We start from the raw sequence: 54283 nt of genomic DNA on the forward strand, positions 1-54283 counted from the left end.
CATAGCCGATGCTGAGGTCGAAATCGCCGGCCACCAGCGGTACGGTGAGGCCGGCCGCGACAATGGTGCCGATCGCCATGTCATTGATGATATTGCGAAAATTCCCGATCGTGGCGAAGGTCCCCGGTTGCAGCACCGAGAAGATCAGCAGCATCGAGCCCAGCACGATGATGGTGCCGTAGGTGCCGAGCAGGCGCATCAGCATGGCGCGCCGTTCGCGCGCGCCGGGTGACGGATATCCGGCTTGCGTTGGCGGCAAGGCGCGGGGCACCTCTGCCGGAGCGGAGGTTTCAGGCAGTGAATGGTCAGCTTGCATGGCGGCTCTCATGATCGGACTTCGATCTGGCCGGGCTGGCCCGGCCAGATCCGCAATCTGCAGGGCTTACTGCGGATTGTCCTTCATGAACTGGTCGACATTGTCCTTGGTGACGAGCGTGTAGCCTGGCACGAAGGATTTCGGCTGCCACTGGTCGCCGGCAGACAATATGTCGGGGATCTGGTCGACCAGCATCTTGCCGGCCGAGGTCAGGTCAACGCCGAGCGTGGCGGTCATCGTCCCGTCCTTGACCGCCTGCACGGCGGGCGCCGTGGCGTTGAAGGAATAGACCTTCACGTCGCTGCGGCCATTTTGCTTCAACGCGGCGATCGCGCCCATGGCATTGTCGTCATAGCAGTTGAAGATCGCGAACGGCCCCTTGGCGTTGGCATTGGCGGCAAGCCAGGCGCTGGTCGCGGCCTGCGAGGATTCGGCGGCACCCGGGATGCTGATCTCGTGCGAGGTCGTCTGGAGACCCGGATTGGCCTTGGCCGCAGCATCGAAGGCGTCGGCGCGCTCGCGGCACGGGATGCCGGGGTGATAGGTGAGATTAAGCAGGGTCCCTGTGTTGCCGATGTCCTTCAGCATCAATTCGAGCAGCGGCGGCGCGGCGCCCGTGCTTGCCGAAAGCGCGATGCCGTCGGCCATGCCGCCGCCGGCCGAAAGCACCGGGATCTTTGCATCCGCCGCCGCTTGCAGGCCGGCGGCGAGGCCGGTCGAATCGAACACCGTGACGATGATGGCGTTCACCTTCTTGGTCGCCAACTGCTTGATGCTGGTGATCGCCTGCGAAGGATCGCCATTGGCGTTGAGCGTTTCCACAGTCCAGCCCTTGGACTGGGCCTCGTTGGTCATGGTGTCGACCATCTGGTTGGTGTCGACATCGGACGTCGAGAAGGTGACGATGCCGATCGTCAGCTTGTCATCGGCGGCAAGTGCGGCCGGCGCAAAGGATGCCGCGACGAGCGCCGCGGTCGAGAATTTCTGAAAGCGGTTCACTGCATTCCCCTTTTTGACCGAGTGTTCCTGCCCACAACTTGACCTTCTCAGCCTCGGCTGAACGGTCGTCACAGATCGAACTGTTTGTTCGTGCGAGCCACGTACTAACTATAGCCATAAGCCTTGATCGGGAGCAACGGCTAATTTCGTCAGGGGTTGGGAAGAGGGCGGAGCGCGGCGGGCGTCGCGGAAAAGAGGACGTCAAAAAGGCGGATGTAGCACAAGGGCACAAAAAAAGCCGGGCGCGAGGCCCGGCTTTTTCGTGTCGTGGCTTGAACGACTTAGAACTTCATACCGACGCCGAAGGTGACGCGGTTGTCGGTCGACTTGACCTTGCCGATACCGTCGAAGTCCTTGCTGCCGAAATCGGTGTAGCGATATTCGACACGGCCGAACACATTGTCGGTGATCTTGATGTCGGTACCGAGACCGGCCGTCCAGCCGAGCATCGTATTGCTGTCGCTGAAGCCGGCGGCTTCGATCTTCTGGTCCCGGAGCGCGCCACCGGCGGTACCGTAGAGCAGGATCTCCGGAGTGACGGCGTAGCCGAGGCGGGCGCGCAGCGAGCCTTCGAAGCCGCCCTTCGATTCGATCCCGGCGCTTTCACCCTTGATGCCGGTATAGCCGAGATCGGCTTCAGCACCGTAGACGAAGTTCTCCTGCTGCCACTGATAGCCGCCGAAAACGCCGCCGACGAAGCCGTCGGTATCGACGTCGACGCCGACATCCTCAGCATCGGCATGGCCGCTGAAGCCGTAGCCGACGCTTACACCGGCATAGGGACCGGCCCACGAAGCGACGGGAAGTTCCGCGATCGGCGCGGGTGCCGGCGGCTCTTCCGAGACGACGTCCGCGGCGTAGGCGGTTCCACTGAGGGCGAAGAGCCCAAGCGCTACCGCCAGCGGTCGCGCGAATTTAAGATTGGCTTGCATTGTTCTTTACTCCTTAAGCCACAGGCACAGGCTTGCTTTCACAAACGCCCTCAACCCGTCCGGGGGGATAAACGGGTCTGGCGCTCTACGGTTCCAAATGTCGTGTCAAAATGCGGCTGAAGCGAACCTGAACTTGGGTCATTCCCCGGCACGAATGAGGCCGAACCTTGACGTTGCATCCGCGCAACAGACGGTGTCAGGAGGCTTTGCCATGCTGCGCTGCACACCGCTTGGTGCAAGGAGTCCAGCGCCCTATATTGCGGTCCGGCAGGCCGAGTCCCGGCCGGAGTCGAAAGGCCGGTCTGGCCGCTTTGCCACAATGCTGCCCAAGGTACGAACGGCATTTAACCCTTGGCCGGCCATATTTTGCCGGCGGGCTGAAATCGGAGCCCCGATTAAGGATTGACAGGATGAGCAAAGCCGCTGGAACGGCGCTGGTAACGGGCGGAGGCAAGCGGATCGGCAAGGCGATCGTCGAGGATCTCGCCGCAAACGGTTTTGCCGTGGCGATTCACTGCAACCGCTCGCGAGCCGAGGCTGAGGCGCTGGTGGAAAAGATCAAGGGCCAGAATGGCCGCGCCGCGGTGGTTGCCGCCGACCTGACCGACATGGAAGCGGTCGGCGACTTGGTGGGCCGCGCCGAAGCGGCACTCGGGCCGGTTACGCTGCTGGTCAACAACGCCTCGCTATTCGCGGACGATACGGTTCAGGATTTCGACTGGCTTGCCTGGGACCGGCACTTCGCCGTCCATGTCAAGGCGCCGGCGCTGCTGGCGCAGGCCTTCGCTCGCGCGCTGCCGCAAGGGCAGGAGGGACTGATCGTCAATATGATCGACCAGCGCGTCTGGCGGCCGACGCCGCGCTATTTCTCCTATGCGCTGTCGAAGTCGGCGCTGTGGACGCAGACCCAGATGCTGGCGCAGGCGCTGGGACCCCGCATCCGCGTCAACGCCATCGGTCCTGGTCCGACGTTGAAGAACATGCGCCAGGAAGACCATGATTTTGCCGCGCAGGTCGCCGGCCTGATCCTGAAGCGCGGCCCGGAATTGCCGGAATTCGGCGCCACCATCCGCTATCTCTGGGCGGCGCGCTCGGTCACCGGCCAGATGATAGCACTCGATGGCGGCCAGCATCTTGCATGGCAGACGCCCGATGTGACAGGCATGGTGGAATGAGTCCCATAGACCAAAAGCATAGACCGCGCAGCGGCGCCGCCGACGACCTGCCCCCGGAAATCGACCTCGAGGAAGAGGCTGCGGAGGGGATCGTCGCGCCTTCTGGCCCGGATGTGGCCTTCACCGCCATCGACTGGACGCCGCATGCCGGCGATGCCGACGGCATGGTCGGTGCCGAGGTCATCCAGACGCTGGTCAAGCGGCTGCCCAATGGGCCCGGCGTCTACCGCATGATGAACGCCGTCGGCGACGTGCTCTATGTCGGCAAGGCGCGCAGCCTGAAGAAGCGGGTGACCAACTACGCGCAGGGCCGTTTCCACACCAGCCGCATCGGCCGCATGGTGCGCGAGACGGCGACGATGGAATTCGTGGTCACCCGCACCGAGATCGAAGCGCTGCTGCTTGAAGCCAATCTTATCAAGCGCTTGCGGCCAAGATTCAATGTGCTGATGCGGGACGACAAGTCGTTCCCCTATATTCTGCTCACCGGCGACCATGTCTCGCCCGGCATCTACAAGCATCGCGGCGCGCGCTCGCGCAAGGGCGACTATTTCGGCCCCTTTGCTTCCGCGGGCGCCGTCGGCCGCACCATCAATTCGCTGCAGCGCGCTTTTCTGCTGAGGAGCTGCACCAACTCCTTCTATGAAAACCGCACCCGGCCCTGCCTGCTCTACCAGATCAAGCGCTGCGCCGGGCCATGCACCGGCGAGATCTCGCACACCGACTATGCCGAGCTGGTCGCCGAGGCCAAGGATTTTCTCTCTGGCCGCAGCCAGAAGGTGAAGACGGAAATCTCCGCCGCCATGCAGCAGGCCTCGGAAGACCTCGACTTCGAGCGTGCCGCCATCTATCGCGACCGGCTGGCGGCACTTTCACATGTGCAAAGCCATCAGGGCATCAACCCGCAAACTGTGGAAGAGGCGGACGTCTTCGCCATCCATCAGGAGGGCGGCCAGGTTTGCATCCAGGTGTTCTTCTTCCGCACCGGCCAGAACTGGGGCAATCGCGCCTATTTTCCCAAGGCCGATCCGGCGCTGGAGGGAGCCGAAGTGCTGGGTTCGTTCCTGGCGCAATTCTATGACGACAAGCCGACGCCGCGCGCCATACTGCTCTCGCACGCCGTCGAGGAGCAGGAGCTGCTGGCCGAGGCGCTTTCCACCCGCGCCGGCCGTAAAGTGTCGATCTCGGTGCCGCAGCGCGGCGAGAAGAAAGACCTCACCGACAATGCGCTGCAGAATGCCCGCGAGGCGCTCGGCCGCCGGCTGGCCGAGACGTCGACGCAGGCGCGGCTGCTTACCGGTTTTGCCGAGACTTTCGGCCTGGCAAAGCCGCCGGTGCGCATCGAGGTGTATGACAATTCGCACATCATGGGCACCAATGCCGTCGGCGCCATGGTCGTTGCCGGACCGGAAGGCTTTGTGAAGAACCAGTACCGGAAATTCAACATCCGCTCGACCGAGATCACGCCGGGCGACGATTTCGGCATGATGCGCGAAGTGATGGAGCGGCGGTTCTCCAGGTTGCTGAAGGAACATGGCGATACGCCGCAAAGCGCCGAGACCACGGGCGAGGCGGAGGACGACATCGAGGACGTCGGCGGCTTTCCGGCCTGGCCCGACGTCATCCTCATCGACGGCGGCCAGGGCCAGATGACGGCGGTGCGCAAGATCCTTGCCGATCTCGGTATCGAGGATCGCGTCGTGGCCATCGGCATCGCCAAGGGCCAGGACCGCGACGCCGGCCGCGAGCGCTTCTTCGTCAAGGGCAGGGACTCGTTTTCGCTGCCGGTGCGAGATCCCGTCCTCTACTTCGTCCAGCGGCTGCGCGACGAGGTCCACCGCTTTGCCATCGGCTCACACCGCGCCCGCCGCAAGAAGGAGATGGTCAAGAGCCCTCTCGACGAGATCAGCGGCATCGGTCCCGGCCGCAAGCGCGCGCTGCTCATGCATTTCGGCACCGCCAAGGCGGTCAGCCGGGCGGCGATGGAGGATCTGGTCAAGGTCGACGGCATTTCCGAGCAGGTGGCGAGGCTGGTTTACAATCATTTCCATGAGAAATGAAATTGCGTCGATGTACTGAGAAGATTCTGGTCGTTCGCCATCGTACCGAGCACTCCGCATCGATGTCATGGCAGGCGTTTTACAAGTCGCTGAATGACGGGGGCACCTTGAAGGTCGCATTGCAGCTGCTCATGCTGACGCAGTTGCGACGAAACGAGATTATCCCCCTTTCGTTGGGTGAGGTCGATCTGGCGGCCTGCACACTGAGGATAGGGCCGAGCGCATGAAGGCCGGCCGCGGCCACGTCGTTCCCCTATCGTCACAGGCACGCGCCCTGTTGAAGTCGCTGTCGAACGTCGGCAGAGGCATCTAGGTATTCTCAGGCGGTCCTAAAAGAGTCGCGACCGCAACACTGAACCTCCGGTTGTTCTTTATTACACTCTTAAGTAATCGGCCTTGTCGGCCTCCTGTATAATCACTTGGCGCCCACGTAAATTACATACAGGTGGTCGCATCATCCAATAGTCCCGGCCTAGTCTGGCGCAATCAATGGATCGCGCCAGTGGCCCGAAACGGCGGTGCTTCTCGTTCCGGCGCTGCTGTTTGCCAGCACCGCGACAGCGGCCCGGACGGGTTTGGTTTTCGCATCGGAATTATACTTCCGTCCCCGAAAGATGAAAAAGAACGGCGCCCCTGCCGGCGTGAAAGTGAAAGAGAGAGTCATGAAACGCACGAGATTGCTTTGCGCCACCGCCGCGGTGGTCCTGATTGGCTTGGGCACCGCTTCCGCCGAAGCGCCGAAGATGAAAATGACGACGCCGATACCGGATTCGATCGTTACGCCGGAGAGTGTGGACACCAGGCTTGGCAAGCTGAACTTTTTCGATGGCTTCCCGGATGATGCCACATCGGAGAAGATCTACGACAATCTCGATTTCATGCGCGGCGTCGAAACTTTTCTCAACGCCATGCCCGGCGCATCGGTTGAAGCCCTGCGGGTTGGATTGGCCAGCCAGGGCGCCGACAACAATCAGACCATTCTGATCTTCGAAAACCTGATGGATTCGCGTTCGTTGTTCCTCACCGGCAACACCGAAAGCATCTACAATCTGATGTGGCTGGACACCAAGGCGGGTCCGTTGGTCATCGAAACACCACCCAACATCTTGGGCATGATTGACAACCACTGGTTCGAATATGTCGGCGATGTCGGCAATGCCGGCCCGGACAAGGGCAAGGGTGGAAAATACCTGCTCTTGCCGCCGGGCTACGAGGGCGAGGTCCCCGAAGGTTATTTCGTATTGCGGACATCGACCTACGGAAACCTGTTCTTCTGGCGCGGCTTCCTCGAGAATGGCAGCACCGCGACTGCCGTCGAAAACACCAAGAAGTTCGCCAAGGTCCATCTTCTTTCGGACGCCGACAACCCGCCGCCGATGAAGATCATCAACACCTCGGGCAAGGAGTACAACACCATCCATGCCAATGACTTTCATTTCTACGAGGAAGTGAACAGCATCGTTCAATACGAGCCGAACGAGGCCTATCACCCGGAAGTGCTCGGACAGCTCGCCGCCATCGGCATCGAAAAGGGCAAACCCTTCGCACCCGACGAGCGGATGAAGAAGATCCTCACTGAAGCCGTCGCCGTCGGCAATGCGACGGCGCGCACCATCACCTTCAAGACCCGCATGAAGGACGCCTATTATTATCCGGACAGTGCCTGGTTCACCGGCTTTGTCGGCGGCAACTACGAGTTTCTTCTGCAGCCCGGCGTTCGCTATCTGGATGCCCGTGTCCTGTTCCACTACTATGCCACGGGTATCACGCCGGCCATGGCGATAAAGCGCGTCGGCATCGGCTCGCAATACGCCGGCGCCACCACAGACAAGGACGGCAAACCGTTCGATGGCGGCAAGACCTATAAGATCCACCTGCCACCAAACATTCCGGCAAAAGAATTCTGGTCGTTCGTTGCGTATGACAATCAAACGCGTTCGATGCTGCAGACGGACCAGCAATTCCCCAGCATCGGCAGCGACAAGAAAGACATTGTGATCAACGCGGACTCCTCGGTCGATGTCTGGTTCGGTCCGACAGCGCCGGAAGGCCATGAAGCCAACTGGGTCCAGACAGTTCCCGGCAAGGGTTGGAACGTCCTTCTTCGCCTCTATGGCCCGCTGGAGTCGTGGTTCGACAAGACCTGGAAGCCGGGCGAGTTCGAACTGGTCAAGTAGGATCACCAACGGCGACACCAACTGACGTGGCAGATCGGGATTTACGCGACCGATCTGCCACGACCGCAGCGTCAATGTATGGCCCGGTCCCAGCATTTTGGACGTCTAATATCTCGTTGCGAAGCCAGAACTGTCATTCCGCTATTGGTGCGGTCAGCGCGTCCACCATCGACCCTGCGATAGGGCACCCGCGGCGCGACTGGCCCCGCCGCGCCTGTGAGGGGACAGCGGGCGTGTTGACGGCAGGCGTGATCGGCGCATCATATTGACTTAGTTGCGCGATTTAATTGCGGATAAATATTCTCACGAGAGCTGATGGATTCGGCTATTTTTGGCTGGTCTATCAAAACTCGCCTGTTGACCCCCCACATTCGCTTCTGATTTGAGTACGCAGGCAGAAAGAGTTTCGAAAATATGGCCCAGCGCGCATTCAACCTGCCCAATATGCTCACCTACGCCCGCATCATAGCGGTGCCGCTGGTCGTGCTGTGCTTCTTTCTCGAAGGGCATCTGAAATCGAGCGACTTCGCCCGCTGGTCGGCGCTGATCATTTTTCTGCTGGCCTCGATCACCGACTATCTCGACGGCTATCTGGCGCGCGCCTGGCAGCAGACCTCCAATATCGGCAAGATGCTCGACCCGATCGCCGACAAGTTGCTTGTCGCCACCTGCCTGCTGCTGCTTGCCGCCGATACCGACCGCCATGCCGGCATCGCCGGCTGGTCGCTATGGGCGGCGATCATCATCCTGTGTCGCGAGATACTGGTCTCGGGCCTGCGTGAATATCTGGCGGCGCTGAAGGTCTCGGTGCCGGTGACGCAACTGGCAAAATGGAAGACCGCCATCCAGATGGTCGCCATCGCCTTCCTGCTGGCGGGACCTGCCGGCGACAAGATCTTCCCGCTGACCACGCAGACCGGCCTGGTGCTGCTGTGGATCGCCGCGCTTGTCACGCTCTACACCGGCTATGATTATTTCCGCGCCGGCCTCAAGCACATCATGGATGAGTAGCATGTCGACGAGACTCATCTATTTCGCCTGGGTGCGCGAGCGGATCGGCAAGCCGCAGGAGGATGTCGAACTGCCTGATGGCATCGAGACAGTCGCAGACCTCCTGCGCTGGCTGAAATCGCGCGGTGAGGAATACGAGCATGCGCTGCAATATCCCGATGTGATCCGCGTCGCCATCAACCAGGAACATGTCGAGCACCGTGAAAGCATAGCGGGCGCGCGCGAGATCGCGCTATTCCCGCCGATGACTGGTGGCTGAAATGCCGACCGCGGTCGTGCCTGTCGTGCGCATCCAGGCCGGCGATTTCGATATCGCCGCCGAGATCGCCCGGCTGACCGGGGGCCGTGCCGATATCGGCGCCGTGGTGACGTTCTCGGGCCTTTGCCGCGATGAGGCGGGCAGGCTTTCGGCACTCGAACTCGAGCATTACCCCGGCATGGCCGAGGCCGAGATCGCCCGTATCGCCGGCGAAGCAACCGAACGCTGGCCGCTGCAGGGGCTGACCGTCATCCACCGCCATGGCAAGGTCCGCCCCGGTGAGAACATCGTGCTGGTGGTCGCGGCTTCCGCGCATCGGCAGGCCGCATTCGAGGCGGCGAACTTCCTGATGGATTATCTGAAATCGCGCGCGCCTTTCTGGAAGAAGGAACACCGTGGCGACGGCTCGGAAGGCGGCTGGGTCGACGCCAAGGAGAGCGATGAGGTAGCCGCAAGCCGCTGGAAGGGGCCTACGCACGAATAGTGCTGCGCGGTTGTCACGGAACCACCGCAATCCTGCGAGACCTTCTGCCCGGTTTGGTGTGCCATGGGGAGCAGGATCGTGCTGGACAGGATCGCCGAATTCCTCATCTTCGGTTTCGTGCCGCTGATCGTCGGCATGCTGGCCGTTCCGGAGTTGTCCGTGGCTTCAGAGAAAGTCTTGAAGGGCGAAGTGCTGTATCGCGAGCGCATCGCGCTGCCGCCCAACGCCGTGCTCTCTGTCCAGCTTGCCGATGTCTCGCTGGCCGACGCGCCGGCCGCAATTCTCGGCGAACGCAAGGTGGCGCCGGCCGGCCAGGTGCCGATCAAATTCGAGATCAGCTTCGATCCCCAGGTGATACGGCCCAACATGACCTACGCGCTGCAGGCGCGCATCACTGTCGACGACCGGCTGCTGTTTGTCACCGACGCGCGTCATCAGGTCGATCCGCTCAGCGACGTGCCGCAGACCGTCATGCTGAAGATGGTGACGCCGAGCGACAGACCGGCCGCGGTGTTCGGGCAGAGCTAGCTTGTCGAATATATCGACGGCATCGGCGTGATTTCAGAACCGCAGGCGACGTTCAGGATCGGTGAGGACGGCAAGGCCGGCGGCAGCGGCCCCTTCACCGTCTACTTCGCCACCGCCAAGGTCGATGGCTCGGCGATCGCCGTCAGTGGCATCGGCTCGACCTTCAAGGCCTGCGCGCCCGATATCATGGCCGAAGAGAAAGCGCTGTTCGAGGCGCTGGCCAAGGCGGCGTCCTATCATGTCGATGCCGGCAAGCTCACCATCGCCGACAAGGACGGCCGAGATATTTTGCGGTTCAACGCCGCGAGCTAGCCGAATTCGATTCCGCGTCGCGTTCTGCCCCGAATCATGGAATCAATTCCGTCTAGCTTCCGCTAGATTGATCAGAACATATAGTGAACATAGCAAAATTGCTCGGAAAATCCCAGAGTCATAACCTGTGGAAAGTCAGTGGATATCGACAATTCACAACATAATGCTGGACAAAAAAATCAGTTGCCAGGCCACAGCATGTTGTGCCAGAAATATAAGAAGATGCTAGATATAGGTCGCTAACTAGTAGGTATCACCCACTATCTTGCGATTCGTCAACCGAAAAAATCGACCTTCTACTGTTATGTAGAAGCAGTGCAGATTGACGCAACGAAAGGGAAGGCGGATCATTCAAATCGTAGGAGTTGGGGTGGCTTGATCCGCTAAATCAAACCACCCCGAGAACAGTCAGGGGGTCTCGCCGCCCTTGTGTCCGTGTGCTTTCTCAAGCCTCGGCATGCTGTTCCCTTGTGCTCCAATTGTCAAGCTAGGCGGGAGAAAGGAGAATGGCTATGGCCGTAGGACGGACCGCAAAAACTGGCGAAATTTGCCCAGAAAGCGGCGTTTGGAAAGTTGTCAGCACACCGTCGACAACTGCGCCAATAGCTAAGGGCAATCGCATGCCACCATATGGTGATCGTGCGGTTACCTGGACGCTTATTCAGCTGGCGTAAGCCAGTTCAAAAAACAGAAGCCGGGGTTCTGCTCCGGCTTTTTTTGTTGATCAGCTAACCAAAATCCAGGCGCGGAGCGTGGACGGAATTCACGTCGGTGCCTGCGTGTCCAGAACCCGACACATGGGCGATGGGCGGCGGTGTCTGGTGCAACAAGATCGTATTCAAGTATAGAGAGCCCTATCAACTTGGCGCCGGCCCGAACACCGCTCCATAGTGATAGGGCGGCACCTCGACCAGTTCCGCAAGTTTCAGGCCGCCTGCCTCGGCATCGGCGATGGTCCGTTCCGGTGACAGCCTCAGTTCGGTTCTCGGCCCGCGCGGCTCGTCCAGCACCGTGGTTGTCTCGCGCGGCCGCTGGTGCCAGTTGACGATGGCAAAGCGCCCCGCCGGACCAAGCATCGCGCCCACGGCGCGCGCCAGCCGTGGCCGGTCAGGTACGCCATGGAAGGCATTGGCCATGAAGACGAAGTCGACCCGTCGAGATACCAGACTGGCGAGTTCGTAGGCGTTGCCGGCGATGAATTCGCAGTTGGTCGCGCCGGCGTCGATCAGCCGGCGCCGGGCGATCTCGAGCAGACCGGCGTCGATATCAATGGCGATAACGCGGCGGGCTACCCTGGCGATCGGCAGGGTGAACCAGCCGTCGCCGCAGCAGAGATCGACCACATCCATGCCTGGCGTCAGCCCGATTGCAGAGAGCACGCCTGCGGGGTCGGGCCACAGCGCTTCCCACCAGCCGCTGTTTGGCATCTCCGTGCCCTGGAAGAAGCCGGGAATGGCGCTGGTCATGGTCAGGTTGGTTCCACCTTGTGTCCCAACCTACCTTATCGTAGCCGAGACCCCAGCGGGAGTGCGGGATGGTTCGGCATTCCAATAAAAAGGCCGACGAAACGGCCGGCCTTTCGATCGGATTTGGCGATGCCGGCTCAGCCGACGATCTCGGTGTCCGAGAACCAGTATTTGATCTCTTGCGCGGCGGTTTCCGGCGCGTCGGAGCCGTGCACGGAATTCTCGCCGATGGACAGCGCATGCACCTTGCGGATGGTGCCTTCGGCGGCATTGGCGGGATTGGTGGCGCCCATCACTTCACGGTTCCTGGCGATGGCGTTCTCCCCTTGCAGAACCTGCACGATGGTTGGTGCGGACGACATGAATTCCACCAGTTCGCCGAAGAACGGACGGTCCTTGTGGACGGCATAGAAGCCTTCGGCTTCGCGGCGGCTCATCCACACCCGGCGCGAGGCGATGACGCGCAGGCCGGCATCTTCCAGCATCTTGGTGATGGCGCCGGTAAGATTGCGCCGCGTCGCGTCCGGCTTGATCATGGAAAAGGTGCGTTCGAGCGCCATGCGATGGTCCTTGTGATGAGAAATGGAACTTGAGGTGGCGGGCTCTATACAAGTCGCCCGGCCCATTGCCAAGGCCCGCGGCGTTGACTCGCGCCGGTAGTGGTCAGCGCACCATGATGATGGGAGGACGCCGGACCTCCCATCCCTCTCGTTCCAGTTCGGGCACGTTGTGCTGCTGCGAGGGGTAACCGAGGCAGAAGTAGCCGATCAGTGTCCATTGCGGCGGCGTGTCGAGGATCCTCGCCATCTCGACCGGATCGAGGATCGAGACCCAGCCCATGCCTATGCCCTCGGCGCGCGCCGCCAGCCACAGCGTGTGGACCGCCATCACCGCCGAGTACTCGATGGTGGCGGGCATCGTCATGCGGCCGAGCCCGTGCCCTTGCCCGGTTGCGTGATCGGCAAAAACCGCGAACTGGCAAGGCGCCTCATTCAGGCCGGCGAGCTTCAGGCGGGCATAGAGCGCGGCGCGTTCGCCGCAGAACGATGCCAATGCCTGCGCATTGCAGCGTTCAAAGCAGGCTTTGACGGCCTCACGGCGCTCCGGGCTCTCGACCACGACAAAGCGCCAGGGTTGGCTCAGCCCGACGGAGGGCGCAAGGCTGGCGAGGTCGAGCAGCCGCTCCAGCGCACCTTCCGGAAGCGGCGTCGGTTCAAACCGCCTGACATCCCGGCGCCACAGGAAGAGATCGACCAGCGCGGCGCGAAAATCGTCGGGGAATTGCGGACCTGGCGTCAATGCGTCGCTGCCTTTGTAGGGGAGTAGGGAGTAAGGCAGTAAGGAAAAGTCACCACGGCGCGCATACCTACTGCCTTACTGCCCTATGCCGCCGCCGCCACCTTGCGGCCGAGGCCGTCATGCAGGTCGAGGCAGCGCTCGAACCACTGCGCCACGAGGTCGCTGTCGTCGAGCAGGCGGTAGGGCGTAGCGATACGCGCCCATTGCAGTGCGCCGAAGACGATATAGTCGCCAAACAGCGGCGACTGCCCGCCGATGAAAGGCTGGTAGGCGAGCATCGAGCGCAGCGGCTCCAGCGAGGCACGGAAGGCGGCCAGCCCGGCGTCGCGCACCGCCTCGACCTCTTCCAGCCTCTTGCCGAAACGCTGCTCGCGATTGCTTCGGAAATAGGCGGCGTTCGCCTCGTCCTGCATGGCGTGCAGGTCCATTATCGCCGCTGACGTGACATAGGGATGGATGGTCAATTGCGACCAGCGTTCGATGAAGCGTGCCATCGCCTTGCCGCCGTCTCCGGCAAACAATGTCGGCCGCTCGGGATAGGCATCGTCGAGATAGAGCGCGATGGCGAAGGAATCGGCGACGACACGATCGCCGTCACGGATCACCGGAACGGTCTTCGAGACGCCGCCTTCGACGGCAGGCACTTCGAGAAAGCGCGTCGGCACGCTTGATATGTCGAGCCCCTTGTGGGCAAGCGCCATCGCCGCCTTCCAGCAATGCGGGCTGAACGGACGCGCGGTATCGCGTCCGACGAGGTCATAGAGCAGAATGGTCATTGGCGGCGGCGTCCTTGCGGTCTAGTTAGGCAGGCGAAACGAGATTTCGAGAGAAAGATGAAGCAGCATTTCATGATGTTTGCGGCCTACAATCAATGGGCCAATGGCCGCATCTACGATGCCGCGGACGACCTGACCGATGAGGAGTTCAACCGCGACGTCGGCACCTTCTTCGGATCGATGATGCGAACGCTCAACCATCTGCTCACCGCCGATCGCATCTGGATGAAGCGCTTCACCGGCGAGGGCGACGCGCCGACCAGTCTCGACGCCGTCCTGCACCGGGCCTTGCCCGTGTTGCGCATGGCGCGCGAGGCCGAGGACAAGCGCATCATCGACTGGGTCGGGGCCTTGAGCGAGAAGGCGCTGACCGGCCGCTTCACCTACATGACCGTCTCCGACATGCGCACCGTCTCGCAGCGGCTGGCGCCGGCGCTGGATCATGTCTTCAACCACCAGACCCATCACCGCGGCCAGGCGCATGCGATCCTGACCATTCTGGGCCGCCCGAGCCTGGGATTGGACTTGATGCTGTTCCAGCGCAGCGAGGAGGGCAGGGCCTTCGCCTGATTTCTGGGCGGAACGCAACGGGCGTCCCCCAAGAGACGAACGATGGGGTGATTGGCCAGATTGCAAAACGCGCCCAAACATCATATTCAGCGCGCGGCCTTGAGGGTGGCCGCCCTGCAGCAACAGCGAAAGTTGGCACGCATGACCAATGAACCCTTGCGCCTCGTGGCATTCCTCGCCGTGGTTCTGGCGCTTCTCAATTCCGGATACCACTTCCATCAGGGTGACGTCGTGGCGACCCTGTATTTCATGGTCGGTGCCATTCTCGTGACCGCGGTGACCCGACTGAGCGTCAGCAGGCGCCTGATCTAGCGCCCGCATCAACCAGCGCTCCGGAACGCAGCCTAAACCTGAGACTTGGTTGCCTGATGTCAGGTGGCGTAGCCGCCAAAGCCGTGCGCGACCGGCTTGACCGAGACGGCCGGCTGGACGGGCGGCCACAGGATACCGGCCGTCACCGCAAAGGTGATCAGTGCATCGCGCGCCGCCTCAGCCGAGATTTCGCCGGCGCGTGCCGCTTCGCAGGCCTTCACCGCCGCGCCATAACTCAGCCGGCGCCGCGATGGCGGAAACTCGGTCAGGAACTCATGCATGTCGAACAGCGACGCGATCATGCGCTTGTGACCAGCGCCGACGGTGACGGCAACCGGGGTGAAGAACATCCTGTCGTGCATACGGGCCTCTCGATTTGGGCGGAGATGACGGCGAACGCCGCTCTTCCGGCTGGGGATCGGACGCCCAGAAACGCGGATGGCCTTTCTAGGTTCCATGTCGCCGGAATGGGATTGTCTCGTTCTGCGCCGGCCGCTTCGCTATCGGGGTGAATAGTTACCTGATCTCGCTACTCACTCACTTCCACATGCCACGCATGCGGGCGCCGAGATCGATGCGAACCTGCGGCTGGCGGCGCGGATCGTCCTTGGCCTGGACGCTTGCCCACGCCGTCTGCTCGAAAGCGCCAAGGATCGAGGCCGGGATGAAGCGGCTGCGCGAGGCGTAGACGTGGCGGTCGCCGCGCGCCGCCTGGCCATGCACGAAAAAACGCTGCGGCATGACCAGGTGCAGGCTGTCCTTGGCCCGCGTCATCGCCACGTAGAGCAGCCGGCGCTCCTCGTCGATTTCTTCCTTCGAGCCGACGCCGAGGTCGATCGGGATGCAGCCATCGACGGTGTTGAGCACGAAGACGTTTTTCCATTCCTGGCCCTTGGCCGAATGGATGGTCGACAGGATTAGATAATCCTCGTCGCGGTGCGGCGGGCCGGCCTCGTCGCTGGTCGCGTCCGGCGGATCAAGCGTCAGTTCGGTGAGGAAGCGCTCGCGCGAAGCGTAGCCCGCGGCGATCTGTTCGAGCTGCAAAAGGTCCGCCCGGCGCATCGTTGCATCCTCGTGGATGCGTTCCAGATGCGGCTCGTACCAGAACCTGATTTGCTCGAGATCGGCCGGCCATTTTTTCGACCCGGCCCGCAGCTGCGAGAATAGCGCGACGAAACCCGGCCAGTCCTCCGCGGCCCTTTGCGGTGGCCGATAGCGGGCAAGGCCCATCGCCTCGTCGAGCGACGTCGCCATCGTCTCGACGATGGCATTGGCTGCCGAAGGCCCGATACCGGGCAGAAGCTGCAGCACGCGAAAACCGGCGACGCGATCGCGCGGGTTCTCAGCAAAGCGCAATACGGCGAGCATATCCTTGACATGGGCGGCGTCGAGGAATTTGAGGCCGCCGAACTTGACGAACGGGATGTTGCGGCGCGTCAGCTCGATCTCCAGCGGCCCGCTGTGGTGCGAGGCGCGAAACAGCACGGCCTGCGCCTTCAACGCCGTGCCCGCCTCGCGCTCGGCCAGGATCGCCTGGCAGACGTAACTCGCCTGCTCGGTCTCGTCGCGGACATTGACCAGTTTCGGCTTTTCCGCCGATTTGCGCTCGGACCACAGGTTTTTCGTAAAACGCTCCGATGCTTCGCCGATGACCGCATTGGCGGCGGCCAGTATGGTCTCGGTTGAGCGGTAATTGCGTTCCAGCATGACGATCTCGGCCGGTTGCGCGAACTGCTTGGGGAAATCGAGGATGTTGCGCACTTCCGCCGCGCGAAACGAGTAGATCGACTGCGCGTCGTCGCCGACCACTGTGAGACCGGAGCCGTCAGGCTTCAGCGCCGTCAGGATCGAGGCCTGCAAGCGATTGGTGTCCTGATATTCGTCGACCAGGACATGGTCGAAACGCCCGCCGAGATGCGCCGATATCTCCGGCTCGCCGGCCATCTGCGCCCAATAAAGCAGCAGGTCGTCGTAATCGAGCACGTTCTGCGCCTGCTTGGCCTCGACATAGCCGGCGAACAGCGCCTTCAATTGTTCGGCCCAGCCGGCGCACCAGGGGAATACCGAACCCAGGACCTCGCCAAGCGGCGCCTGGGCGTTGACGGCGCGCGAATAGATCGCCAGGCACGTGCCCTTGGTCGGGAAACGGGCTTCGGTTTTGGAGAAGCCGAGCTCGTGCCGGACAAGGTTCATCAGGTCGGCGGAATCCTCGCGGTCATGGATGGTGAAGGCCGGGTCGAGGCCGATCTCTAAAGCATAGTCGCGCAGCAGCCTCGCGCCGATGCCGTGGAAGGTGCCGGCCCAGGTGAGCGCATCGGTGATGATTGAGGCATCGCGGCCCAGCACCTCGCCTGCGATACGCTCGACCCGCTTGGCCATTTCGGATGCTGCGCGGCGCGAAAACGTCATCAAAAGGATACGGCGCGGATCGGCGCCCCTGACGATCAGATGCGCCACGCGATGCGCCAGCGTGCTTGTCTTGCCGGAACCGGCGCCGGCGATCACCAGCAGCGGCCGGGAGACCATGCCGTCGCCATGTTCGACCGCCAGCCGCTGCTCGGCGTTGAGCTTGGCGAGGTAGGCAGGCATGAAGGTCGAATCACGGGCAGCAAGGTTCATTGCCCATCAAGCATCGTTTCTGCTTTGTTCGCAACGGTTTCAGCGCAGGACTTGCATTCGCCGAGCATTGGCAGAGCGGGAAGAGCTTTGGCTGCGCGGCAGGCTCTAACGCTGGGGTTCCACGCCCATCGCCGCCGACTGACGTCTTAGAACCTTCCGGTCATCCCGTGGCGGCGGGAACGGTTCGAAATCGTCGGGCACATCGTCAATCACCTTTTTGGTGATGCGATAGGCCGCGTAGGCGATAGTCCCAGCTATGAGCAGGCGGATCATCATCGCAATCCTCCATTGGTGTGAACCAACCAGAGAGGAGGCGTTTTGTTCCCACGCAACCAAATCGGCACACGTCTCGTTTGCCCAAGGAGAAGAAGAGGCGGGGCGAAAGGAGGTCGCGATGAAGAGGTTCTCAATCCTGGCTTTGGCGGCAGCGCTGGCTCTCGCTGCTTGTGACAACAACATTCAACCGACCAAGGCCCCCGTCGATCAAAACCCGCAAGTCGACAAGAACCCGGTACCCAAGTCGACGACCGGCGGCGATCAACCCGGCACGCCCCCGGCCCAATGACTGGCTGCCGCGAGATGAGAGCGGTGGCCGGCGCCGCTTGGGAGGGGAAGAGATGGCGCCGGCCAGGCGGGTATCAGGTCCGCCGCACAGCAAGAGATAGCTGAGTCTTGCCGCAGCGTCATGGCGCGATCACTGAAGACCAGCCGCCTTCCACGGTGACAAGCTGAGCCGAAGGCATCGAGCCGTCCACGGCTGGCGTTTTTGTGCCCCATGCGACCGAACCGGTGCTCCGGACCTTGCGAAGCGGCGACGTCCTGTGCGAAAGCGCGGCCATGCTTGTTATCAACGACCTTTCGCTGCGCATGGCCGGACGTCTGCTTCTGGACCATGCCTCGCTGACCTTGCCGGCCGGCACCAAGGCCGGGCTTGTCGGTCGCAACGGCACCGGCAAGACGACCTTGTTCAAGGCGATCACCGGCGATTTCCCGTCTGAGACCGGTTCGATCAGCCTGCCGAGGAACACCCGCATCGGCCAGGTCGCGCAGGAAGCGCCGGGTACGGAAGAGCCGCTGATCGAGATCGTGCTCAAGGCCGACCTCGAACGCTCGGCACTGCTCGAAGAGGAAAAGACGGCGACCGATCCGCACCGCATTGCCGACATCCACATGCGGCTGGCTGACATCGACGCCCATTCCGCCGAGTCCCGCGCGGCCACCATTCTGGCCGGCCTCGGCTTCGACGATGCGGCACAAAGACGCCCGGCTTCGTCCTTCTCCGGCGGCTGGCGTATGCGCGTTGCGCTCGCAGCGGTGCTGTTTTCCGAGCCGGATCTGCTGCTGCTCGACGAGCCGACCAACTATCTCGACCTCGAAGGCACGTTGTGGCTGGAGAACTACGTCTCGAAATATCCGCACACTGTGCTGCTGATCTCGCACGATCGCGATCTTTTGAACCGCGCCGTCAACTCGATCGTCCATCTCGACCAGAAGAAGCTGACCTTCTGGCGCGGCGGCTACGACCAGTTCGAGCGGCAATATACCGAGCAGAAGGAATTGCAGGAGAAGGGCCGCGTCAAGCAGGAAGCCGCGCGCAAGCACATGGAATCCTTTGTCGAGCGCTTCCGCGCCAAAGCTTCCAAGGCAAGGCAGGCGCAGTCACGCATCAAGGCGCTGGAGAAGATGAAGCCGATCGCCGCGATCGTAAACGACACGGTGCGACCGTTCTCCTTCCCCGAGCCGGTGAAAACTGTCGCTTCGCCGATCATTGCGCTGAACAATGTCGATGTCGGCTATACCCAGGGGCAGCCGATCCTCAAAAAGATGACGCTGCGCATCGATGCCGACGACCGCATCGCGCTGCTCGGCGCCAACGGCAACGGCAAGTCGACCTTCGCCAAGCTTTTGTCGGGCCGCCTGAAGCAGGAGACCGGCACCATGACGGTGGCGCCTGGCTTGAAAGTGGCGATCTTCGCCCAGCACCAGCTCGATGATCTCCGGCCGGAGGAAAACGCCTATGAACATGTCCGCCGGCTGATGCCGGAGGCGCCGGAATCGAAGGTGCGCGGCCGCGTCGCCCAGTTCGGCCTGACCACCGAAAAGATGAACACCGCCGCCAAGGACCTGTCGGGCGGCGAGAAGGCGCGCCTTCTGATGGGCCTGTCGGCCTTCGAGGGGCCGAACCTGTTCATCCTCGACGAGCCGACCAACCATCTCGATATCGACAGCCGTGAATCGCTGATCCATGCGCTGAACGAGTTTCCCGGCGCGGTCATCCTGATCTCGCACGACCGCCATCTGCTCGAAGCGACGGCCGACCGGCTGTGGCTGGTCAAGGACGGCGCGGTCAACCCGTATGACGGCGACCTCGAGGACTACAAGACGCTGGTCACCGGCGTGTCCGGCGACCGCCGCGGCAAGCGCGAGGCGGAGAAGGCTTCGAAGGCCGACCGCCGCCGCGATGCGGCAGCGCGCCGCGCCGCCTTCGAGCCGCTGGCCAAGGAAATCCGCGCCACCGAAGCGCTGATGGACCGCATCCGCAAGCGCATCGACCTGATCGAGGACGAGCTCGCCAATCCGGCGGTCTACGAAAAGGATCCCTCGACCGCGACGCGACTGGCCAAGGAACGTTCGCAGCTTGCGCAACAGCTGGCTGGCCACGAGGAAAAATGGCTGTCGATGTCAGCGGAGTATGAGGAAGGCACGGCGGAATAGCAGCCCATCCCCGAAAAAATTCGTCGCGCCGGCGGCGGCAGAAAAGGCGGAATTGAGGCGTTGACGGGGGTGTATTGCCGTAGGGCTGTAACGATTGGCATCGCCGGCGCGAATATAGGTCGTAGCCTCAGCTCGCAATGGTGGGACTCTGCCTGCCAGCATTTTTAGGAGTCAAGAAATGCTCGACCGCCGCACCTTCCTCGTCGCTCTGACCGCAATAGCCGGTCTCGTTTCGGCTCCGGCGGCACAGGCTGCCGACCAAATGGCCTACACGCGGCAAGCCTTCGAAGCAGCGCAAAAGGCCGGCCGGCCGATCCTGGTCGAGATTACCGCCTCCTGGTGTCCGACGTGCAAGGCGCAGAAGCAGGTGCTCGGCCAACTGCTGCCGGCGGCAGAGCACGCAAACCTGGCCGTATTCGAGGTCGATTTCGACTCGCAGAAGGACGTCGTGCGTGCGTTCAACGCGCGCATGCAAAGCACGCTTATCACCTTCAAGGGCGCAACCGAAGTCGGCCGCCTTGTCGGCGTGACCAAGGCGGATGCCATCAAGCAGTTGCTTGACAAGACGATCTGAGCGGCTGCGATGCTGCTCGGCTTAGGCTTTTCGTTTCTGGCCGGCGTGCTTTCGACGCTCTCGCCATGCGTGCTTCCGCTCATCCCGGTGGTGCTGGGCGCCGCCGTCAGCCAGCATCGCCATGGCCCGGTCGCACTGGCCGCCGGGCTTGCCATATCATTCACGGTCATAGGGCTTTTCGTCGCCACGATCGGGTTCTCCATCGGGCTTGATGGCGGTGTCTTTCGCGGCGCCGCCGCGGTGCTGATGCTGGTTCTCGGCGCGATATTGATCGTGCCGGCATTTCAGGCTCGTGTCGCGCTGGCCGCCGGCCCGGCCGGCAACTGGGTCGAGGACCGTTTTGGTGCGTTTTCGTCGGTCGGTCTTTGGGGGCAGTTCGGCGTCGGCATCTTGCTTGGCGCGGTCTGGAGTCCGTGCGTCGGGCCAACTCTGGGGGCGGCGTCGGTCCTGGCGGCACAAGGCAGGGATCTCGTCCATGTCGCCACCACCATGGTTCTCTTTGGTGTTGGCGCGGCGGCGCCGCTGCTGATCCTCGGCATGCTGTCCCGAGAAACCCTGATGCGTTGGCGAGGCCGCATCGCCGGCGCCGGCAGCGGGCTGAAGGTTGCGCTCGGCATCCTGCTCGTCCTGACTGCCGCCGCCATCCTGTCGGGCTTCGACAAGGCGCTTGAAACGGCACTGGTCAATGCCTCGCCGGAATGGCTCACGGCGCTGACAACACAATTCTGATCCGCAGCCATCTGGCCCTACACGTCGCCGTCACAAACGGCTAGTTTGCTCAAATGAATCAGCACGCCAAGCTCAGGATCGGCCATTCCGCCTGTCCGCATGATTGCCCGTCGACCTGCGCGCTCGAGGTCGAACTGCTCGACAACAAGCGCATCGGCCGCGTCCATGGCGCCAAGGCCAACAGCTACACATCAGGCGTCATCTGCGCCAAGGTCGCCCGCTACGCTGACCGTGTCCACCACCCCGACCGGCTGCTGAAGCCGCTGGTTCGCGCCGGCGCCAAGGGCGACGGGACGTGGAAGGACGCGAGCTGGGAGGCGGCGCTCGACCTTGTCGCCGAGAAGTTCATTGCGGCGGAAGCAAGATACGGCTCGGAGACGGTCTGGCCCTACTTCTATGCCGGCACGATGGGGCTGGTACAGCGCGACGGCATCGAACGGTTGCGCCATGCGAAGAAATATTCCGGCTTCTTCAGCTCGATCTGCACCAATCTGGCCTGGACCGGCTGGATGATGGGGGCAGGCGCCTTGCGCGGTCCCGACCCGCGCGAGATGGGCAAATCCGACTGCGTGGTGATCTGGGGCACCAATGCCGTGGTCACCCAGGTCAATGTCATGACCCACGCCATCAAGGCGCGCAAGGAACGCGGCGCCAGGATCGTCGTCATCGACGTCTACGAGAACGCGACGATGAAGCAGGCCGACCTCGGCCTGGTGCTGAAGCCCGGCACCGATGGCGCGCTGGCCTGCGCGGTGATGCATGTCCTGTTCAGGGAAGGCATGGCCGACCGCGCCTATCTGGAAAAGTACACTGACGATCCGAAGGGCCTGGAAGCGCATCTGCGGACAAAAACGCCGGAATGGGCGGCCGCGATAACCGGGCTTTCAGTCGCCGAGATCGAAGCCTTCGCCCGTCTGGTCGGTACGACGAAAAAAACATATTTCCGCCTCGGCTACGGCTTTTCGCGCCAGCGCAACGGCCCGGTCAACATGCACGCCGCGGCCTCGATCGCCGCGGTCACCGGCTGCTGGCAGTATGAGGGCGGCGGCGCTTTCCATTCTAATTCCGGTATCTTCAAGCTCAACCAGGAGCTGCTGGAAGGCACCAAGATGCGCGATCCCTCGATCCGCTATCTCGACCATTCGCGCATCGGCCCGGTGCTGACTGGCGCAAGGGATGCGCTCTATGGCGGCCCGCCGGTGACGGCGCTGCTTATCCAGAACACCAATCCGGCCAATGTCGCGCCGGAACAGCGGTTGGTGAAGCAGGGCTTCCTGCGCGACGACCTTTTCACCTGCGTGCACGAGCAGTTCATGACCGATACGGCGAAGCTCGCCGATGTCGTGCTGCCGGCGACGATGTTCCTGGAGCATAACGACATCTACAAGGGCGGCGGCAACCAGCACATCACACTGGGGCCGAAGCTGATCGACCCGCCGGAAGGGCCGCGCACCAATCATTTCGTTATCGAGGAACTCGGCAAGCGCCTCGGCGTCGCAGACCAGCCGGGCTTTGGCCTGACCGAAAAGCAGCACATCGACATCATCCTGGGCAAGCGCGGGCTGGGCAGTTTCGACAGTCTGAAGGAAGACAAATGGGTCGACCTGCAGCCGGATTTCGAGGCCGCGCATTTCATCACCGGCTTCGGCCATGCCGACAAGAAGTTCCATTTTCGCGCCAACTGGACCGGCCAGGCGGCGCCCAACCGGCCGCCTAAAAGCATGGGCCTGTTCGGGCCGGTGGAGCGGTTGCCGGAATTTCCCGATCATGTCGACCTGATCGAGGTCGCGGACGAGGCGCACCCGTTCCGGCTGACGACCTCGCCGGCCCGCAATTTCCTCAACTCGACCTTTGCCGAGACGCCGGTGTCCCAAGCCAAGGAAAGGCGGCCGGAACTCCTGCTGCATCCGGACGACGCGGCGGCACTCGGGCTTGCCGACGGCGGCCGTGTCGAGGTCGGTAACCAGCGCGGCGAAGTGGTGCTGCACGCCAAACTGTTCGACGGTATCAAGCGCGGCGTGGTGGTGGCCGAAGGCATCTGGCCGAACAGCGCCCATGAGCGCGGCGAGGGCATCAACGTGCTGACCGGCGCCGACGCGCCGGCGCCCTATGGCGGCGCCGCCGTGCACGACAACAAGGTCTGGCTGCGCAAAGCCTGCTGAAGCATCGCACCCGAAGTGATCGGCGCGTTGCCGAAGCGGGTATCAATTTGGAACGATTACCCAATCAGGCTGTTTTTGGCTGCGGAGGAGATATGGCCATGGCGGATGCATTGGCGGCTCCGGAACCCATCGGCGGAACGCTTTCATCTGGCGAACTCGTCGCCACGATGTCGCATTTCCATCGCGCCGAGATCGCACGCATGGCTGGATGGCGCGACCGTCTGGATCGCACCAGCAATTGGGCGATAACGGTCGTCGCGGCGATGCTCTCGGTCTCGCTTTCGGCGGCCAGCGCGCATCACGGCGTGCTGTTGTTCGCCATGCTGCTCGTCTTGCTGCTGCTGTGGATAGAGGCGCGGCGGTATCGCTTCTTCGACTTCTACCGAGCCCGTGTGCGACAGTTGGAACGCCACTATTTCGCACAGATATTTTCGCCACAGCCGGATTTCGCGTCGGATTGGCTGCTTATCGTCGGCGAAAGCCTGCGTGCTCCCAAATTTCTCATATCCCAGCGGGTCGCCTTGGCGCGCCGCCTGCGCCGGAACTATATCCACATGCTGATGATCCTGCTGCTTGCCTGGATACTCAAATTGTCGACGCCAAGCCTCCTCACGGAAGGCGGCCGCGTCGGCTTCGTCGGCTCGCTGCGCGAGGCGGTCAGCGCGGCTGCGCTTGGGCCGATTCCGGGCCTGGTTATTGTCGTACTGGTCGTCGCCCTCTACTCTGGCCTGGTTGTCGCCACCTTCCTGACGGTCGGTGACGACGGAGAACTCTCCTTCGGCGACGTGCACGTATAGGGGCAACGCAAACCGCTTTCGCGCGTTCTCCGGCAAGTACAGTGCGGCGGAGCTTTCATGGATTCTCGGGCGTCGACAGGTTCTATTGTCCTGGCGCTGGTGTCGTTCGCGCTGCTGTTCCCGACAGCGAGCGGGGCCTGGGCGGCGGCCGCCGGAGCCGAGCCGTCAGGCATGGGCGGCTCGGGCGAAGGCATTTTTGTTGCCGAAATCGTTCTTCTTCTGCTGATCGGGCGCGGCCTCGGCGAAGTGTTGCAGCGCTACGGCCAGCCGGCGATCATGGGCCAGCTGATCGGTGGCATCCTGCTCGGACCTTCGCTGTTCGGTTGGCTGTGGCCATCCGAGCAGCATTTCATCTTTCCGAGCGACCCCGCGCAGAAGGGCATGATCGACGCCGTCTCGCAACTCGGCATTCTCATGCTGCTTTTGCTGACTGGCATGGAGACGGATCTGCGGCTGGTGCGCCGGGTCGGCGTGGCCTGCGTGTCCATTTCGGTAACCGGCGTCGTCGTGCCGTTCGCCTGCGGCTTTGCGCTGGCGCAATTCCTGCCGGACAGTCTGCTGCCCGATCCGACGCAACGCGTCGTCGCCGGACTGTTCATCGGCACCGCGCTGTCGATCTCGTCGGTCAAGATCGTCGCCATGGTCGTGCGCGAGATGAACTTCATGCGCCGCAATCTCGGCCAGGTGATCGTCTCCTCGGCGATCATCGAGGACACGATCGGCTGGCTGATCATCGCCATCACCTTCGGAATCGCCACCAACGGCCGGCTGGAATTGCTGCCGCTCGCCACGACCGTTACCGCCGTGGCGATATTCATGGTGTTCTCATTCACCATTGGCCGCCGAATGGTGTTCACGCTGATCCGCTGGACCAATGATTCCTTCCGCAGCGAATATGCGGTGATCACCATGATTCTCATCATCATGGGGGTGATGGCGCTGATCACCAACATGATCGGCGTCCATACCGTGCTCGGCGCCTTTGTCGCCGGTATCCTGGTCGGCGAATCCCCGATTCTGTCCAGCCACATCGAGGGCCAGCTTCGCGGCGTCATCACCGCGCTGTTCATGCCGGTCTTCTTCGGCACGGCCGGACTGTCAGCCGATCTCACGGTGCTGGCGGACCCGACGCTGGCGCTGCTTACGGTGGCCCTGGTCGTCATTGCGAGCCTTGGCAAGTTCGGCGGCGCATTTCTGGGCGGCAGGCTCGCCGGAATGTCGTTCAAGGAGGCGACAGCGGTGGGCAGCGCGATGAATGCGCGCGGCTCGACCGAGGTCATCGTCGCCAGCATCGGACTGTCGATGAACATCCTGTCGCACAACCTCTTCACCATGATCGTCACCATGGCGGTCATCACCACGCTGGTCATGCCGCCCATGCTGCGCTGGGCGCTTGGCCGACTGCCGGTTGGCCAGGACGAGAAGCAGCGTGTCGAGCGCGAGGCCCTGGATGAGTACGGCTTCGTCTCCAAACTGGAGCGGTTGCTGGTGCTGGTCGACGACAGCCGGATCGGCAAGTTCACCGCCTATCTTGCCGGGTTGGTCGGCGGCGGCAGCGGCATGCCCACCACCTTGCTGCATCTCAAGAACGGCCGGCTCGACAGACCAGCCGCCAATAAGGGACCGCAGCGTGCGTTGAAGGAGATCAAGAGGGGCGCGCAAAAAAGCGCCGAGGCCGTGAAGAGAACCGAAGACACGCTGGTCGACAAGGTGCATCTGACGGCGCGCACCGAATCCGAGGCCACAGCCGGGATCATTGCCGAGGAAGCGCGCAAGGGTTTCGGCATGCTGCTGGTCGGCCTCGACAATGTCTTGACCGAAAAGGGCTCGTTCACGCCGGCTCTCAACGAGATTACCGACGGGTTCGATGGGCCGCTCTGCCTGGTACTGAATGGCGGCGGCGCCACCGACAGGATGCCGACGCTAAAGACCGGCACGAGCATCCTGGTCCCTGTCAACGGCACCGAAGTGGCCCGCCGCGCGGCTGATTTCGCACTCGCGCTCGCCCGTCCAAATCGGGCTCGTGTCAAGATTCTTTATGTCTCGCAGGGATCAGCCAAGGGTCGCAGAGCGACACCTGTCTCGCATCGTCGCGAGGAGGCTGTGCTCAAGGATATCGCCGACCTGGCCAGCCGCTATGGCGTGCCTGTCGACACTTCGATCCATACCCGCGTCACACCCGACAAGGCGATTATCAGGGAAGTGGCCAAAGGGGCGGCGATCGTCGTGATGGGTGTCACTCAACGTCCGGGCGAAGATGTGTTTTTCGGTGACACGGCGGGCGCGGTCGTGGCGGCCTGCGACTGTCCGATCGTGCTTCTGGCCAGCGAACGCGTCAAGCGCAATCCCGGTACTGGCGCGGAGCCCGTTGCCGCGTAAAGCCATGTGGTCGGGTACGACATCACGCGACTTTTCGCGAGACCGACATCGAAACCGAACCGTTCGGTTCGATTTCTGTTGACGCATTGTGCAGTACAGTGTGAACGCTGGCTCGGAAAATCCGGGCGCTGACGCGCGGCGCATTCGCCTAACCATATGATATCACGGGGAAAGATTGTGGCGGAGGTAATCATCCTGCAGTTTTCAACCGTGGTATCAGAGGTTTTTCAGGCACAACTTCGTGACTGGAAACGATAGCGCTGCCGACCCATCTCGGGGTGGTCCGAGCGACGCGAATTCCTCCCAAGGCACGCCACCAGACGGACAGAACAGAAAATACTGGAGTACCTAAAATGACCAAGATCGCTCTTACCGCCGCCGCCATCCTCGTTGCCACGGGCAGCGCCTTCGCCGGCAGCGACCACTATGGTTCGGATAACGTCAACCAGCCGGCGGTTACCGCGCCTGCCAATGTCGACAACTCGTACACGGCTTCGATCCGCAAGCCGGTCGAGCACAATGGCGCCAAGGCGACGTCCGATGCCGTCCAGCCGCAATCCGGCCAGGGCATCTGGGGTCGCTGATTGCGGACCCGATCGCCACACGTCGAACCATCAAGGCGGCGGGCTTGGCCCGCCGCTCTGTTTTTGTGGGCTGGCTGTCGGTTGGCGGAGGTTTAATCAGATCGGCAGCAGCCGGAGCCAGGTCTTTGTTCGGCATAAGCTTTTCAAACCGCGGCCGGGCGGACCCGAACTCAGCCCAAATCCTTCACCCGCAGGCAATGCGTCAGCCGGACGCCGCCAAATGCGAGACCGGCCCAGTCGCCGCCGACTTCAAGACGGGCAAGTGCTGCGGTCGGGAATTTCTCTTCGAGCTTTTTCGCCGCTTCAGCGTCCGATCCGACGCCGGCAAGCCGGCGCGCGAACTCTTCCAGCCCGGGATTGTGGCCGACCACCAGAAGGGTCCCGGCGGCCGCATCCGCCTGGCGCACTTTGGCGAGGATATCGGCGGCCGTTGCTTCGTAGAGCGCCAGGACGAATTCAGCCGGCGTTTTCGCCTTCCATTCCGCCGAAACCAGCCGCCATGTGTCGCGGGTGCGCAACGCCGGCGACACCAGCGCCAGGTCCGGCAGCCAGCCGCGCCTGGCCAGCTCGCGACCCATCAGCGGCGCTGCCTTCAGCCCGCGCGGGCCGAGCGGCCGGTCGAAATCGGCAAGGGCCGGATCATCCCAACTCGACTTGGCGTGACGCAGCAAAAGCAGTTGTCTGGTTGGCATTGTTCAGGACCAAGGAATCACGACGTTGATATCCCTACCTTACGGGCCACCATACTTTGTCCCTGTCGTGACATCAAAGGCTGCCGACAGCTTGTTGAAGATATCCATTGGCTCTCGGATTCTAGTCTAGAACAGCGTTGAGACATAGCGAGCGCCGTGCACGATGCGAACAATTTCGATCCATCCTTCGGCGAGACGATAAAGGATGAGATAGTTGCCAATGGTCAGTGCTCGCGTGTCGACCCCGATATCTGGTCTTCGCGGTCCCGACTCGGGAAAGGCGGTAAGCTGCAGGATGCGCTCGGCGATGGCATTCAGAAAATGATCCGCAGTTGGCGGACTGTCCTCGGCGATGGCAAGCCAGATATCAATCAGGTCATTTTCCGCCGCCGGGCTGCGGATGATCGGCATGCCTGCCATGGGCTATTTCTTGACAGCGTCGACGAGCCGGCCGCGGGCTTTCCGCTTGATGTCCTCGATGTCGAAAGCAGCGAATGGGCCGCTTTCCAGCCCTTCCGTCCAAGCCTTGCGTAGCCGTTCTGCTTCGGCCTCTCGCAAGGACTGGCGCAGCCGCCATTCGCGCAACGCCTCGCGGATCACTTCGCTCGCCGACCCGTATCGCCCGCTGGCCACGGCGCCCTTCACCATGTCCAGTAATTCCGGGGAAAGCGCCACGCTGACTTTCTCGACTGTCGCCATGAAAATGTCTCCTAAAAGACGAAGTAGCAATATTTGCTACCAATTTCAACGATAACAGTCTTCGAGGCAGGCGCTCAGGGTGTGATCCGCGCCAGATGTTCCAGGTCGGTCTCCTCGCGCAGCGGGTCGGGCGCCATCACCACCGACGTGCCATTGTCGGCATCGTCGGCGAAATGCGCAAGCACCGTGCGGCCGCCTTCCATACGCGCCTTGCCCTCGGCGACCAGGCCTAGCGCCAGCGGATAGAGCCGGTGCTCGGCCTTGAGCACGCGCGCGGCCAGCGTATCCTCATTGTCGCCCACCATCACGGGCACCGCCGCCTGGGCGATGATCGGGCCGTCATCCATGTCCAGCGTGACGAAATGCACCGTGCAGCCATGGATGCGCATGCCGGCGCGCAACGCACGCGCATGCGTGTCCAGCCCCTTGAGGGCCGGCAGCAGGGCAGGGTGGATGTTGATCATCCGCCCCTGCCATTTCTCGACGAAGCGCGCGCCGAGGATGCGCATATAGCCGGCTAACGCCACGATCTCGGCGCCGAAGGCGGCCAGCGCGGCGTCGATCGCTCCGTCATGCGCTTCCTTGCCGGCATAGTCGGATCGCGAAATCACCTTGGTGGGGATGCCGCGCGCCGCCGCGATGCCGAGCCCGGCCGCATTGGCCCGGTCGGAAATGACGCCGACGATCTCGGCCGGATAGGCGGGGTCCGTTGCCGCGGCGATCAGCGCCGTCATATTGGAGCCGCGTCCCGAGATCAGCACCACGGTGCGTTTGCGCGCGTTCATAGGTCGATCGAGCCTCGATAGATCACGCCGGCGTCGCGGCGCGGCACGATGCGGCCGATCGGCGTCACCGTCTCGCCGGCTTCCTGCAGGACGGCGGCGACCTGCGCCGCCTGGCCGGAGGCGACGACCAGGATCATGCCGACGCCGCAATTGAAAGTACGCATCATCTCTTCGGGCGCCACGCCTCCGGTCTTCGCCAGCCAGGAGAACACCGGCGGTACCTCGATGGCGTCGAGGTCGAGCTCGGCCGAAAAATCCTTCGGCAGCACGCGCGGGATGTTCTCGGGAAAGCCGCCGCCGGTGATGTGGGCCAGCGCCTTGATGCCATGCGTGTTGCGGATCGCCTTGAGGATCGACTTGGCATAGATGCGGGTTGGTTCGAGCAGCGCCTCGGCCAATGTCACCTCATCGTTGAAGGGCGCCGGATCGCTCCAGGAAAGCCCGCTGGTGGCAACGATGCGGCGGACCAGCGAAAAGCCGTTCGAATGCAGACCCGACGAGGCGAGGCCGAGCAGCACGTCGCCCTCGACGATGTCGTCCGTGGGCAGAAGCTGGCCGCGTTCGGCGGCGCCCACGGCAAATCCGGCAAGGTCATAGTCCTTGCCGTGATACATGCCGGGCATTTCCGCCGTCTCGCCGCCGATCAGCGCGCAGCCGGCCTGCCGGCAGCCATCGGCAATGCCGCCGACGATCGCGGCGCCCTGGTCGGGGTCGAGCTTGCCGGTGGCGAAATAGTCGAGGAAGAACAGCGGCTCGGCGCCCTGCACGACAATGTCGTTGACGCACATGGCGACAAGATCGATGCCGATCGTGTCGTGCTTGCCGGCATCGATGGCGATCTTCAGCTTGGTGCCGACGCCGTCATTGGCGGCAACCAGCACCGGATCGGTGAAGCCGGCCGCCTTGAGGTCGAACAGGCCGCCGAAGCCGCCGATCTCGCCATCGGCGCCCGGCCGGCGCGTCGCGCGCACCAGCGGCTTGATCTTCTCGACCATCAGATTGCCGGCGTCGATATCGACGCCCGCCTCGGCATAGGTGAGCCCGTTCTTGCGCTTGGCTGTGTCGCGCTTCGTCATATCCGGCTCGTCTCTGTTTTCCCTTGCGGGCTCTTCGCATGAATGGTTTCGGCTCGCAAGGATAACGGCGCGGACGAGGCAGCTTTGCCCCCGATAAAAGCGGCGTTCGGGGTGAGCCAATCTCCCCCCTTCCGGGGGAGATGTCCGGCAGGACAGAGGGGGGTGGGAAAGATCGCGGCCTTCGCGGCTGTGCCGAGCGCTCCCTACCGATACGCCGAGGGACAGCACCCCCCTCTGCCTTGCCAGGCATCTCCCCCGCAATGGGGGAGATCGACTATCACATCGGCTTTCGCCAACCGCTCGCTTGAAGAATGCAATAGGCTGGTACTTGCGCCCACCCGCCATCTCCATCATCTATCTCTCAACAAAAGCGACGGGACATCGCCTTGACCATCCCCAACCTGATCACGATCATGCGCTTGGTGCTGGTGCCGGCCGTGGTGCTGGCGATGCTCGACATGCGCTGGGACTGGGCCTTCGCCGGCTTTCTCGTCGCCGGCATTTCCGACGGCGTCGACGGCTTCATTGCTTGCCGTTTCAACCAGCATTCCAGGCTCGGCGCCTATCTCGACCCGATGGCCGACAAATTGCTCCTGGTCTCGGTGTTCGTCGTCATGGGCTTCATCGGCGAGCTGCCGCTGTGGCTGGTGGTGACGATGGTGTCGCGCGATGCGTTGATCGTCTGCGCCGTGCTGTTGTCCACCGTCATGGCCCATCCGGTCGAGATGAAACCGCTGTTCGTATCAAAGGCCAACACCGCCATCCAGATCGCGCTGGCTGCCGTGGTGCTGGGCGAACTCGCCTTTGGCATTCGCCTCGACCCGCTGAGGCCGGCGCTCATAATCCTGTCCGGGGTCTTGACCGTGGCTTCGGCCGCGGCCTATCTCGTGGCTTGGCTGAGGCATATGAGCGGCTATGGCGAAGGCTCCACACCGGGCAACTGAAGAGGAAGCCGCCGCGGCGGCGGTGGTCGACTATGCTGCGTCCGTGGCATTGCGCCGGCAGATATTCTTTTGGCTGGCGACCGCCGTCCTGCTGGCGCTGTTCCTCTATGTCTTCAGCGACATCCTGTTGCCGTTCGTCGCCGGCATGGTGCTGGCCTATTTCCTGGATCCCGTTGCCGACCGGCTGCAGCGGCTCGGCCTGTCGCGCCTCATGGCGACGGTGGTCATCCTCATTGCCTTCATCGTCGTCCTGGTGCTGGCCTTCGTCATCCTGGTTCCGGTGCTGGCCTCGCAGATGGCCGATTTCGCCAGCAAACTGCCGGAATATCTGACGCGATTGCAGGCGCTGATCACCAGCTTCGACCCGCAATGGCTGGAGCAGAAATTCGGCGTCGACGCCAATGGCCTGCGCGACGGGCTGAACTCGTTGCTAACCTCCGGTTTCGGCCTGCTGACAACGGTGTTCACCTCGATCTGGAGTTCCGGCGTGGCGCTGGTGTCGATCGTCAGCCTGTTCGTGGTCACGCCTGTCGTCGCTTTCTACATGCTGCTCGACTGGGACCGCATGGTGGCGATCGTCGACAGCTGGGTGCCGCGTGATTATGTCAAGACCGTCAGGGCGATCGCCAGCGACGTCAACACCGCCACCGCCGGTTTCGTCCGCGGCCAGGGCACGCTCTGCCTGGTTCTGGGCGCCATGTACGCCACCGGCCTGACGCTGACCGGACTGAACTTCGCCATCCTCATCGGCCTGTTCGCCGGGCTGATCTCCTTCATCCCCTATGTCGGCTCGCTGACCGGGCTGGTCCTGGCCGTCGGCGTCGCCTTCGTCCAGTTCTGGCCCGACTGGACCATGGTAGCGGCGGTGGCCGGCGTGTTCTTCGTCGGTCAGTTCATCGAGGGCAACATCCTGCAGCCGCGGCTGGTCGGCAAAAGCGTCGGCCTGCATCCGGTGTGGCTGATGTTTGCGCTGTTTGCCTTCGGCGCGCTGTTCGGCTTCGTCGGTCTTTTGATCGCGGTGCCGGCTTCGGCGGCGGTCGCGGTTCTGGTGCGCTTTGCGATCGCCCGTTATCTCGAATCGCCGCTCTACAAGGGGCACGGCGCCGAGCCGGCTCCGCCGCTGCCGCCCAGCCGCCGCAGGGGGACGCCGCGCGGCTGAGAGGGATGAGCGACAACAAGATCGATCCGCCACGCCAGTTGCCGCTCGATCTCGGCCATGGCACCGGCTATTCGCGCGATGATCTCGTCGTCTCCGGCACCAACAGCCAGGCGGTTGAGCTGGTCGACCGCTGGCCGGACTGGCCCTCGCCGGTGGTGGTGCTGGCCGGACCGGCCGGCTCGGGCAAGACGCATCTGGCCTCGATCTGGCAGGCCCATGCCGGCGCGGTGGCGGTCGATGCCGGCCGCATCGGCGGTTGCATCGCCGAGCTCGGCGCCCGCCCGGCCTTGATCGACGATGTCGACGCCGGCCCGGTGGATGAAGAGGGGCTGTTCCATCTGATCAATACGGTGCGCGGCGCCCACTCGACCCTGCTGTTGACCGCGCGGCGCTTCCCATCCGCCTGGGGTGTCCGATTGCCCGATCTGGCCTCGCGGCTGAAGGCGGCGGCGACGGTCGAGATCCACGAACCCGACGACCTGCTTCTCGCCGGCGTCATCACCAAGCTGTTCGCCGACCGCCAGATCGAGGTCGAGCCGCATGTCGTGCAATATCTGGTGCGCCGCATCGAGCGCTCGCTGGCGACCGCCATGCGGGTCGTCGAGCGGCTCGACCGCACCGCGCTAGAACGCAAGACGCCGATCACCCGCGCCCTCGCCGCCGAGACCGTCAGCGCCATGGATGAAGGGCAGGGCGCGTTCGATATCTAAAGCGCGTAGCGTTTGAACGGATCCACGGGAGGCGCTCCGCTCTGCTCATCCCTCGATTGAAATGGACCATTATTTTGATATCGACTACAACGATACCATAGGAGCCGCGCATGCAGATATCCGTCACGGACGCCAAGGGACAGTTGACCGAGCTGGTGCGCCGTGCCGAGGCGGGGGATGAAATCATCCTGACCCGCCATGGCCATGCCGCCGTGCGTTTGGTCCCGCTCCGGTCCCGGCCGGACAGCAAAAGCCGCCGGGCCTTGCTGGAGGCTATGCGCGCGGCGGGCGGTGCAAAGGCAGCCAGCGGCCCCTCCGCCGCACGAAGTCAGGATTTTCTCTATGGCGATGATGGCTTGCCGGAATGATCGCGGTCGACACTTCGGCATTGATGGCGATCGTCCTGGACGAGCCTGAGGCCGGCGCCTGCATTGCGATCGAAGCCGCGGACGATCTTTTGATTTCCGCCGGAACCATGGCCGAGGCGTTGATCGTAGCGGCGCGGCGCGGCATCGCTGCGGAATTGTCGAGCCTGATCGACGGACTAGGCTTCGAAGTGGTGACGGTGACGCCGGCTTCGGCGCGCCGAATTGCCGAGATCTACAGCCAATGGGGCAAGGGCGTCCACCCGGCGGCGCTCAATTTCGGCGACTGCTTCGCTTATGAGGTCGCAAAGGAGCATGCCTGTCGCTTGCTTTATGTCGGCGACGATTTCACCAAGACCGATATCGAAAGCGTGCTCTGAGGCTGGTAGCGAGCGTGTTTGCGTTGCCGCATCATCGATTGACCACCCAGCCGCTGTCCCATTTCGGGAAACAATAGCTGGCATCCATCTTGCAGCGCCCAGCTTGCCGGCTAATCCCGGTCCTGATGCGTATCAATCAGGTAGTAGGCTCGCCGGGAGTGTAGGCGGTTGGGGTTCTCGCCCGGCGAGCTCGCTTACAGACAGTTTTGATTTAAGGGGGGAGATTGGATGGTCGGAGTGGAGAGATTCGAACTCCCGACCCTCTGGTCCCAAACCAGATGCGCTACCAGGCTGCGCTACACTCCGAACGGTCTGTTGCCTAGTGATTTCGGCTCGGCAACGCAAGTGCAAAAACCTTGCCGCCGCCCCCATTGCGCAGTAATGACGGGCCAGAGGTAGCGACGCTGCCTTGCACAGCAATGAGGTGGCCATGTCCGCGCGCATTTTCAGCCCAGCCAAAACCGCGATGCAATCCGGCAAGGCCAAGACCGGCCACTGGGTGCTCGAATTCGATCCCGAGATGCGCAAGAAGATCGATCCGCTGATGGGCTATACCACGTCGGGCGACATGCGCAGCCAGATCAGGCTCACCTTCGACACCAGGGAAGAAGCGGTCGCCTATGCGCAGAAGGAGGGCCTCGCCTACCGCGTCGAGGAGCCGAAGGAAACCAAGCGCCGCCAGATTTCCTATGCGGAGAATTTCCGCTATGACCGCAGGACGCCCTGGACGCATTGACCGGCAACGCCGGGAGTTGATTCCAGCGCATGGTTTCAGCCGGCCCTCAGGTCGGCCCAGCGGTCCCGTAGCTCAGCTGGATAGAGCACCGGCCTTCTAAGCCGATGGTCACAGGTTCGAATCCTGTCGGGATCGCCAATATTTTCAATGGCTTATGCGGACCTGCGCGAACGCGGTGCTTTGCGGGACGCCACATTCAGGTCAAAGAGCTTCGACAATTTCGCTGATGCTTCAGCTCCGCGCGGCCCCATGGCGGGCCGGCCCTAGCCGGTTTGCTTTGTGAAGTCGTGGCGGCGCGCGCGAACATGTGCGAGCAAATTCGCTTCGTTGACGACGCCATGCTGAAAGAGGCTCAGTATGGTTGAAGCCAGAACATGCTTGTCGATCGATGTGCTGTACCATTTTGCATCGGCGGTTACTTGATCGGCCACTCGTTGGCAGAGTGCCCTGTCTTCGGCGTCAAGAAATTGACTTGGTGCTGGCATCACGACCGTTGGCAGGGCGAGAGCAGCGGCCCGGTGCCCGCTCCGGTGCGGACAGATTTCGGCACCGAGCCTCGCCGGTTGGGGGTGGGGGGCTCCGGCCTCAGATATATGCACCCTCACTAATATCGCCGAAGCATGCAAACGAAGGAAGACGCGCCCGCACTTCTATCCGCGGCTCGGCAATGGCTGATAATCCAGCGGTGGGCGCAGCGGTCCCGTAGCTCAGCTGGATAGAGCGCCGGCTTCGAATCCCGTCGGGATCGCCAATTTATTCTGGGTCCAATCCGGACACATATGCTCCAATTTGCACCGGAAAGGCTGGCGAAGCCGGTCTTTTTTCGGATATCGCTGATCGTCCGGTCGGCGAAGGGATTCGCCGACGTCGCGGACTCCTCATGTGCTTGCGTTCATTCCATGTCCGCGGTCGAAGAGGGGTGGACCGTATTCGCCAATGCGGGGACGGCCGATCTGAACAGGGCGATCTGAACGGGGCGATCTGCGAATGACACTGATGGGCGCGGCGGCGTTGCTGATCCTGATCCTGACCTATGCCGGCGTTGCCATCGGCACGATCCCCGGGTTGCGCCTCGACCGGGCGGGCATCGCGCTGCTCGGGGGTGCTGCGATGATCGCTATCGGCGCGCTCTCCATGGAGGAGGCCTACCGCGCCATCAGTTTCGACACCATCACGCTGCTGCTCGGCATGATGATCGTCGTCGCGCATCTGAAGGTGTCGGGCGCCTTCCGTGCGCTCGGCGCTTTCGCCATCGAGCATGCGCATGCGCCTTTCATGCTGCTGGTCATGGTGACGGTGCTGACCGGTGTCCTGTCGGCCTTCCTGGTCAACGACGCGATCTGCCTGGTCATGGCGCCGATCGTCGTCCACGTCACCCGCGTCATCAACCGCAACCCGGTTCCCTACCTGATCGCCACGGCCACCGCGTCGAATTGCGGCAGCGTCGCCACCATCACCGGCAATCCGCAGAACATGGTCATCGGCGCGCTGTCGGGGATTTCCTATCCGGCTTTTTCGGCGGCACTTGCGCCGGTGGCGCTGTTCGGCCTCGTCGCCGTCATCGTCATCGTGCGCATCGTCTACCGGGCCGAATTCGTGCGCCGGATCGAGCTTAGCCCCGAAGTCTATCGCGGCCGCATGCTGCCGGGTCAGGTGCTGAAAGCGGTGGTCGTCTGCATCGGCCTGGCGATCGCCTTCTTTGCCGGGGTTCCGGTCGCCAAGGCGGCGCTCATCGGTGGCGCCATCCTTCTGGTCACCCGCGCCATCAAGCCATCGCGCATCTATCGCGAGATCGACGGGCCGCTGCTGTTCATGTTCGCCGGCCTGTTCATCGTCGTCGCCGGCGCCGAGAAGACGCTGCTCACGCCCGACATCGTCGCCTCGGCCAAAGAGCTCGGCCTGGGCGATGTCTGGCGGCTGTCCGGTTTCACCGCGGTGCTGTCCAACATCATGAGTAATGTTCCGGCGGTGCTGGCGCTGCGGCCGTTCATTCCCGGCCTGGAAAATCCTGAGCGCGCCTGGCTGGTGGTGGCCATGAGCTCGACCTTGGCCGGCAATTTCACGCTGCTCGGTTCCGTCGCCAATCTGATCGTCGCCGAGCAGGCGCGGGCGGCGGGCAAAACATTGTCCTTCATGGCCTTCTTCAAGGTCGGCCTGCCGCTGACGCTGGTGACGCTGCTGGCCGGGACGGCGTGGATGGCCGCGATGCCTTGATTTGTCGGCTAAGGCATCATCTCCGCCTGATGCGCGCTCATCGGAGCCATGTTCTGGTTGAGATGAGCCATGATCCATATCGACCCCAGCACGACCAGCGTGACGATCAGCACGCCGAAGGCAAGCGCCAGCACATTGTTGGTGTTGTCCGACCCCGTGGTCAGATGGAGGAAGAAGACGAGGTGCACGCCCATCTGCGCGATCGCCAGCACCACCAGAGCCGAGATCACCGCCGGCTGGTAGATCAGGCCGGTTTGCGCCGCGAGGAAGGAGGCGATGGTCAAGAGGATCGCAAGGCCGAAGCCGAGCAGGTAGCCCGGCAGCCCTCCTGCCGGCTCGTGCTCGGTGATGCTCTCCTCGCCCGGCGCCGAATCACGGCGATCGAGGTCTTCGTCGATCCGGCTGTCGATGTCGGTCATGACGATGCTCCGAGCAGATAGACCAGGGTGAAGATGGCGACCCAGATGATGTCGAGCGCGTGCCAGAACAGGCCGAAGCAGTGCAGCCGCCGCAATATCTCCGGCCGGAAGCCCTTGACCCAAAGCTGCGCCATCATGGTGCCGAGCCAGAGCAGGCCAAGGCCGACATGGGTGCCGTGGCAGCCGACAAGGGCGAAGAAGGCGGACAGGAAGGCGCTGCGCGAGGGGCCGGCCTGCTCGGCGGCCATCGCCGCGAACTCCTGCACCTCCAGGAACAGGAAGGCCGCCCCGAGCAGGCCGGTGACCAGAAGCCAGAACTGGGTGCCCGCCATCGAACGGCGCTGGGTCGCGAGCGTTGCGAGACCACCTGTAAAACTCGAGGTGAGCAGAAGCCCGGTCTGCACCGCAACGCGCGTGAGGTCGAACAATTCCTTGCCGGTCGGTCCGCCGGCGGTCGCCTTGGCGAGCACGGCGTAGGCGGCGAAGAAGGCCGAGAACATGATGATGTCGGACAACAGGAAGATCCAGAAGCCGTAGGCCACTGTGACGAATTTCGAAGCCGGGCCGCCTTGTCCGTGGCCGGTCGCCCAGCCATGCGCGTTCCCGTGGCCATGGCCCGGCCGGTGCGCATCGTGTGTCGCGCTGCCGGCGGCGATATCGCTGGAAAAGGCGCCCGTCGCGTCGCTCATGCCACGCGCTCCCGCCTGCGCAGCCAGCCAAGCTGCGCGGCCTTGCGCTCGCTGTCGATGCGCGCGACCTCGTCCGCTGATATCTCGTAGTCGCCATGGTCGCGCCAGGCGAAGACGACGAAGGTGGCGTAGGCGCCGATGAAGCCGACGATCGCCAGCCACCAGATGTGCCAGATCAGCGCGAAGCCGATCAGCGTGCTGAAGAAGGCGGTGACGAAGCCTGTCGGGCTGTTGCGCGGCATTTCGATCGGCTCGTAGCTCTCTTCGTCGGCCGGGCTCTGCTCCTCGAGGGCCCGCTGCTTGATGGTCCAGTAGGGCTCCTCGTTTTCGACCTGCGGCAGCCGCGCATAGTTGAAGGCGGGCGGCGGCGAGGCGGTCGACCATTCCAGCGAACGCCCGTCCCAGGGGTCGCCCGTCTCGTCGCGCAGCTCCTCGCGGCGCCGGATCGAGACGACAAGCTGGGTAATCTGGCACGCGGCGCCGGCGATCATCACCAATATGCCGAACGCCGCCACCTTGAGGTACGGCGCCCAGATGTCCATGTCGATGTGCTGAAGACGCCGCGTCATGCCGAGCAGGCCGACCGCATAGAGCGGGGCGAAGACAAGGATATAGCCGGCAAGGGTGACCCAGAACGCCGCCTTGCCCCAGCCCTCATGCAGCCGGAAGCCGAACGCCTTGGGGAACCAGTAGGTGAAGCCGGCGAAGGCGCCGAACAGCACGCCCGAAATGATGACGTTGTGGAAATGCGCCACCAGGAACAGCGAATTGTGCAGCATGAAGTCGGCCGGCGGGACGGCGAGCAGAACGCCCGTCATGCCGCCGATGGTGAAGGTGGTCACGAAGCCCAGCGCCCACAGCATTGGCGTGTCGAAACGGACGCGCCCGCCATACATGGTGAAGAGCCAGTTGTAGACCTTCACGCCGGTGCCGACGGCGATGACCGAGGTGGCGATGCCGAACGCCGCATTGACGTCGGCTCCAGCACCCATGGTGAAGAAGTGGTGCAGCCAGACCATGAAGGAGACGATGCAGATGAACAGCGTCGCCGCCACCATCGAGCGGTAGCCGAACAGCGGCTTCGAGGAGAAGGTCGAGAAGATTTCGGAATACAGCCCGAAGGCGGGGAGCACCAGGATATAGACCTCCGGATGGCCCCATGCCCAGATGAGGTTCACGAACATCATCTGGTTGCCGCCGGCTTCGTTGGTGAAGAAGTGGAAGCCGAGATAGCGGTCGAGCGTCAGCATGGCGAGCGTTGCGGTCAGGATCGGGAACGCCGCGACGATGAGCAGGTTGGAGGCAAGCGATGTCCAGCAGAACATCGGCATGCGCAGATAGCCCATTCCCGGCGCGCGCATCTTGAGGATGGTCGTCACCAGGTTGACGCCGGTCAGAAGCGTGCCGACGCCGGAGATCTGGATCGACCATAGATAGTAGTCGACGCCGACGCCCGGCGAATAGGTCGTCTCCGACAGTGGGGCGTAGGGCAGCCAGCCGGTGCGCGCGAACTCGCCGACGACGAGCGAGATGTTGACCAACAGGGCGCCGGTCGCCGTCAGCCAGAAGCTGACCGAATTCAGCGTCGGGAAGGCGACATCGCGAATGCCGAGCTGCAGCGGCACGACGAAATTCATCAGCCCGATCATGAAGGGCATCGCCGCGAAGAAGATCATGATCGTGCCGTGGGCCGAAAAGATCTGGTCGTAGTGCTCCGGCGGCAGATAGCCGGGCCCGTGAATGGCCAGCACTTGCTGCGTGCGCATCATGATGGCGTCGACAAAACCGCGCAGCAGCATCAGCATCGCCAGCACGATATACATCACGCCGATGCGCTTGTGGTCGACGGAGGTCAGCCACTCGTGCCAGAGATAGGGCCAGTACCCCTTCACGCTTATCCAGCCCAGCACTGCCGCTGCGGCCAGGAAGACGACGAGTGCGGCGCCGAGCGGGATGGGCTGATCGAAGGGAATGGCCGACCAGTCGAGCTTGCCAAGCATCGTCATTCTCCCTCTTTGGGCTGCGGCTGATGGGCCATGGCCGGCGCGCCCGCCGCCGGTTGCGCCTTGGGGCTGATCCGCGTCTCGCCGGCGGCGGTTTCGCTCGGCCCCGGACCCGGCGGCAGCGTCTGGCGCACGACCGCATCGAACAGGCCGGGCTGGACATGGCCGAACGAGGCGGGCGGCACTTTGATGCTTTGCCGGGCAAGGTCGCTATAGGCCCTGGCGTTCAGCACGCCGCCCGCGCCACGCACGGTGGCGATCCAGCTGGAGAAGGCGTCGGCGGAGACCGCCCGGACGCGGAAATTCATGTCCGAAAAACCGTCGCCGCTGAAATGCGCCGACTGGCCGAAATAATCGCCCTCGCGGTCGGCCTGCAGATGCAGTTCGGTCTGCATGCCGTTCATGACATAGATCATGCTGCCGAGCTGGGGCACGAAGAAGGTGTTCATCACGCTGGCCGAAGTCAGCTTGAAACGCACCGGCACGCCGGCAGGGACGACCAGCTGGTTGACCGTACCGATGCCCTGGTCCGGGTACAGGAACAGCCACTTCCAGTCCAGCGCCACCACCTGGATCTCGAGGGGCGGCTGGCTGGAGGCGATCGGCCTGCGCGGATCGAGATGATAGGATCCGTAATAGATCAGTCCGCCAAGGAAGAGGATGGTGAGCGTCGGGATGGACCAGACGATCAGCTCGATGCGGCCCGAATAGGTGAATTCCGGATCGTAGCGGGCTTTGCTGTTGGAGGCGCGGAACATCCAGGCGAAGGCAAGCAGCGCCACCAGCGTCGGAATGACGATGACCAGCATCACGGCCAGGGAGTTGAGCAGGATCGTGCGGTTGCCGGCACCGATCGGGCCTTGCGGATCAAGCACCCCGCCCGCGCAGCCGGACAGGCTTGCAACCGCAAGCACCCAGAAAAGTGAGCGTGCCGGCCTGGATTTACAGGGCAACACTGGCATCCGTCATCCTACTCGTCTGCGCCACACCACCAAGGCCTCAGTCGATTTCGGATATTGCATCCGCCATGGTGAAGGCATCAATGGCCGCTCGTGCACGAGGCCGTGGATGCTCGCGCATTGCGAGGACTTTGTCTAGACGAGCGACCAGGGGAGCCCTTCCGTTATGGCCACGATCGAGAAGGTCTGGCGCTCAGCGGCAGTTCATTGAGACCGCGCCGATATCTAAGTCGCCCCCATTCTCACCTTGACCAACACACCGGCCGCGTGTCCGGCCGCTTCGACATAGTCGGGATTGCGATGGATGAGCATGATCGAGAAGGCGCCGTCCATGAGCAGCACGATCTCGCGCGCCAGCATTTGCGGCTCAGCGATGCCGTGGGTCGACAATTCGCCGGCCAGCCATGTCTCGAACCTGGTCTTGTGCCGCGCCCCGGCCCTGACCGCCGGGTGTCCGGGCATCGAGGCCAGTTCCGCCGCCGTGCGCAGGAAGCCGCAGCCTTTCCATTTGGGGTGGCGGGTCACGCGCGCCAGGTTGGTGAAGATCGCTTCCACCTTCTTGTCCGCGCCGCCTTCGGCATCGTCGAACCAGCCGGCCATCTGTTTAAGATTGGGCTGATCGCGGCCATCGAGATAGGCGGCGATCAGCTCGTCCTTGCTCTTGAAGTGATAATAAAGCGTGCGCTTGGTCAGGCCTGCCTTTTCGGCCACCGCGTCGACGCTGACGCGGCCGATGCCTTGGCCATAGAAGAGCTTCGTCGCGGCGTCGACAATGCGCTTGCGGGTAGGGCTTGCAGCGTCAGCCATGTAGCCATGTATACCGTCTAGTAAATATACATACAATGAGGAACCTGATCCTTTGCGGCCATCGCATGCCGGAAAGGGAAAGATATGACCGACCTTGTGCTGAGCGAAAGCTGCGACGGGATCGCGGTGCTCACCCTCAATCGCCCCGAAAAACTCAACGCCTTGAATTATGCCCTGATCGACCGGCTGCTTGCGGTTCTCGACGAGATTGAAGTCGACGATACCGTCCTCGCGGTCGTCCTCACCGGCGCCGGCGAGCGGGCCTTCTCCGCTGGCGCCGACATTCCTGAATTCTCGGTCAGCGTTGCCGGCGGCGCCGACATCGCGCTGCGCGACTTCGTCATGCGCGGCCAGCGGCTGACGGCGCGGTTGGAAGCCTTCCGCAAACCCGTCATCGCGGCCGTCAATGGCCTTGCCTTTGGTGGAGGCTGCGAGATCACCGAAGCGGTGCCGCTCGCCATCGCCAGCAGACGAGCTCTTTTCGCCAAGCCCGAGATCAATCTTGCCATGCCGCCGACCTTTGGCGGAACGCAGCGCTTGCCGCGGCTGGCCGGGCGCAAGCGCGCGCTCGAATTGCTGCTGACGGGCGAGGCATTCTCGCCGCAGCGCGCATTAGAGATCGGCCTCGTCAACCAGGTGGTGCCGCATGAGGATCTGATGCCGGCCGCGCTCGATCTCGCCCATCGCATCGGCCGCCACTCTCGGGCGGCAGTCGCGAGCATCCTCACGGCAGTGGCGCGCGGCCTCAACCAGAGCATTGCCGAGGGCTTGCTGGTCGAGGCCGAGCAGTTTGCCCGCATGGCCCCGACCGCCGATCTGCGCGAAGGGCTGGACGCCTGGATCGCGCGGCGCAAGCCGAGCTATGACGGCTCGTGGACGCATGTCACGCGGCCTGACGAAGCCAGGCGCGCCTCACTGGCGCTGGACGGGGCAGCGGAGCAGGATCAAGGCCTGACCACAAGGCGACCCTTCATGTTGGGATGGAAGCGGCAGAAATAGTCGACCGCTTCGGCCGTCTTCAGCGTCAGGCTCGCCGATGCCTTCGGCGGGATTCATCCTTGTTCCGCCGACCTTTCCTCTGCAAAAAGGTTCCCGAACACCCTTCCAGGCAGCGGTTATTGAGCCGCTTGCACCGTTGGCGTGTTTGCAGCCTGCACCCGCGCCGTCGCCGCCAGGAGATCGGTCTGCGTGATCAGGCCCAGGATGCGCCTGTCGTCGTCGACGATAACGACGGCGTGGCTGCGCCCATCGGTGAGCACGGGCAGCAGGCTCATCGCCGGCGCGCTTGCCGAAGCGGTCGCCGCCGTCGATGTCACGCCTTTCACAGCCCCCGCCGCTCGCGTCAGCTCCCGTAAGCCGACGGCGCCAACCAGCCTTGCTTCGCCATCCACGACCGGCAGTGTGCGGATGTTATGGTCGAGCAGCAAATGGCGGGCCTCGTCGGCAGGCGCCTGCTCATCGACCGAAATCACGTCACGCGACATGATGTCTTCGCACAGCAAGGTCCGGTGCGAACGCACCATCGCCTGCAATTCGACCTGCCGCAGCAACCGTTCGAGATCGTTGCGGTCGATATCGAAAGTCTCCTCCAGCGCGCCGAGCGCGGCATCGATATCCTCGGGCCGGAAGCCGACCCGCTCCCGCGCCGGCGGGTCGACGGTTCCATGCGCGCTCCTGGGGGCAGGGACCGGCACGTGCGGATAGTTGCGTCGGGACAGAATGTGGAAGCCGTAGCCGAGCGCCACCAGCACGACGGAGTTCAGCGCCACCGGGACGAAGGGAAACAGGAAACCCGCATTGATGACGGCCGGCCCGCCGAACACAGCGGTAAGAGCAGCTGCGCCGCCGGGCGGATGCAGGCAGCGTGTGAACGACATGGCGGCGATGGCAAGTGCTACGGCAATCCCCGTGGCAAGGACCGGCTCATGCACGAAATGCGCCACGATCACCCCGACCAGCGCCGAGATCGTGTTGCCGCCTATGATCGACCAGGGCTGCGCCAGCGGGCTTGCCGGCACCGCGAACAAGAGCACCGCCGATGCCCCCATCGGCGCCACCAGCAGCGGCACATGCGGGCCGTTGCCAAGCACCAGGCCGCCGATCGCACCCGTCAGCGCAATGCCGATCGTCGCGCCGATACAGGCGATGATGCGCTCGCGCAGCGTCGCGCCGGCGAGAATGGGAACGAAAAGACGGAAGGCCATGGTCAGCTCTGGAATGCGAGAGAAATTTGCGGTTCCCGCAATGCGGCTGAAGCGGCGGATTTGGAAGTCAAACCAATCCGTACATTTGAGGCTGGAGAGAATATTATTGCGCGACGACGCCCGGACGGGATGCCGCCAGCGGCCTTCGCTTTCTCAATTGCGCCAATAGTTTGCCGGCGTCTGCGGAATCGTTTCACCAGCCGCCGGGCAGCCAAAGGCCGGCGGGCATCACCGGCTTGGCGCAGGTTGAAATCGAATGGGCTAGCCGGCCTGCTTTGCCTGAATGGTGAATCCCAGCTTGCCCAGCACCTTCACTGCGCCGGTCTTGCCGCCTTCGAACTCGCTTGAGGCAAGTCGCCCCCCGGTGGCGAACTCGTAGGCCGTTCCGAGGATCGCTTTCGGTGGGTAAAGACGGTCTTGCCAGGCTAGTTCGTAACTCGTTGTCGGAGCGAAACCATGTTCGGCGAAGAACCGCGCCGCGCCCAGCCGGTCGTATTCTTCCATCGCGCGCAAGACGTGGGCGCGCGTCACGCGATCCCAGGAAATCATTTGTTCATCCTCCATGTTCCGCGTTTCAAATCGATTTCACCTCGCCGCCATCCATGCGCAGCGTCGAGCCGGTCATCCAGTGTGCGGCGGGCGGAGAAGTCGCGCGCGAGCCGGATGGCGGTGCCATGGCCGATGCCCCGGCAGGCACCGGTGATGACGGCAACGGATTTTGACATGGTAGTCCTTCCGATTGCTCGTGGTCTGATCATCGCAGAAAGTCGCTGATCGCAGCCGCGATCTCTTTGGCATGCGTTTCCAAAGCAAAGTGGCCGGTGTCGAAGAAACGAACCACAGCGTCCGGCATGTCGCGCTTGAACGCCTCGGCGCCTGGTGGCAGGAAGAAGGGGTCGTTCTTGCCCCACACCGCGAGGAAAGGCGGTTTGTGGGTGCGGAAATAGGCCTGGAAAGCCGGGTAGAGGGCAACATTGCTTTTGTAGTCGCCAAACAGGTCGAGCTGCATTTCGTCGGCGCCCGGCCGGGCGAGGTAGAAATTGTCGAGCGAGTAGCCGTCGGGAGAGACCGCGTTGACATCGGCGCCGTGTGTGTACTGCCACACGGTCGTCTCCGGTCTGAGCATGGCGCGCAGCGCATCTCGATTGGCCGGCGAAGCGTCCTGCCAATAGGCCCGGATCGGGCTCCAGCCGTCGCTCAGGCCCTCCTCGTAGGCATTGCCATTCTGCGAAATGATCGCGGCGATACGGTCGGGGTGCTTCATTGCCAACCGAAATCCGGTCGGCGCGCCGTAGTCGAAGACGTAGAGGGCATAGCGGTCGAAACCGATCACCTCGGTGAAGCGGTCAATGATTTCGGTAATGTGGTCGAACGTGTAGGCGAATACCTTGGGCGAGGGCATGTCGGAGCCGCCGAATCCCGGCAGATCGGGTGCAACAATATGGAAGCGGTCGCAAAGTAGCGGAATGAGATCTCGGAACATGTGGCTGGCGCTGGGGAAGCCGTGCAGCAAAAGCAGCTTTGGCGCACCGGGGGTGCCGGCTTCGCGATAGAAGATGTTGAAGCCGTCCACATCGGCTCTGCGGTAGGTGATTGAGCTCATTGTTCTCTCCGTCCTGTAATCGAAAAACTGGGATTAAGAAGATTGCTGAAGTTTGAGGCGACCGAACCCGTCGCATGTTGCCGGACTGTTGAAACTCAGGTCCGCTCCTCGCAGGCACGCACCGCCTCGAGGATAACCTCGACGACGCAACCCGGCGCAGTGACGATCGGCGTGTGGTCGACCGGGTGCGCGTACACCCGGGCCTTCATTCGCCGCGCCAGGAAATGCTGGGTCTCCGCGACGATCATGTGATCTTCGCCGGCAATCAGGAACCATGCCGGCCTGTCCTTCCACAGCGGCCTCGGCATGGCGACCGTGATGCACGCTGGTGAGATTGGCCGCTGGACCGCTCGAAGCACCGCCAGTTCCTCCGGCGAGGCATTCTGTGCAAAGGCAGCCGCGAAGGCGGCCTCCGGCAGATAGATCAAGCCGTGATCGTCTGGCGCGAGCTTTGGCGCCTCGGAATGCGGTGCGGCGCGGTAGAAAACGTCAGCCACTGTCTCGCCCTCGTCGGGCGCAAGTGCCGCCACATAGACAAGCGCCTTTACCTCTTCGCTGCGGGTCGCTCCGATCACCGCGCCGGCATAGGCGTGGCCGGCCAGAACGACAGGCCCGGCGATACGCTCCAGCGCCCGGTCCAGCGCCGTCACATCGTCCTCGAACGATGTCAGCGGCAGCGGCGCGGCGACAGCCTTGAGGCCATGTGCAGCGAGCGGCGCGATGACCTTGGCCCAACTCGACCCGTCAGCCCAGGCGCCATGGACGAGCACGATACTCAAATCACTCGACGGCATCTTAGCTCTCCTTCCGGATAGAGTTTGTCACGCAGTAACCTGTTTAATTGATTTATGACGGTTACACAATATGACCATAACTTGTCAATTGGCTTTGGAGGGGTTATCACGGGCTTGTGTTCGCTGATTGACGCCCGGCCTGCCGCCGATGCGCAATGGGAGTTGTAATGTCCCGCCCACCTGCAATGTTTATTGGCGACGCGCTTGGCCTGGACTTCCTCAACTCGATCGCAACGCCGGTCGATTGGATCGATGACGGCGAGGGATTGCTGAACTGGCTCGATCAGGCGCGCCTGGTGCCGCCAGAGGCGCTCGACAGCATTCGCAGGCACGCCCTTCCGGGCGAACTTGACAGGACGGCCGATCAGGCGAGGCGCCTGCGGGAATGGTTCCGAGGTTTCGTGCGCGAACATAAGGGACGTCCCCTTGCCGCCGGCGATCTTGCACAACTGGAGCCGCTGAATCGCTTGCTCGAGGGCGATGAGACCTTCAGCCGGATCGTCCCGGCGCCCGCCGATGGGGATATGCCCCTTCAGCTTGAGGCAGCGCGCAAGTGGCGTACGCCCGAGGCGCTCTTGCTTCCTGTCGGGGAAGCTTTGGCGCAGCTTGTTTGCACCGAGGAGTTTTTACATGTGAAGGCCTGCGAGGGTCCGACGTGCACGTTGCTTTTTGCCGACCACACGCGCGGGCACAGGCGCCGCTGGTGCAGCATGGCGCTGTGTGGGAATCGGGCAAAGCAGGCCGCCCATCGGCACCGCATCAAGGCGGATCAAGATTAGCCAAGGTCGTTCGCTGCCAGGATGTCAGACGGTAACCGCGCCTGCCGCTGCCAGGCCGCGCGCCAGATCGGTCTTGAGGTCGTCGACATCCTCCAGCCCGATCTGCAGGCGGATCAGCGGTCCGTCATAAGGGCCTTTGGCGACGGTGCGGTCGCCGAGGAAGACCGGCACCGCAAGGCTCTCATAGCCGCCCCAGGAATAGCCGAGGCCGAATATTTTCAGCGCATCGAGAAAGGCATGCTGCTGTTTCTGCCCGCCGCCCGCCAGAACGATCGAAAAGATGCCGCTCGAGCCGCGGAAGTCGCGCTTCCACAGCCCGTGGTCGGGATGGCTGGGGAGGGCAGGGTGCAGCACGCGCGCTACGCCCTTCTGGCCCTCGAGCCAGTTGGCAATGGCGAGTGCGCTGCGCTGATGGTGGTCGAGGCGCACGCCCATCGTGCGCAGGCCGCGCAGTACCTGGTAGACGTCGTCAGGTCCGGCACAGCACCCCATCGTGTTGAAGGTTTCCCAAAGCTGTTTCCAGCAATCCGCGCTGGCCGACACGGTGCCGAGCAGCACGTCGGAATGGCCGGCAGGGTACTTCGTCGCGGCGTGAATCGAGATGTCGACGCCGTGGTCGAGCGGGCGGAAGTAGAGCGGCGTCGCCCAGGTGTTGTCCATCATGACGATGGCGCCCGCGGCATGTGCTGCCTTGGCGATGGCCGGTATGTCCTGCACCTCGAACGTGTTGGAACCCGGCGATTCGGTGAACACCACCCTTGTGTTGGGCTTGATCAGGGACGCGATGCCGGCGCCTGCGTGTGGATCGTAATATTCGACGTCGATGCCCAGCCGCTTCAGCATCGTGTCGGCGAAATTGCGGGTCGGGTGATAGACGCTATCGACGATCAGGACATGATCGCCAGACGACAGGAAGGCCAGCAACGGCACCATCACCGCCGCCAGGCCCGAGGGCACCATGATCGTGCCGGCCGAACCCTCCAGCGCGTCGATGGCGGCAGCCAGCGCATCGGTGGTCGGCGTGCCGCGCGTGCCGTAGGTGTATTTCTGGCTGCGCGCCGCCATCGCCGCCGCATTGGGATAGAGCACGGTCGAGGCATGCACGACGGGCGGATTGACGAAGCCGAAATAGTCGTGCGGATTGTTGCCGGAGTGGGCAAGCCGCGTGTTGATGCCCATGCTGTCGACGCCGTCTTGTGCCATTCTTCTTCGCCTTGTGGTGAGACGCTAGCCATAGTGCGGCGGCATTGGCCGTGCAACAGCCGGCGCTCGCCAGTCGGCGATCATCGGATATGCCAATTCTCTTGGCCAAGTGGCCGTAATGCCAAGTAGATCGCAAGGATGATGCCCTAGGGGAAACCCGGATCGGGCTGGTCCGAGTCGGCCAATTCTGTTTGCGTGGCTTGCTGCTTTCCGATGCGTTTGTCTGCAATTCAGGCATTTCAGGCAATTGGTTTTCAAAGTCTTTCGCTTTCGGTCATTTTCCTTGACCTCACAGGAATAATCGCCTTCGATGCAGTTTGTGAATGGGAGGCAGCGCGTCGGCTACGATGCGGGGTTTCGGAAATGGGCCGGAACCGGAGCTGCGTTCACACGGGAAAAAGATCGGGCTTTGCCTGAAAACAGAAAAGGGTCTGTGGGTCATGAAACACATTGCAATCGGCATTCTCGGCGCCGCCACGCTTGGAGTGATGGCTTCGGCCGCATCGGCGAGCACGCTCGACGATGTCAAGGCGAAGGGCTTCATCCAATGCGGTGTCTCGACCGGTCTGGCCGGCTTCTCGGCGCCGGACGACAAGGGTGACTGGCAAGGCATCGACGCGGATTTCTGCCGCGCGGTCGCAGCCGCCGTCTTCGGCGACGGCTCCAAGGTCAAGTTCACCCCGCTCAGCGCCAAGGAGCGCTTCACCGCGTTGCAATCCGGCGAAATCGACATCCTGTCGCGCAACACCACCTGGACCATCAACCGCGACACGGCCCTTGGCCTGAACTTCATCGGCGTCACCTACTATGACGGCCAGGGCTTCATGATCAACGCCAAGAAACTGCCGGGCGTCAATTCCGCGCTGCAGCTTTCGGGCGCGGCCGTCTGCGTGCAGAGCGGCACCACCACCGAGCTCAACCTTGCCGACTACTTCAAGTCGAACAAGATGGAGTACAACCCGGTCGTCTTCGAAAAGCTGGAAGAGGTCAACGCCGCCTATGACGCGGGCCGCTGCGACGTCTACACCACCGACCAGTCAGGCCTCTACGGCATCCGGCTGACGCTTGCTGCGCCCGCCGACCACGTCGTGCTGCCCGAGATCATCTCCAAGGAGCCGCTCGGACCAGCCGTGCGCCAGGGCGACGACCAGTGGTACCACATCGTCAAGTGGACCTATTTCGCGCTGCTCGACGCCGAGGAATTAGGCATCACCAAGGCCAACGTCGAGGAGATGAAGACCTCGGACAATCCCGAGATCAAGCGCGTGCTCGGCCAGGAAGCCGAAACCAAGATCGGCACCGATCTCGGCGTCTCCAACGACTGGGTCGTCAACATCGTCAAGGCCGTGGGCAACTACGGCGAAATCTTCGATCGCAATGTCGGCTCGGGCAGCCCACTGAAGATCGCGCGCGGCATCAACGCGCTGTGGACCAAGGGCGGCCTGCAATATGGCGCGCCGATCCGCTGACCGAAATGTGATCCGGGAGGCAGACGTCTGCCTCCTGGTTTCTCTTCCAGGGGATGGTCGCCAGGAGGGTGGTCGCCAGAAGGGTGGTTGAATGGCATCGCAGGAAATTCTTCGCGAGGAGCCAAGCCGCGGTTCCTTCGTCAACGATCCGAGAGTTCGCAGTCTCTTCTTCCAGGCCTTGGTCATCATCGCGGTGGTGGCGTTGGTCTGGTGGATTGCCCATAACGTCATCGTCAATTTGACGCGCCTGCACATCGCTTCCGGCTTCGGGTTCCTCAAGGGCCGCGCCGGCTTCGACATCAGTGAGAGCGCAATCGCCTATTCGTCGGATTCGACCTATGGCCGCGCCATTCTGGTCGGCTTTATCAACACCGTGATCGTTGCCGTCGTCGGCATCATCACCGCGACCATCATCGGCTTCATCATCGGCATCGGCCGGCTTTCGCAGAACTGGCTGATCAGGAAGATCTGCACGGTCTATGTCGAGGTGTTCCGCAACATCCCGCCGCTGCTGGTTATTTTCTTCTGGTATTCCGGGGTGCTGGCCGTGCTGCCGCCGCCGCGCGAGAGCTACCACCTGCCCTTCGGCTCCTTCCTCAACCAACGCGGCTTCTATTTTCCGCGCGCCGTCTGGGGCGACGGCTCCTGGCTGATTTTCGTTGCTTTGCTTGTCGGCATCGCCATGGCGTGGTTCGTCGCCCGCAAGGCGCGTCAGCGGCAGATGGCGACCGGCCAGCAATTCCCGGTGTTCTGGACGTCCGCAGCGCTGATCGTCGGTCTGCCGCTGCTTGCCTACGCGCTGAGCGGTTTCCCGCTGAGCTTCGATTATCCAAAACAATCGACCTTCAACCTGGCCGGTGGCTTCCAGGTCAGGCCGGAGTTCCTGTCGCTTTATCTGGCGCTTTCCTTCTACACCGCCGCCTTCATCGCCGAGATCGTGCGCGCCGGCATCAGGGGCGTCAGCAAGGGCCAGACCGAAGCGGCCGCGGCACTCGGGCTGCGATCGGGATCGATCCTGCGGCTTGTCGTCATTCCGCAAGCCATGCGCATCGTCATTCCGCCGCTGACCAGCCAGTATCTCAACCTGACCAAGAACTCGTCGCTGGCCATCGCCATCGGCTACCCGGACCTCACCGCGACCGCCGGGACGGTTTTGAACCAGACCGGTCAGGCGGTCGAGGGCGTGCTGATCATGATGGCTGTCTATCTTGCGCTCAGCCTGGTGACCTCGGCGATCATGAATGTGGTCAACGCCAGGATGGCGCTGGTGGAAAGGTAGCGACATGCAGGAGCATGACATGTCCTGGGTGCGCACCGAGATGGCGCTGGCCGAGACTGCGCCACCAAGCGAGCGGGGTCTCGGCGCCTGGGTGCGCAAGAACCTGATTGCGTCGACCGGCGACACCATCCTGACCATCATCGGCATCGCGCTGGTTGCGATGATCCTGCCGCAAGTGATCAACTGGGCCTTCATCAACGCCCAATGGACCGGCGCGGACCGCACCGTATGCGCCACGGTGGCGCAGGGCGGCATCCAGCCGGACGGCTGGTCCGGCGCCTGCTGGGCCTTCGTCAACGCCAAGTTCGGCCAGTTCATGTTCGGCACCTATCCGATCGAGGAACGCTGGCGGCCGATCCTGGTCGGCATCCTGTTCGTGGCGCTGCTGGTGCCGATGCTGATCCCTCGCATTCCGCGCAAGGGGTTGAACGCCATCCTGCTGTTCCTGGTGCTGCCGATTGTATCCTTCGTCCTTTTGGTCGGCGGCATGTTCGGCCTGCCGCATGTCGAGACGTCGCGGTGGGGCGGGCTGCTGGTGACGCTCACCCTGTCCTTCGTCGGCATTGCCGTGTCGCTGCCGGTCGGCATCGTGCTGGCGCTTGGCCGGCGCTCGAAGATGCCGATCGTCAAGATGCTGTGCATCATCTTCATCGAGACGGTGCGCGGCATCCCGCTGATCACCGTTCTGTTCATGGCCAGCGTCATGCTGCCGCTGTTCCTGCCGGCCGGCGTCACCTTCGACAAGTTCCTCAGGGCGCTGATCGGCGTGTCGCTGTTTGCCGCCGCCTATATGGCCGAGGTGATACGCGGCGGCTTGCAGGCAATCCCGAAGGGCCAGTATGAGGGCGCCGATTCGCTCGGCCTCGGCTACTGGCAGAAGATGGGCCTGATCGTGCTGCCGCAGGCGGTGAAGCTGGTCATTCCGGGCATTGTCAATACCTTCATCGGCATGTTCAAGGACACCAGCCTGGTCCTCATCATCTCGATATTCGACCTGCTCGGCATCGTGAAACAGAACTTCTCTGACGCCAATTGGGCAACGCCGCAGACGGCCAGGTCAGGCCTGGTGTTCGCCGCCTTCGTCTTTTGGCTGTTCTGCTTCGGCATGTCGCGCTATTCAATGTACACGGAGCGCCGGCTCGACACCGGCTACAAACGCTAAACAAGAGAACAAGGGGATCCCGTCATGGCCATCGAAAATGCCGTCAGCGCGGAAGAGATCAAGGTCGATGCCAAAAAGATGCATATCTCGACCACCGATGTCGCCATCGACATCGTCGCCATGCACAAATGGTACGGCGAATTCCATGTGCTGAAGGACATCAACCTCAAGGTGATGCGCGGCGAGCGCATCGTCATCTGCGGACCTTCCGGCTCGGGCAAATCGACCATGATCCGCTGCATCAACCGGCTGGAGGAGCACCAGAAGGGCAAGATCGTCGTCGACGGCAAGGAACTGACGAACGACCTGAAGAAGATCGACGAGGTGCGCCGCGAAGTCGGCATGGTGTTCCAGCACTTCAACCTGTTCCCGCATCTGACCATTCTCGAGAACTGCACGCTGGCGCCGATCTGGGTGCGCAAGACGCCGAAGAAGCAGGCCGAGGAAATCGCCATGCACTTCCTCAAGCGCGTCAAGATCCCGGAGCAGGCCAACAAATACCCGGGACAGCTTTCCGGCGGCCAGCAGCAGCGCGTGGCGATCGCCCGTTCGCTGTGCATGAACCCGCGCATCATGCTGTTCGATGAGCCGACCTCGGCACTCGATCCGGAAATGATCAAGGAAGTGCTGGAGACGATGGTTGGGCTGGCCGAAGAGGGCATGACCATGCTCTGCGTCACCCACGAGATGGGCTTTGCCCGCAAGGTCGCCAACCGGGTGATCTTCATGGATCAGGGCCAAATCGTCGAGCAGAACACGCCGGCCGAGTTCTTCGACCATCCGCGCCACGAGCGCACGAAGCTGTTCCTGTCGCAGATCCTGCACTGAGCGGTCCCAAGCACTTCGAAAGAGCCCGGCCGCAACCCGGCCGGGCTCTTTTGCATCGCTATGGCGTGCCGGCGATCGCACTCCGTCGCGTAGCGGCCAGATCGCAAGGCCGGGCCTGGTGAGAAAGCTCGGGCGCTTTTTCGGCATGCTGGCAGTGGCAATCGCGCTCGCCGTGACACTGGGCGCTCTGGTGCCGCGGCCGCTATGGCAGGCGGCCGTCGCCAGTCCCGCCGCGACGCGGCACATCCTTGTGCTGAAGAACCCGATCCACACCGATATCGCGATTCCTGTCGACGACGGCGTACGCCAGCGCTTCCGCTTCCTGGTCGATGCCGGCATTCCGGCCGACGCGGCGGAGGTCCGTTACATCGTCTTCGGCTGGGGCGGCCGCGCCTTCTATCTGGAGACGCCGACCTGGTCGGAGGTGAAAGCCGTGCCGGTGATGAAGGCGCTGACATCGGACGCCTCGGTGATGCATGTCGACATCGCCGGCGACATCGCCGAACCGCATCCGGATGTCGCTGGCTTCGATGTCGGCGAGGAACGTTTTACAGCACTGCTCGACTTCATCGCGGCGAGTTTCCAGCAGGGGCCGAATGGTCCGATCGTGGTCGAGAACGCCGCCTATTCCCGTTTCGACCGCTTCTACGAGGCGAACGGCCGTTTCAACGCAGTGATCGGCTGCAACACCTGGACGGCGGCCGCCTTGCGTACCGCTGGCCTGCGCACAGGCTGGTGGAACCCGCTGCCGGCCTCGCTCGGCCTGTCGATGCGGCTGTATAACTGAAAGGTTGTCCCGGCCGATCAGCCGGTTTTGCGATCCTGTTTCGCAACATATTCGCGCAGCGCCCTGTTGATCGCACTTTGATAGCCGCGACCATCCGGTGCCCGCCTCTTGAACCAGGCGACGAGATCGGCATCGAGACGAAGGGTCAGTTGCTGCTTGATGGGTTTGAAGTAAGGATTGCGGACAGCGTTCTGCCAGAACTCTTCGGTCAACTCGGGGATATCGCTCGTGTCGATGCTGCTCTCCGGTCGCGCCTTAAGAGCCGCGATCTCGGCTTTCTGGGCCGCTGTCAACGCCGGCGGA

The 54283-nt window shown here is 63.0% G+C and carries 59 protein-coding genes and 2 tRNA genes (2 of these 61 running past the window's edge); 33 read left to right on the forward strand and 28 right to left on the reverse strand.

Annotation, left to right across the window (positions count from 1 at the left end; all coding sequences use genetic code 11):
- The 3 genes from AC0L2H_RS21085 to AC0L2H_RS21095 all read right to left on the reverse strand — a co-directional run.
- Window positions 1-316 carry the start of an ABC transporter permease gene (locus AC0L2H_RS21085; RefSeq protein WP_473592013.1) on the reverse strand. The gene continues 740 nt to the left of window position 1, outside the view, so only the first 316 of its 1056 coding nucleotides appear in the window; its start codon is at window positions 314-316; the stop codon falls past the left edge of the window.
- Window positions 317-382: 66 nt separating this feature from the next.
- Window positions 383-1315, reverse strand: a complete 933-nt coding sequence (locus AC0L2H_RS21090) for a sugar ABC transporter substrate-binding protein (protein WP_473592014.1) — start codon at window positions 1313-1315, stop codon at window positions 383-385.
- A gap of 281 nt (window positions 1316-1596) precedes the next feature.
- On the reverse strand, window positions 1597-2247 hold the full coding sequence (locus AC0L2H_RS21095; RefSeq protein WP_473592015.1) for an outer membrane protein: 651 nt from the start codon (window positions 2245-2247) through the stop codon (window positions 1597-1599).
- Between the two features lie 410 nt (window positions 2248-2657).
- On the opposite strand from AC0L2H_RS21095, the gene AC0L2H_RS21100 reads away from it, so the two are divergent.
- The 8 genes from AC0L2H_RS21100 (at window position 2658) to AC0L2H_RS21135 (ending at window position 10253) form a co-directional block, all read left to right on the forward strand.
- Entirely contained in the window at window positions 2658-3422 is a 765-nt protein-coding gene (locus AC0L2H_RS21100; RefSeq protein WP_473592016.1) for an SDR family oxidoreductase, read from the forward strand.
- A complete protein-coding gene (uvrC, locus tag AC0L2H_RS21105; RefSeq protein ID WP_473592017.1) occupies window positions 3419-5482 on the forward strand; it encodes an excinuclease ABC subunit UvrC in 2064 nt (687 codons plus the stop codon). The genes AC0L2H_RS21100 and uvrC overlap by 4 nt, the downstream gene beginning before the upstream one ends.
- Before the next feature lie 662 nt (window positions 5483-6144).
- Window positions 6145-7659: a DUF1254 domain-containing protein gene (locus AC0L2H_RS21110; protein ID WP_473592018.1), complete on the forward strand. Its 1515-nt coding sequence runs from the start codon at window positions 6145-6147 to the stop codon at window positions 7657-7659.
- Between the two features lie 414 nt (window positions 7660-8073).
- Window positions 8074-8670, forward strand: coding sequence for a CDP-diacylglycerol--glycerol-3-phosphate 3-phosphatidyltransferase (gene pgsA, locus AC0L2H_RS21115; protein ID WP_097573323.1), 597 nt, complete (start codon window positions 8074-8076; stop codon window positions 8668-8670).
- A 1-nt stretch (window position 8671) separates the two neighbouring features.
- Entirely contained in the window at window positions 8672-8929 is a 258-nt protein-coding gene (gene moaD, locus AC0L2H_RS21120; RefSeq protein ID WP_473592019.1) for a molybdopterin converting factor subunit 1, read from the forward strand.
- A 1-nt stretch (window position 8930) separates the two neighbouring features.
- Entirely contained in the window at window positions 8931-9413 is a 483-nt protein-coding gene (locus tag AC0L2H_RS21125) for a molybdenum cofactor biosynthesis protein MoaE (protein ID WP_473592020.1), read from the forward strand.
- Between the two features lie 78 nt (window positions 9414-9491).
- A complete protein-coding gene (locus tag AC0L2H_RS21130) occupies window positions 9492-9941 on the forward strand; it encodes a YbaY family lipoprotein (RefSeq protein ID WP_473592021.1) in 450 nt (149 codons plus the stop codon).
- Between the two features lie 12 nt (window positions 9942-9953).
- The gene (locus tag AC0L2H_RS21135) at window positions 9954-10253 is read left to right on the forward strand and encodes an META domain-containing protein (protein WP_473592182.1); all 300 of its coding nucleotides are present in this window, start codon (window positions 9954-9956) and stop codon (window positions 10251-10253) included.
- An 857-nt stretch (window positions 10254-11110) separates the two neighbouring features.
- On the opposite strand, the gene AC0L2H_RS21140 is transcribed toward AC0L2H_RS21135, so the two are convergent.
- The 4 genes from AC0L2H_RS21140 to AC0L2H_RS21155 all read right to left on the reverse strand — a co-directional run bounded on the left by AC0L2H_RS21140 (window position 11111) and on the right by AC0L2H_RS21155 (window position 13794).
- Window positions 11111-11719: a class I SAM-dependent methyltransferase gene (locus AC0L2H_RS21140; protein WP_473592022.1), complete on the reverse strand. Its 609-nt coding sequence runs from the start codon at window positions 11717-11719 to the stop codon at window positions 11111-11113.
- Between the two features lie 137 nt (window positions 11720-11856).
- Window positions 11857-12279: a nucleoside-diphosphate kinase gene (gene ndk, locus AC0L2H_RS21145; RefSeq protein ID WP_473592023.1), complete on the reverse strand. Its 423-nt coding sequence runs from the start codon at window positions 12277-12279 to the stop codon at window positions 11857-11859.
- 103 nt (window positions 12280-12382) lie between these two features.
- On the reverse strand, window positions 12383-13018 hold the full coding sequence (gene bluB, locus AC0L2H_RS21150; RefSeq protein WP_473592024.1) for a 5,6-dimethylbenzimidazole synthase: 636 nt from the start codon (window positions 13016-13018) through the stop codon (window positions 12383-12385).
- Window positions 13019-13101: 83 nt separating this feature from the next.
- A complete protein-coding gene (locus AC0L2H_RS21155) occupies window positions 13102-13794 on the reverse strand; it encodes a glutathione S-transferase family protein (protein WP_473592025.1) in 693 nt (230 codons plus the stop codon).
- 57 nt (window positions 13795-13851) lie between these two features.
- Between AC0L2H_RS21155 and AC0L2H_RS21160 the strand changes: the two genes are divergently transcribed.
- Both AC0L2H_RS21160 and AC0L2H_RS21165 read left to right on the forward strand, forming a co-directional pair.
- Window positions 13852-14364, forward strand: coding sequence for a DinB family protein (locus AC0L2H_RS21160; RefSeq protein WP_473592026.1), 513 nt, complete (start codon window positions 13852-13854; stop codon window positions 14362-14364).
- Between the two features lie 51 nt (window positions 14365-14415).
- On the forward strand, window positions 14416-14676 hold the full coding sequence (locus AC0L2H_RS21165) for a hypothetical protein (protein ID WP_473592027.1): 261 nt from the start codon (window positions 14416-14418) through the stop codon (window positions 14674-14676).
- 59 nt (window positions 14677-14735) lie between these two features.
- Here AC0L2H_RS21165 and AC0L2H_RS21170 read toward each other — a convergent pair whose 3' ends face one another.
- The 3 genes from AC0L2H_RS21170 to AC0L2H_RS21180 all read right to left on the reverse strand — a co-directional run bounded on the left by AC0L2H_RS21170 (window position 14736) and on the right by AC0L2H_RS21180 (window position 17571).
- Window positions 14736-15038 carry a DUF982 domain-containing protein gene (locus tag AC0L2H_RS21170; protein WP_473592028.1) on the reverse strand — a complete coding sequence of 101 codons (303 nt, stop codon included), beginning with the start codon at window positions 15036-15038 and terminating at the stop codon, window positions 14736-14738.
- 175 nt (window positions 15039-15213) lie between these two features.
- Window positions 15214-17295 carry an ATP-dependent helicase gene (locus AC0L2H_RS21175; RefSeq protein WP_473592029.1) on the reverse strand — a complete coding sequence of 694 codons (2082 nt, stop codon included), beginning with the start codon at window positions 17293-17295 and terminating at the stop codon, window positions 15214-15216.
- A 105-nt stretch (window positions 17296-17400) separates the two neighbouring features.
- Window positions 17401-17571, reverse strand: coding sequence for a hypothetical protein (locus tag AC0L2H_RS21180; RefSeq protein ID WP_473592030.1), 171 nt, complete (start codon window positions 17569-17571; stop codon window positions 17401-17403).
- Window positions 17572-17689: 118 nt separating this feature from the next.
- On the opposite strand from AC0L2H_RS21180, the gene AC0L2H_RS21185 reads away from it, so the two are divergent.
- The 8 genes from AC0L2H_RS21185 (at window position 17690) to AC0L2H_RS21220 (ending at window position 27235) form a co-directional block, all read left to right on the forward strand.
- Entirely contained in the window at window positions 17690-17860 is a 171-nt protein-coding gene (locus AC0L2H_RS21185; RefSeq protein WP_473592031.1) for a hypothetical protein, read from the forward strand.
- Window positions 17861-18132: 272 nt separating this feature from the next.
- A complete protein-coding gene (locus tag AC0L2H_RS21190) occupies window positions 18133-20010 on the forward strand; it encodes an ABC-F family ATP-binding cassette domain-containing protein (protein ID WP_473592032.1) in 1878 nt (625 codons plus the stop codon).
- A gap of 178 nt (window positions 20011-20188) precedes the next feature.
- Window positions 20189-20584, forward strand: coding sequence for a thioredoxin family protein (locus tag AC0L2H_RS21195; protein WP_473592033.1), 396 nt, complete (start codon window positions 20189-20191; stop codon window positions 20582-20584).
- 9 nt (window positions 20585-20593) lie between these two features.
- Window positions 20594-21313 (forward strand): cytochrome c biogenesis CcdA family protein, encoded by a 720-nt coding sequence (locus tag AC0L2H_RS21200; protein ID WP_473592034.1) that lies wholly within the window; start codon window positions 20594-20596, stop codon window positions 21311-21313.
- Window positions 21314-21366: 53 nt separating this feature from the next.
- The gene (locus tag AC0L2H_RS21205) at window positions 21367-23475 is read left to right on the forward strand and encodes a molybdopterin-containing oxidoreductase family protein (protein ID WP_473592035.1); all 2109 of its coding nucleotides are present in this window, start codon (window positions 21367-21369) and stop codon (window positions 23473-23475) included.
- A gap of 98 nt (window positions 23476-23573) precedes the next feature.
- Window positions 23574-24272, forward strand: coding sequence for a DUF2270 domain-containing protein (locus AC0L2H_RS21210; protein WP_473592036.1), 699 nt, complete (start codon window positions 23574-23576; stop codon window positions 24270-24272).
- Window positions 24273-24443: 171 nt separating this feature from the next.
- A complete protein-coding gene (locus AC0L2H_RS21215) occupies window positions 24444-26651 on the forward strand; it encodes a cation:proton antiporter domain-containing protein (protein ID WP_473592183.1) in 2208 nt (735 codons plus the stop codon).
- Between the two features lie 353 nt (window positions 26652-27004).
- The gene (locus AC0L2H_RS21220) at window positions 27005-27235 is read left to right on the forward strand and encodes a DUF680 domain-containing protein (RefSeq protein ID WP_473592037.1); all 231 of its coding nucleotides are present in this window, start codon (window positions 27005-27007) and stop codon (window positions 27233-27235) included.
- Window positions 27236-27405: 170 nt separating this feature from the next.
- Here the strand turns inward: AC0L2H_RS21220 and AC0L2H_RS21225 are convergent, their stop codons facing one another.
- The 5 genes from AC0L2H_RS21225 to purM all read right to left on the reverse strand — a co-directional run bounded on the left by AC0L2H_RS21225 (window position 27406) and on the right by purM (window position 30487).
- Entirely contained in the window at window positions 27406-27927 is a 522-nt protein-coding gene (locus tag AC0L2H_RS21225; protein WP_473592038.1) for a SixA phosphatase family protein, read from the reverse strand.
- Window positions 27928-28053: 126 nt separating this feature from the next.
- Complete coding sequence (locus AC0L2H_RS21230) at window positions 28054-28347, reverse strand: type II toxin-antitoxin system RelE/ParE family toxin (protein WP_473592039.1); 294 nt, start codon at window positions 28345-28347, stop codon at window positions 28054-28056.
- 3 nt (window positions 28348-28350) lie between these two features.
- Window positions 28351-28626 (reverse strand): type II toxin-antitoxin system ParD family antitoxin, encoded by a 276-nt coding sequence (locus AC0L2H_RS21235; RefSeq protein WP_473592040.1) that lies wholly within the window; start codon window positions 28624-28626, stop codon window positions 28351-28353.
- A gap of 74 nt (window positions 28627-28700) precedes the next feature.
- On the reverse strand, window positions 28701-29411 hold the full coding sequence (purN, locus tag AC0L2H_RS21240) for a phosphoribosylglycinamide formyltransferase (protein WP_473592041.1): 711 nt from the start codon (window positions 29409-29411) through the stop codon (window positions 28701-28703).
- A complete protein-coding gene (purM, locus tag AC0L2H_RS21245) occupies window positions 29408-30487 on the reverse strand; it encodes a phosphoribosylformylglycinamidine cyclo-ligase (protein WP_473592042.1) in 1080 nt (359 codons plus the stop codon). Before purM ends, purN begins: the two co-directional genes overlap by 4 nt.
- A gap of 386 nt (window positions 30488-30873) precedes the next feature.
- Here purM and AC0L2H_RS21250 point away from each other — a divergent pair, with 386 nt between their 5' ends.
- The 5 genes from AC0L2H_RS21250 to AC0L2H_RS21270 all read left to right on the forward strand — a co-directional run bounded on the left by AC0L2H_RS21250 (window position 30874) and on the right by AC0L2H_RS21270 (window position 34045).
- Window positions 30874-31431, forward strand: coding sequence for a CDP-alcohol phosphatidyltransferase family protein (locus AC0L2H_RS21250; protein ID WP_473592043.1), 558 nt, complete (start codon window positions 30874-30876; stop codon window positions 31429-31431).
- Window positions 31403-32590 carry an AI-2E family transporter gene (locus AC0L2H_RS21255; RefSeq protein WP_473592044.1) on the forward strand — a complete coding sequence of 396 codons (1188 nt, stop codon included), beginning with the start codon at window positions 31403-31405 and terminating at the stop codon, window positions 32588-32590. Before AC0L2H_RS21250 ends, AC0L2H_RS21255 begins: the two co-directional genes overlap by 29 nt.
- Before the next feature lie 5 nt (window positions 32591-32595).
- Complete coding sequence (hdaA, locus tag AC0L2H_RS21260; protein WP_473592045.1) at window positions 32596-33300, forward strand: DnaA regulatory inactivator HdaA; 705 nt, start codon at window positions 32596-32598, stop codon at window positions 33298-33300.
- A gap of 110 nt (window positions 33301-33410) precedes the next feature.
- Window positions 33411-33668 carry a type II toxin-antitoxin system Phd/YefM family antitoxin gene (locus AC0L2H_RS21265; protein WP_473592046.1) on the forward strand — a complete coding sequence of 86 codons (258 nt, stop codon included), beginning with the start codon at window positions 33411-33413 and terminating at the stop codon, window positions 33666-33668.
- Entirely contained in the window at window positions 33665-34045 is a 381-nt protein-coding gene (locus AC0L2H_RS21270; protein WP_473592047.1) for a type II toxin-antitoxin system VapC family toxin, read from the forward strand. The genes AC0L2H_RS21265 and AC0L2H_RS21270 overlap by 4 nt, the downstream gene beginning before the upstream one ends.
- Before the next feature lie 229 nt (window positions 34046-34274).
- On the opposite strand, the gene AC0L2H_RS21275 is transcribed toward AC0L2H_RS21270, so the two are convergent.
- Window positions 34275-34351, reverse strand: a tRNA-Pro gene (locus tag AC0L2H_RS21275).
- Between the two features lie 124 nt (window positions 34352-34475).
- Here AC0L2H_RS21275 and AC0L2H_RS21280 point away from each other — a divergent pair.
- From AC0L2H_RS21280 to AC0L2H_RS21290, 3 genes are all read left to right on the forward strand, one after another.
- Window positions 34476-34781, forward strand: a complete 306-nt coding sequence (locus tag AC0L2H_RS21280; protein ID WP_097575469.1) for an ETC complex I subunit — start codon at window positions 34476-34478, stop codon at window positions 34779-34781.
- 61 nt (window positions 34782-34842) lie between these two features.
- Window positions 34843-34919 (forward strand) — tRNA-Arg (locus AC0L2H_RS21285).
- Between the two features lie 849 nt (window positions 34920-35768).
- The gene (locus AC0L2H_RS21290) at window positions 35769-36995 is read left to right on the forward strand and encodes an anion transporter (RefSeq protein ID WP_473592048.1); all 1227 of its coding nucleotides are present in this window, start codon (window positions 35769-35771) and stop codon (window positions 36993-36995) included.
- A gap of 8 nt (window positions 36996-37003) precedes the next feature.
- Here the strand turns inward: AC0L2H_RS21290 and cyoD are convergent, their stop codons facing one another.
- The 5 genes from cyoD to AC0L2H_RS21315 form a co-directional block, all read right to left on the reverse strand.
- Entirely contained in the window at window positions 37004-37414 is a 411-nt protein-coding gene (gene cyoD / locus AC0L2H_RS21295) for a cytochrome o ubiquinol oxidase subunit IV (protein ID WP_473592049.1), read from the reverse strand.
- Window positions 37411-38103 (reverse strand): cytochrome (ubi)quinol oxidase subunit III, encoded by a 693-nt coding sequence (locus AC0L2H_RS21300; protein WP_473592050.1) that lies wholly within the window; start codon window positions 38101-38103, stop codon window positions 37411-37413. Before AC0L2H_RS21300 ends, cyoD begins: the two co-directional genes overlap by 4 nt.
- Complete coding sequence (cyoB, locus tag AC0L2H_RS21305) at window positions 38100-40103, reverse strand: cytochrome o ubiquinol oxidase subunit I (protein ID WP_473592051.1); 2004 nt, start codon at window positions 40101-40103, stop codon at window positions 38100-38102. Before cyoB ends, AC0L2H_RS21300 begins: the two co-directional genes overlap by 4 nt.
- Window positions 40104-40105: 2 nt before the next feature.
- The gene (cyoA, locus tag AC0L2H_RS21310) at window positions 40106-41068 is read right to left on the reverse strand and encodes a ubiquinol oxidase subunit II (protein WP_473592052.1); all 963 of its coding nucleotides are present in this window, start codon (window positions 41066-41068) and stop codon (window positions 40106-40108) included.
- Window positions 41069-41290: 222 nt separating this feature from the next.
- The gene (locus AC0L2H_RS21315; protein WP_473592053.1) at window positions 41291-41872 is read right to left on the reverse strand and encodes a TetR/AcrR family transcriptional regulator; all 582 of its coding nucleotides are present in this window, start codon (window positions 41870-41872) and stop codon (window positions 41291-41293) included.
- A gap of 84 nt (window positions 41873-41956) precedes the next feature.
- Here AC0L2H_RS21315 and AC0L2H_RS21320 point away from each other — a divergent pair, with 84 nt between their 5' ends.
- Entirely contained in the window at window positions 41957-42871 is a 915-nt protein-coding gene (locus tag AC0L2H_RS21320) for a crotonase/enoyl-CoA hydratase family protein (RefSeq protein ID WP_473592054.1), read from the forward strand.
- Window positions 42872-42987: 116 nt separating this feature from the next.
- Here AC0L2H_RS21320 and AC0L2H_RS21325 read toward each other — a convergent pair whose 3' ends face one another.
- The 5 genes from AC0L2H_RS21325 to AC0L2H_RS21345 all read right to left on the reverse strand — a co-directional run bounded on the left by AC0L2H_RS21325 (window position 42988) and on the right by AC0L2H_RS21345 (window position 46473).
- On the reverse strand, window positions 42988-44076 hold the full coding sequence (locus AC0L2H_RS21325) for an HPP family protein (protein WP_473592055.1): 1089 nt from the start codon (window positions 44074-44076) through the stop codon (window positions 42988-42990).
- A gap of 261 nt (window positions 44077-44337) precedes the next feature.
- A complete protein-coding gene (locus AC0L2H_RS21330) occupies window positions 44338-44625 on the reverse strand; it encodes a ScoMcrA-related endonuclease (RefSeq protein ID WP_107652152.1) in 288 nt (95 codons plus the stop codon).
- Entirely contained in the window at window positions 44622-44801 is a 180-nt protein-coding gene (locus AC0L2H_RS21335; RefSeq protein WP_473592056.1) for a hypothetical protein, read from the reverse strand. The genes AC0L2H_RS21330 and AC0L2H_RS21335 overlap by 4 nt, the downstream gene beginning before the upstream one ends.
- Window positions 44802-44830: 29 nt before the next feature.
- Window positions 44831-45679, reverse strand: coding sequence for an alpha/beta fold hydrolase (locus tag AC0L2H_RS21340; protein ID WP_473592057.1), 849 nt, complete (start codon window positions 45677-45679; stop codon window positions 44831-44833).
- Between the two features lie 95 nt (window positions 45680-45774).
- On the reverse strand, window positions 45775-46473 hold the full coding sequence (locus AC0L2H_RS21345) for an alpha/beta fold hydrolase (protein ID WP_473592058.1): 699 nt from the start codon (window positions 46471-46473) through the stop codon (window positions 45775-45777).
- Window positions 46474-46640: 167 nt separating this feature from the next.
- Here AC0L2H_RS21345 and AC0L2H_RS21350 point away from each other — a divergent pair, with 167 nt between their 5' ends.
- Window positions 46641-47252: a CGNR zinc finger domain-containing protein gene (locus tag AC0L2H_RS21350; RefSeq protein ID WP_473592059.1), complete on the forward strand. Its 612-nt coding sequence runs from the start codon at window positions 46641-46643 to the stop codon at window positions 47250-47252.
- A gap of 24 nt (window positions 47253-47276) precedes the next feature.
- Here the strand turns inward: AC0L2H_RS21350 and AC0L2H_RS21355 are convergent, their stop codons facing one another.
- Window positions 47277-48455, reverse strand: a complete 1179-nt coding sequence (locus tag AC0L2H_RS21355) for a cystathionine beta-lyase (protein WP_473592060.1) — start codon at window positions 48453-48455, stop codon at window positions 47277-47279.
- 440 nt (window positions 48456-48895) lie between these two features.
- On the opposite strand from AC0L2H_RS21355, the gene AC0L2H_RS21360 reads away from it, so the two are divergent.
- The 5 genes from AC0L2H_RS21360 to AC0L2H_RS21380 all read left to right on the forward strand — a co-directional run bounded on the left by AC0L2H_RS21360 (window position 48896) and on the right by AC0L2H_RS21380 (window position 53980).
- Entirely contained in the window at window positions 48896-49924 is a 1029-nt protein-coding gene (locus AC0L2H_RS21360) for an amino acid ABC transporter substrate-binding protein (protein WP_473592061.1), read from the forward strand.
- Between the two features lie 91 nt (window positions 49925-50015).
- Window positions 50016-51203, forward strand: coding sequence for an amino acid ABC transporter permease (locus tag AC0L2H_RS21365; RefSeq protein WP_473592062.1), 1188 nt, complete (start codon window positions 50016-50018; stop codon window positions 51201-51203).
- Between the two features lie 4 nt (window positions 51204-51207).
- On the forward strand, window positions 51208-52365 hold the full coding sequence (locus AC0L2H_RS21370; protein ID WP_473592063.1) for an amino acid ABC transporter permease: 1158 nt from the start codon (window positions 51208-51210) through the stop codon (window positions 52363-52365).
- A 24-nt stretch (window positions 52366-52389) separates the two neighbouring features.
- Window positions 52390-53193 (forward strand): amino acid ABC transporter ATP-binding protein, encoded by an 804-nt coding sequence (locus tag AC0L2H_RS21375; protein WP_473592064.1) that lies wholly within the window; start codon window positions 52390-52392, stop codon window positions 53191-53193.
- A gap of 118 nt (window positions 53194-53311) precedes the next feature.
- Window positions 53312-53980 (forward strand): TIGR02117 family protein, encoded by a 669-nt coding sequence (locus AC0L2H_RS21380; protein ID WP_473592065.1) that lies wholly within the window; start codon window positions 53312-53314, stop codon window positions 53978-53980.
- A gap of 17 nt (window positions 53981-53997) precedes the next feature.
- On the opposite strand, the gene AC0L2H_RS21385 is transcribed toward AC0L2H_RS21380, so the two are convergent.
- Window positions 53998-54283: the 3' portion of a BrnA antitoxin family protein gene (locus AC0L2H_RS21385; RefSeq protein ID WP_473592066.1), read on the reverse strand. The gene runs 38 nt beyond the window's last position; 286 of the gene's 324 nt are visible here — the last part of the coding sequence; its start codon lies off the right edge, out of view — the gene reads right to left on this strand; it ends in the stop codon at window positions 53998-54000.

The sequence above is a fragment of the Mesorhizobium sp. WSM4871 genome, from assembly GCF_055811295.1.

Coding starts and splice junctions, on each gene's coding strand:
- AC0L2H_RS21095 (WP_473592015.1), bottom strand. CDS start 2,247: ATGCAAGCCAATCTTAAATTCGCGCGACCGCTGGCGGTAGCGCTTGGG.
- AC0L2H_RS21100 (WP_473592016.1), top strand. CDS start 2,658: ATGAGCAAAGCCGCTGGAACGGCGCTGGTAACGGGCGGAGGCAAGCGG.
- uvrC (WP_473592017.1), top strand. CDS start 3,419: ATGAGTCCCATAGACCAAAAGCATAGACCGCGCAGCGGCGCCGCCGAC.
- AC0L2H_RS21110 (WP_473592018.1), top strand. CDS start 6,145: ATGAAACGCACGAGATTGCTTTGCGCCACCGCCGCGGTGGTCCTGATT.
- pgsA (WP_097573323.1), top strand. CDS start 8,074: ATGGCCCAGCGCGCATTCAACCTGCCCAATATGCTCACCTACGCCCGC.
- moaD (WP_473592019.1), top strand. CDS start 8,672: ATGTCGACGAGACTCATCTATTTCGCCTGGGTGCGCGAGCGGATCGGC.
- AC0L2H_RS21125 (WP_473592020.1), top strand. CDS start 8,931: ATGCCGACCGCGGTCGTGCCTGTCGTGCGCATCCAGGCCGGCGATTTC.
- AC0L2H_RS21140 (WP_473592022.1), bottom strand. CDS start 11,719: ATGACCAGCGCCATTCCCGGCTTCTTCCAGGGCACGGAGATGCCAAAC.
- ndk (WP_473592023.1), bottom strand. CDS start 12,279: ATGGCGCTCGAACGCACCTTTTCCATGATCAAGCCGGACGCGACGCGG.
- AC0L2H_RS21155 (WP_473592025.1), bottom strand. CDS start 13,794: ATGACCATTCTGCTCTATGACCTCGTCGGACGCGATACCGCGCGTCCG.
- AC0L2H_RS21160 (WP_473592026.1), top strand. CDS start 13,852: ATGAAGCAGCATTTCATGATGTTTGCGGCCTACAATCAATGGGCCAAT.
- AC0L2H_RS21170 (WP_473592028.1), bottom strand. CDS start 15,038: ATGCACGACAGGATGTTCTTCACCCCGGTTGCCGTCACCGTCGGCGCT.
- AC0L2H_RS21175 (WP_473592029.1), bottom strand. CDS start 17,295: ATGAACCTTGCTGCCCGTGATTCGACCTTCATGCCTGCCTACCTCGCC.
- AC0L2H_RS21180 (WP_473592030.1), bottom strand. CDS start 17,571: ATGATGATCCGCCTGCTCATAGCTGGGACTATCGCCTACGCGGCCTAT.
- AC0L2H_RS21185 (WP_473592031.1), top strand. CDS start 17,690: ATGAAGAGGTTCTCAATCCTGGCTTTGGCGGCAGCGCTGGCTCTCGCT.
- AC0L2H_RS21190 (WP_473592032.1), top strand. CDS start 18,133: ATGCTTGTTATCAACGACCTTTCGCTGCGCATGGCCGGACGTCTGCTT.
- AC0L2H_RS21195 (WP_473592033.1), top strand. CDS start 20,189: ATGCTCGACCGCCGCACCTTCCTCGTCGCTCTGACCGCAATAGCCGGT.
- AC0L2H_RS21200 (WP_473592034.1), top strand. CDS start 20,594: ATGCTGCTCGGCTTAGGCTTTTCGTTTCTGGCCGGCGTGCTTTCGACG.
- AC0L2H_RS21205 (WP_473592035.1), top strand. CDS start 21,367: ATGAATCAGCACGCCAAGCTCAGGATCGGCCATTCCGCCTGTCCGCAT.
- AC0L2H_RS21210 (WP_473592036.1), top strand. CDS start 23,574: ATGGCGGATGCATTGGCGGCTCCGGAACCCATCGGCGGAACGCTTTCA.
- AC0L2H_RS21215 (WP_473592183.1), top strand. CDS start 24,444: ATGGGCGGCTCGGGCGAAGGCATTTTTGTTGCCGAAATCGTTCTTCTT.
- AC0L2H_RS21220 (WP_473592037.1), top strand. CDS start 27,005: ATGACCAAGATCGCTCTTACCGCCGCCGCCATCCTCGTTGCCACGGGC.
- AC0L2H_RS21225 (WP_473592038.1), bottom strand. CDS start 27,927: ATGCCAACCAGACAACTGCTTTTGCTGCGTCACGCCAAGTCGAGTTGG.
- AC0L2H_RS21230 (WP_473592039.1), bottom strand. CDS start 28,347: ATGGCAGGCATGCCGATCATCCGCAGCCCGGCGGCGGAAAATGACCTG.
- AC0L2H_RS21235 (WP_473592040.1), bottom strand. CDS start 28,626: ATGGCGACAGTCGAGAAAGTCAGCGTGGCGCTTTCCCCGGAATTACTG.
- purN (WP_473592041.1), bottom strand. CDS start 29,411: ATGAACGCGCGCAAACGCACCGTGGTGCTGATCTCGGGACGCGGCTCC.
- purM (WP_473592042.1), bottom strand. CDS start 30,487: ATGACGAAGCGCGACACAGCCAAGCGCAAGAACGGGCTCACCTATGCC.
- AC0L2H_RS21255 (WP_473592044.1), top strand. CDS start 31,403: ATGGCGAAGGCTCCACACCGGGCAACTGAAGAGGAAGCCGCCGCGGCG.
- hdaA (WP_473592045.1), top strand. CDS start 32,596: ATGAGCGACAACAAGATCGATCCGCCACGCCAGTTGCCGCTCGATCTC.
- AC0L2H_RS21265 (WP_473592046.1), top strand. CDS start 33,411: ATGCAGATATCCGTCACGGACGCCAAGGGACAGTTGACCGAGCTGGTG.
- AC0L2H_RS21270 (WP_473592047.1), top strand. CDS start 33,665: ATGATCGCGGTCGACACTTCGGCATTGATGGCGATCGTCCTGGACGAG.
- AC0L2H_RS21280 (WP_097575469.1), top strand. CDS start 34,476: ATGTCCGCGCGCATTTTCAGCCCAGCCAAAACCGCGATGCAATCCGGC.
- AC0L2H_RS21290 (WP_473592048.1), top strand. CDS start 35,769: ATGACACTGATGGGCGCGGCGGCGTTGCTGATCCTGATCCTGACCTAT.
- cyoD (WP_473592049.1), bottom strand. CDS start 37,414: ATGACCGACATCGACAGCCGGATCGACGAAGACCTCGATCGCCGTGAT.
- AC0L2H_RS21300 (WP_473592050.1), bottom strand. CDS start 38,103: ATGAGCGACGCGACGGGCGCCTTTTCCAGCGATATCGCCGCCGGCAGC.
- cyoB (WP_473592051.1), bottom strand. CDS start 40,103: ATGCTTGGCAAGCTCGACTGGTCGGCCATTCCCTTCGATCAGCCCATC.
- cyoA (WP_473592052.1), bottom strand. CDS start 41,068: ATGCCAGTGTTGCCCTGTAAATCCAGGCCGGCACGCTCACTTTTCTGG.
- AC0L2H_RS21315 (WP_473592053.1), bottom strand. CDS start 41,872: ATGGCTGACGCTGCAAGCCCTACCCGCAAGCGCATTGTCGACGCCGCG.
- AC0L2H_RS21320 (WP_473592054.1), top strand. CDS start 41,957: ATGACCGACCTTGTGCTGAGCGAAAGCTGCGACGGGATCGCGGTGCTC.
- AC0L2H_RS21325 (WP_473592055.1), bottom strand. CDS start 44,076: ATGGCCTTCCGTCTTTTCGTTCCCATTCTCGCCGGCGCGACGCTGCGC.
- AC0L2H_RS21330 (WP_107652152.1), bottom strand. CDS start 44,625: ATGATTTCCTGGGATCGCGTGACGCGCGCCCACGTCTTGCGCGCGATG.
- AC0L2H_RS21335 (WP_473592056.1), bottom strand. CDS start 44,801: ATGTCAAAATCCGTTGCCGTCATCACCGGTGCCTGCCGGGGCATCGGC.
- AC0L2H_RS21340 (WP_473592057.1), bottom strand. CDS start 45,679: ATGAGCTCAATCACCTACCGCAGAGCCGATGTGGACGGCTTCAACATC.
- AC0L2H_RS21345 (WP_473592058.1), bottom strand. CDS start 46,473: ATGCCGTCGAGTGATTTGAGTATCGTGCTCGTCCATGGCGCCTGGGCT.
- AC0L2H_RS21350 (WP_473592059.1), top strand. CDS start 46,641: ATGTCCCGCCCACCTGCAATGTTTATTGGCGACGCGCTTGGCCTGGAC.
- AC0L2H_RS21355 (WP_473592060.1), bottom strand. CDS start 48,455: ATGGCACAAGACGGCGTCGACAGCATGGGCATCAACACGCGGCTTGCC.
- AC0L2H_RS21360 (WP_473592061.1), top strand. CDS start 48,896: ATGAAACACATTGCAATCGGCATTCTCGGCGCCGCCACGCTTGGAGTG.
- AC0L2H_RS21365 (WP_473592062.1), top strand. CDS start 50,016: ATGGCATCGCAGGAAATTCTTCGCGAGGAGCCAAGCCGCGGTTCCTTC.
- AC0L2H_RS21370 (WP_473592063.1), top strand. CDS start 51,208: ATGCAGGAGCATGACATGTCCTGGGTGCGCACCGAGATGGCGCTGGCC.
- AC0L2H_RS21375 (WP_473592064.1), top strand. CDS start 52,390: ATGGCCATCGAAAATGCCGTCAGCGCGGAAGAGATCAAGGTCGATGCC.